The 57,671-nt window shown below is 69.7% G+C and carries 39 protein-coding genes (2 of these 39 running past the window's edge); 23 read left to right on the forward strand and 16 right to left on the reverse strand.

Features of this window, described 5'->3' with window-relative positions; genetic code table 11:
* Both B2K11_RS08155 and B2K11_RS08160 read left to right on the forward strand, forming a co-directional pair.
* Nucleotides 1-28 carry the 3' end of an SDR family NAD(P)-dependent oxidoreductase gene (locus B2K11_RS08155; RefSeq protein ID WP_163617771.1) on the forward strand. Its footprint begins 725 nt before the window's first position, so 28 of the gene's 753 nt are visible here — the last part of the coding sequence; its start codon lies beyond the left edge, outside the window; the stop codon is at nucleotides 26-28.
* Between the two features lie 94 nt (nucleotides 29-122).
* A complete protein-coding gene (locus B2K11_RS08160; RefSeq protein WP_163617772.1) occupies nucleotides 123-1,970 on the forward strand; it encodes a hypothetical protein in 1,848 nt (615 codons plus the stop codon).
* A 177-nt stretch (nucleotides 1,971-2,147) separates the two neighbouring features.
* Here the strand turns inward: B2K11_RS08160 and B2K11_RS08165 are convergent, their stop codons facing one another.
* Both B2K11_RS08165 and B2K11_RS08170 read right to left on the reverse strand, forming a co-directional pair.
* On the reverse strand, nucleotides 2,148-4,328 hold the full coding sequence (locus tag B2K11_RS08165; protein ID WP_163617773.1) for a beta-galactosidase: 2,181 nt from the start codon (nucleotides 4,326-4,328) through the stop codon (nucleotides 2,148-2,150).
* An 18-nt stretch (nucleotides 4,329-4,346) separates the two neighbouring features.
* Nucleotides 4,347-5,858: a DUF4038 domain-containing protein gene (locus tag B2K11_RS08170; RefSeq protein ID WP_239525856.1), complete on the reverse strand. Its 1,512-nt coding sequence runs from the start codon at nucleotides 5,856-5,858 to the stop codon at nucleotides 4,347-4,349.
* A gap of 167 nt (nucleotides 5,859-6,025) precedes the next feature.
* On the opposite strand from B2K11_RS08170, the gene B2K11_RS08175 reads away from it, so the two are divergent.
* The 5 genes from B2K11_RS08175 to B2K11_RS08195 are packed head-to-tail and all read left to right on the forward strand — an operon-like array spanning nucleotide 6,026 to nucleotide 12,313.
* Nucleotides 6,026-7,273 carry an extracellular solute-binding protein gene (locus B2K11_RS08175; RefSeq protein WP_163617774.1) on the forward strand — a complete coding sequence of 416 codons (1,248 nt, stop codon included), beginning with the start codon at nucleotides 6,026-6,028 and terminating at the stop codon, nucleotides 7,271-7,273.
* 47 nt (nucleotides 7,274-7,320) lie between these two features.
* A complete protein-coding gene (locus B2K11_RS08180) occupies nucleotides 7,321-8,292 on the forward strand; it encodes a sugar ABC transporter permease (RefSeq protein ID WP_239525857.1) in 972 nt (323 codons plus the stop codon).
* The gene (locus B2K11_RS08185) at nucleotides 8,292-9,119 is read left to right on the forward strand and encodes a carbohydrate ABC transporter permease (protein ID WP_163617775.1); all 828 of its coding nucleotides are present in this window, start codon (nucleotides 8,292-8,294) and stop codon (nucleotides 9,117-9,119) included. Before B2K11_RS08180 ends, B2K11_RS08185 begins: the two co-directional genes overlap by 1 nt.
* A gap of 5 nt (nucleotides 9,120-9,124) precedes the next feature.
* A complete protein-coding gene (locus B2K11_RS08190) occupies nucleotides 9,125-11,218 on the forward strand; it encodes a hypothetical protein (protein ID WP_163617776.1) in 2,094 nt (697 codons plus the stop codon).
* 39 nt (nucleotides 11,219-11,257) lie between these two features.
* On the forward strand, nucleotides 11,258-12,313 hold the full coding sequence (locus B2K11_RS08195; protein WP_163617777.1) for a hypothetical protein: 1,056 nt from the start codon (nucleotides 11,258-11,260) through the stop codon (nucleotides 12,311-12,313).
* Here the strand turns inward: B2K11_RS08195 and B2K11_RS08200 are convergent.
* Nucleotides 12,214-13,341, reverse strand: coding sequence for a LacI family DNA-binding transcriptional regulator (locus B2K11_RS08200; RefSeq protein WP_163617778.1), 1,128 nt, complete (start codon nucleotides 13,339-13,341; stop codon nucleotides 12,214-12,216). The genes B2K11_RS08195 and B2K11_RS08200 overlap by 100 nt on opposite strands.
* Nucleotides 13,341-14,171: an NAD(P)-dependent oxidoreductase gene (locus B2K11_RS08205; protein ID WP_163617779.1), complete on the reverse strand. Its 831-nt coding sequence runs from the start codon at nucleotides 14,169-14,171 to the stop codon at nucleotides 13,341-13,343. Before B2K11_RS08205 ends, B2K11_RS08200 begins: the two co-directional genes overlap by 1 nt.
* Nucleotides 14,172-14,301: 130 nt before the next feature.
* Here B2K11_RS08205 and B2K11_RS08210 point away from each other — a divergent pair, with 130 nt between their 5' ends.
* On the forward strand, nucleotides 14,302-16,914 hold the full coding sequence (locus B2K11_RS08210) for an alpha-L-rhamnosidase (protein WP_163617780.1): 2,613 nt from the start codon (nucleotides 14,302-14,304) through the stop codon (nucleotides 16,912-16,914).
* Between the two features lie 261 nt (nucleotides 16,915-17,175).
* A complete protein-coding gene (locus B2K11_RS08215; RefSeq protein WP_163617781.1) occupies nucleotides 17,176-18,153 on the forward strand; it encodes a sugar-binding domain-containing protein in 978 nt (325 codons plus the stop codon).
* Between the two features lie 72 nt (nucleotides 18,154-18,225).
* Here B2K11_RS08215 and B2K11_RS08220 read toward each other — a convergent pair whose 3' ends face one another.
* The 3 genes from B2K11_RS08220 to B2K11_RS08230 form a co-directional block, all read right to left on the reverse strand.
* Nucleotides 18,226-19,875, reverse strand: a complete 1,650-nt coding sequence (locus tag B2K11_RS08220) for an extracellular solute-binding protein (RefSeq protein WP_163617782.1) — start codon at nucleotides 19,873-19,875, stop codon at nucleotides 18,226-18,228.
* A 66-nt stretch (nucleotides 19,876-19,941) separates the two neighbouring features.
* A complete protein-coding gene (locus tag B2K11_RS08225) occupies nucleotides 19,942-20,865 on the reverse strand; it encodes a carbohydrate ABC transporter permease (RefSeq protein ID WP_204260050.1) in 924 nt (307 codons plus the stop codon).
* Nucleotides 20,859-21,866, reverse strand: coding sequence for an ABC transporter permease subunit (locus B2K11_RS08230; protein WP_239525859.1), 1,008 nt, complete (start codon nucleotides 21,864-21,866; stop codon nucleotides 20,859-20,861). Before B2K11_RS08230 ends, B2K11_RS08225 begins: the two co-directional genes overlap by 7 nt.
* Before the next feature lie 287 nt (nucleotides 21,867-22,153).
* On the opposite strand from B2K11_RS08230, the gene B2K11_RS08235 reads away from it, so the two are divergent.
* The 6 genes from B2K11_RS08235 to B2K11_RS08260 are packed head-to-tail and all read left to right on the forward strand — an operon-like array spanning nucleotide 22,154 to nucleotide 29,285.
* A complete protein-coding gene (locus tag B2K11_RS08235; RefSeq protein WP_163617783.1) occupies nucleotides 22,154-24,601 on the forward strand; it encodes a glycoside hydrolase N-terminal domain-containing protein in 2,448 nt (815 codons plus the stop codon).
* Nucleotides 24,598-25,806: a CoA transferase gene (locus B2K11_RS08240; RefSeq protein ID WP_163617784.1), complete on the forward strand. Its 1,209-nt coding sequence runs from the start codon at nucleotides 24,598-24,600 to the stop codon at nucleotides 25,804-25,806. Before B2K11_RS08235 ends, B2K11_RS08240 begins: the two co-directional genes overlap by 4 nt.
* Nucleotides 25,803-26,921 carry an extracellular solute-binding protein gene (locus B2K11_RS08245; protein ID WP_163617785.1) on the forward strand — a complete coding sequence of 373 codons (1,119 nt, stop codon included), beginning with the start codon at nucleotides 25,803-25,805 and terminating at the stop codon, nucleotides 26,919-26,921. Before B2K11_RS08240 ends, B2K11_RS08245 begins: the two co-directional genes overlap by 4 nt.
* Nucleotides 26,908-27,357: a MaoC family dehydratase gene (locus B2K11_RS08250; RefSeq protein ID WP_163617786.1), complete on the forward strand. Its 450-nt coding sequence runs from the start codon at nucleotides 26,908-26,910 to the stop codon at nucleotides 27,355-27,357. The genes B2K11_RS08245 and B2K11_RS08250 overlap by 14 nt, the downstream gene beginning before the upstream one ends.
* Before the next feature lie 6 nt (nucleotides 27,358-27,363).
* Complete coding sequence (locus B2K11_RS08255; RefSeq protein WP_163617787.1) at nucleotides 27,364-28,212, forward strand: amidohydrolase family protein; 849 nt, start codon at nucleotides 27,364-27,366, stop codon at nucleotides 28,210-28,212.
* Complete coding sequence (locus B2K11_RS08260; RefSeq protein ID WP_163617788.1) at nucleotides 28,209-29,285, forward strand: Gfo/Idh/MocA family oxidoreductase; 1,077 nt, start codon at nucleotides 28,209-28,211, stop codon at nucleotides 29,283-29,285. Before B2K11_RS08255 ends, B2K11_RS08260 begins: the two co-directional genes overlap by 4 nt.
* Before the next feature lie 16 nt (nucleotides 29,286-29,301).
* Here the strand turns inward: B2K11_RS08260 and B2K11_RS08265 are convergent, their stop codons facing one another.
* Nucleotides 29,302-30,150: a substrate-binding domain-containing protein gene (locus B2K11_RS08265; RefSeq protein WP_239525860.1), complete on the reverse strand. Its 849-nt coding sequence runs from the start codon at nucleotides 30,148-30,150 to the stop codon at nucleotides 29,302-29,304.
* Nucleotides 30,151-30,480: 330 nt separating this feature from the next.
* Here B2K11_RS08265 and B2K11_RS08270 point away from each other — a divergent pair, with 330 nt between their 5' ends.
* The gene (locus tag B2K11_RS08270) at nucleotides 30,481-31,467 is read left to right on the forward strand and encodes a GDSL-type esterase/lipase family protein (protein WP_163617790.1); all 987 of its coding nucleotides are present in this window, start codon (nucleotides 30,481-30,483) and stop codon (nucleotides 31,465-31,467) included.
* A 63-nt stretch (nucleotides 31,468-31,530) separates the two neighbouring features.
* Here the strand turns inward: B2K11_RS08270 and B2K11_RS08275 are convergent, their stop codons facing one another.
* From B2K11_RS08275 to B2K11_RS08290, 4 genes are all read right to left on the reverse strand, one after another.
* Nucleotides 31,531-32,193, reverse strand: coding sequence for an aspartate/glutamate racemase family protein (locus tag B2K11_RS08275; RefSeq protein ID WP_163617791.1), 663 nt, complete (start codon nucleotides 32,191-32,193; stop codon nucleotides 31,531-31,533).
* 21 nt (nucleotides 32,194-32,214) lie between these two features.
* Nucleotides 32,215-33,129, reverse strand: coding sequence for a carbohydrate ABC transporter permease (locus tag B2K11_RS08280; RefSeq protein WP_163617792.1), 915 nt, complete (start codon nucleotides 33,127-33,129; stop codon nucleotides 32,215-32,217).
* 1 nt (nucleotide 33,130) lies between these two features.
* Nucleotides 33,131-34,012: a sugar ABC transporter permease gene (locus B2K11_RS08285; RefSeq protein WP_163617793.1), complete on the reverse strand. Its 882-nt coding sequence runs from the start codon at nucleotides 34,010-34,012 to the stop codon at nucleotides 33,131-33,133.
* A gap of 65 nt (nucleotides 34,013-34,077) precedes the next feature.
* Nucleotides 34,078-35,427 carry an extracellular solute-binding protein gene (locus B2K11_RS08290; protein WP_163617794.1) on the reverse strand — a complete coding sequence of 450 codons (1,350 nt, stop codon included), beginning with the start codon at nucleotides 35,425-35,427 and terminating at the stop codon, nucleotides 34,078-34,080.
* A gap of 243 nt (nucleotides 35,428-35,670) precedes the next feature.
* Between B2K11_RS08290 and B2K11_RS08295 the strand changes: the two genes are divergently transcribed.
* The 4 genes from B2K11_RS08295 (at nucleotide 35,671) to B2K11_RS08310 (ending at nucleotide 42,652) form a co-directional block, all read left to right on the forward strand.
* Complete coding sequence (locus B2K11_RS08295) at nucleotides 35,671-37,662, forward strand: glycoside hydrolase family 127 protein (RefSeq protein WP_163617795.1); 1,992 nt, start codon at nucleotides 35,671-35,673, stop codon at nucleotides 37,660-37,662.
* Between the two features lie 5 nt (nucleotides 37,663-37,667).
* Nucleotides 37,668-38,924, forward strand: a complete 1,257-nt coding sequence (locus B2K11_RS08300; RefSeq protein WP_163617796.1) for a RuBisCO large subunit C-terminal-like domain-containing protein — start codon at nucleotides 37,668-37,670, stop codon at nucleotides 38,922-38,924.
* Nucleotides 38,917-40,170, forward strand: a complete 1,254-nt coding sequence (locus tag B2K11_RS08305) for a four-carbon acid sugar kinase family protein (protein ID WP_163617797.1) — start codon at nucleotides 38,917-38,919, stop codon at nucleotides 40,168-40,170. Before B2K11_RS08300 ends, B2K11_RS08305 begins: the two co-directional genes overlap by 8 nt.
* 103 nt (nucleotides 40,171-40,273) lie before the next feature.
* Nucleotides 40,274-42,652 carry a transglycosylase domain-containing protein gene (locus B2K11_RS08310; protein ID WP_239525861.1) on the forward strand — a complete coding sequence of 793 codons (2,379 nt, stop codon included), beginning with the start codon at nucleotides 40,274-40,276 and terminating at the stop codon, nucleotides 42,650-42,652.
* A 7-nt stretch (nucleotides 42,653-42,659) separates the two neighbouring features.
* On the opposite strand, the gene B2K11_RS08315 is transcribed toward B2K11_RS08310, so the two are convergent.
* Nucleotides 42,660-45,851, reverse strand: a complete 3,192-nt coding sequence (locus B2K11_RS08315; RefSeq protein ID WP_239525862.1) for a glycoside hydrolase family 2 TIM barrel-domain containing protein — start codon at nucleotides 45,849-45,851, stop codon at nucleotides 42,660-42,662.
* A 62-nt stretch (nucleotides 45,852-45,913) separates the two neighbouring features.
* Here B2K11_RS08315 and B2K11_RS08320 point away from each other — a divergent pair, with 62 nt between their 5' ends.
* Entirely contained in the window at nucleotides 45,914-48,790 is a 2,877-nt protein-coding gene (locus B2K11_RS08320; RefSeq protein WP_163617798.1) for an FAD-binding and (Fe-S)-binding domain-containing protein, read from the forward strand.
* A 24-nt stretch (nucleotides 48,791-48,814) separates the two neighbouring features.
* Here the strand turns inward: B2K11_RS08320 and B2K11_RS08325 are convergent, their stop codons facing one another.
* The 3 genes from B2K11_RS08325 to B2K11_RS08335 all read right to left on the reverse strand — a co-directional run bounded on the left by B2K11_RS08325 (nucleotide 48,815) and on the right by B2K11_RS08335 (nucleotide 55,512).
* Nucleotides 48,815-49,822, reverse strand: a complete 1,008-nt coding sequence (locus B2K11_RS08325) for a LacI family DNA-binding transcriptional regulator (RefSeq protein WP_163617799.1) — start codon at nucleotides 49,820-49,822, stop codon at nucleotides 48,815-48,817.
* A gap of 117 nt (nucleotides 49,823-49,939) precedes the next feature.
* Complete coding sequence (locus B2K11_RS08330) at nucleotides 49,940-52,765, reverse strand: alpha-L-rhamnosidase (protein WP_163617800.1); 2,826 nt, start codon at nucleotides 52,763-52,765, stop codon at nucleotides 49,940-49,942.
* A 59-nt stretch (nucleotides 52,766-52,824) separates the two neighbouring features.
* Nucleotides 52,825-55,512, reverse strand: a complete 2,688-nt coding sequence (locus B2K11_RS08335; RefSeq protein WP_163617801.1) for an alpha-L-rhamnosidase — start codon at nucleotides 55,510-55,512, stop codon at nucleotides 52,825-52,827.
* Between the two features lie 267 nt (nucleotides 55,513-55,779).
* On the opposite strand from B2K11_RS08335, the gene B2K11_RS08340 reads away from it, so the two are divergent.
* Nucleotides 55,780-57,087, forward strand: a complete 1,308-nt coding sequence (locus B2K11_RS08340; RefSeq protein ID WP_163617802.1) for an ABC transporter substrate-binding protein — start codon at nucleotides 55,780-55,782, stop codon at nucleotides 57,085-57,087.
* Between the two features lie 83 nt (nucleotides 57,088-57,170).
* Nucleotides 57,171-57,671, forward strand: the 5' portion of a protein-coding gene (locus B2K11_RS08345; RefSeq protein ID WP_163617803.1) for a sugar ABC transporter permease. The gene runs 420 nt beyond the window's last position; the window shows 501 of its 921 coding nt (coding positions 1-501); the start codon lies at nucleotides 57,171-57,173; its stop codon lies beyond the right edge, outside the window.

Consider the following 57,671-nt stretch of genomic DNA (forward strand, 5'->3'; position numbering starts at 1 on the left):
CGCGGTCGACGGGGGCATGACGATCTGACCCGCTGTCGACTTTCCTGGCGCCATCGGCGCGCTGGGCGTGCGGAACACGACAGGGGAGGCGCATCGGCGCGCCGAAGACGAGGATGGAGCGCATGACCGACGTGTGGAGCGGCGCAGCGACCGCGTGGCGGAGCGGACCGTGGTCGCTCGAGCTGCGCGACGACGAATTCGCCGACATCGCATACGACGGTCACGTCGTGCTGCGGTCGGTGCGCGCCGTGGTGCGCGACCGCAACTGGGACACGGCGGGCCTGGTCGTCGACCGCGTCGACGGATCCGACCTCGCACTGACGCTGCACGTGCACTCGACGGGCCTCGGCTCGGACCTGCGCGGGATCGTCCGCGCCGAGGTGCGCGGGCCCGGGCGCCTGCGGGTGCTCACGGACCTCGAGCCTCAGACGGATTTGGCGACCAACCGCACCGGTCTCGTCGTGCTGCACCCGCCCGCGCTGGCGGGCGTGGGCCTGCACATCCGGCACTCCGACGGCACGGTCGCGCATTCGCGGTTCCCCGAGCGCATCAGCCCGCATCAGCCGGCTCTCGACATCGCGGGCCTGTCGTGGTCGCACGAAGGGCTCGAGCTCGACATGCGCTTCACCGGCGACGTCTTCGAGATGGAGGACCAGCGCAACTGGACGGATGCCTCGTACAAGACCTACAGCCGCCCGCTCGCCCTGCCCTTCCCGTACACGGTCGCCGCCGGCGAACGGGTCGTGCAGGCGATCGACGTCGCCGTGTCGGGCACTCCCACGGCCACAGCTCCGGATCCCGTCACCCGCATCCGGCTCGACGAAGGACCCCCGCTCCCCGCGATCGGCGTCTCGGCCTCGACGGCGCCGGACCCGGCCCCGGCGGACCGGTGGCCGGCGGACGGCGGCGTCTGGCCTGCGGCGGTGCTCGTCGAGCTCGACCTCGCGACCCGCAACTGGCGCGCGGCCCTCGGTCGCGCGGCAGGCCGGCATCCCTCCGACCGCCGCCCCCAGTCGCCGAGCGAGCGCGAGCGAGGCGTAGACGCCCGCACCGATCCGAGCTCGCTGAGCGAGCGTCCCCGAGACGAGGGGCCTGCTGCTGCGCTCGACGTGCGCTTCGTGCTCGACGACTCCGACCCTTCGAGCATCGACGAGGCCGTGCACGCGCTCCGCGGCCTCCCGATCGTGCGCGTCACCGCGTTCCCGCCCACCGGCCCGGCGCGCCACGTCTCCGATCTCGACGCGATCGCCCGGCTGCGCCACGCGCTGACCGAGGCGGGTCTCGACATCGCCGTGGTGGGCGGAGTGCGCTCGCACTTCACGGAACTCAACCGGGAGCACCATCGCCTGCCACGCGGGCTCGCCGGCATCGTGTTCAGCAGCACGCCGCTGTTCCACAGCCTCAGCACCGCACAGCTGATCGAGGCGCTGCCGATGCAGCGGATCGTCGCCACGCAGGGTGTGGGCATCGCCGCAGGACTCCCCGTGCACGTCGGCCCGATCTCCCTGCGTCCGCACTTCAACGACGTGGCGACGACGCCCCCGCCGATGCCCGCGCACGACGACCTGCGCGACGGCTACGGCTCGGCATTGCTCGACGCCGGCGATGTGCGGCAGTCGGCACCGCAGCTCGCCGCGTGGACCGTGGCCAGCGCCGCGGCCCTCGCCGTGCCCGGCGTTGCCACGCTCGCCTACTTCGAGGAGTGGGGGCCGCGCGGCGTCCGCACGGCCGACGGCACCGCCCTTCCTGTGCTCGCCGCGGTCTCGGCACTCGCCGCGCTGGCGGGCGCGACGGGCCTGCGCGGCGACTCCCCCGACGGTCTCGTCTGGGCGCTCGGCGCCCGCGCCGCCGGCGGCGACACCGTCCTCGTGGCCAACCTCGACGATCGCCCGCGCCGGGTCGAGGTCGAGCTTCCCGGCGGCGCGACCCGCACCGCCGAGGTGCTGCCCGGGTCGTTCCTGCCGCTCTGACCGTCGCTGCCCCCACCCTCCACGCGCCGCGCTCCACGCGCCGGCCGCTCCCGCCGCCCGCTCCCGCCGTCCCCGCTCACCCCCGTTCACTTGCGCTGAACGTACGCGAAACCGGCCGATGGGCGTACGTTCAGCGCAAGTGAACTGATTCAGCTCGACGCCGTGCCGCGCCCGAGGTCACACGACGTGTGAGTTCGACGCCGTGACGGCCGGCGCCTCGCGCCAGATCCGCACATCCCAGGGTGCGAGCTCGACCTCCGTGCCCGCCCGGTGCACCGCGTCATCCAGGACGGATGCCGCGTCCGCCGCGACCCGGACGGTGCGGGTCTGCGGTGACCAGTTGTGCACCACCCACACGCGACCCTGAGCGCCTGTCAGGGAGTGAGCGGTGACCGAGGCCGGGCGCGCCGCGAGGATGGCGGAGGCACCGGCGTTCGCAGCCGCCACGGCCGCATCGCGCCCGGATCCGTGGGCCGCGGCATCCGTCATCACGTCGGCCAGCGTCGCGCGGTCGAGGAGCGTGCCGACCGTCGTGATCGCGCCCGCACCGACCTCGCGGCGCGTGACCGCCGCCCATCGGCCGAACAGCGGATGCCGGTACCCCAGGACGACGTCGGCGCCGTCCGGCTGGAGCCCGTCGGCCCAGCCGTGCGCGGTGCCGACCACCGCGCCGTCGCGCACAACCTCGATCGGCTCGGCGAGCGCCCCGAACTCCCGGTAGCCGACACCGGCCGCCGGTCCGACGATCGCGGGCGCCCGCTCGAGTCGCATACGGCCTTCGTCGTCGCCATACCCGGTGCGCGGGCCGATCACGAGCCGTCCGCCGAGACGGGCGTACTCGACGAGCGTCTCGAGCGTCGGATCGGATGCCGCGATCAGCCCCGGCACGACGAGCACCGGGAACCGCCGCACAAGCTCGCCCGCGTCGGGCAGCTGCCGTTCGTTCACGAATCCGACCTGCAGCCCCGAATCGACCGCTGCGCGACCGAACGCGCCCACGATCCGGGCGTACCCGCCGCGGTCGGCATCGGCGCCGCGCGCGAGCGGCGGCTCGAAAGCCATCATCCACTCGCTGTCGTGCGCGTACACGAGACCGACGTCGGCGTCGGGCTCGGCATCCGTCAGCCACGGCGCCGCCGCGGCGAACTGCCGGCCGATCGCGGCGATCTCGGCATGGATGCGCCCGGGCTCGAGGTCATGGCCGAGGATGCCGCCCCAGTGCACCTCGGCGCCCGAGTGCAGCGTGTGCCAGTGCCAGTAGGACACGAGCCGCGCCCCGCGCGCGACGAGCAGCCACGCCGCCTGAGCGAGCTGACCGTCGTACGGCGGGCGGGTGAGCCACGCGGGGCCGATGGAGGCCGCACCGGTCTCGGTGACGAGGAACGGCTCCTGCCGAGAGGCCCGCATGCGGTCGGCCATGAGCACGAACTGCGGCACGTCGTCGGCGTACCACTGGCCGCCCGCGCCCTCGCGCTCGAGGTCCATCGCGTCCTGGGACAGGTAGTAGGCGTTGCCGCTGGCGATGTCGAGCCGCGCAGCTACGGCGACGTCGTCCATCGCCGGGCGCTGGTAGGCGATGCAGGTCGTGAGGAACGTGTCGTCGGCCACGAGCGGGCGGACGAGGTCGGCCTGCCAGCCGATGAAGTCCGCGGTCAGCTCGGCCTGGAACCGCCGCCAGGCGAGGTCGTAGGCGGGAGTCGTGTTGCCCGACGGCGCCCACAGCTCGTCCCACTCGGCGATGCGGTGCGACCAGTACGTCAGCCCCCACGCGCGGTTGAGCGTGTCGACATCGCCGTAGCGGTCCGCGACCCAGTCGCGGAATCGTCCGACGACGTGGTCGTTGTGGATCAGATGCAGGCCGGCCTCGTTGTCGAGCTGAACGCCGATGACCGCCGGATGCCGGCCATGCCGGCCGATCACCGCGCGGATGACACGCTCCGCGTAGCCGCGGAACAGCTCTGACGTGTAGTCCACCTCCTGGCGGCCGCCCCACGGCACGGTGCTGCCGTCCTTGCGCACGACTGCGAGCTCGGGGTGTGACCGCGCGAGCCACGGCGGCACGGCGTAGGTCGGCGTGCCGAGGATCACGTCGATCCCGTGCGCGTGCGCCGCGTCGAGCACGGGCGTCAGCCACTCGAGATCGAACTCTCCGTCGCGCGGCTCCCACGTGGACCACACCGATTCACCGACGCGGATGCACGTGATGCCGGCATCCGTCATGAGTCGCAGGTCGGTCTCGAGCCGCGACGGGTCGGGCAGGTACTCGTTGTAGTACGCCGTCCCGAGTCGGGGGCCGCCCCGCCAGGCTTTCAGGCGATCGGATGCCGCGGCCCGGCCCTCGTCAGGCGCCCCTGGCACGCGCGAGTCTGCCACGGGTCAGCCCGCCACGCGCGTGATGCGCAGCGCCAGCGCCTCGCCGGCGGGCAGCTCGACGGCTGCGGAGGCCCGGTCGTACGCATCGTTGCGCTGGACGTCGTCGAGCGTGAAGCGCCGGCCGACGGGCGTGACCGTCATGTTCCACGTGTCGATGACATCGACGTCGAAGGTGTCGCCCGGCTCCGGCCGCTCGCCCGGGAACCCGATCGGCAGCCGGAAGTCCCACGTCGCCGGCGCCGACCGACCGAGGTACTGCACGTACAGCTGCCGCGGGATGCCGGCGACAAAGGCCGGGTCGTCCCACTTGTCGATGGGATCGAGCCCTGCGCCGTGCACCCCTTCGAGGACGCGGCGGAGGAACGCCAGCCGCGTGGGCGACGCGCCCCGCAGTGGCCCGCCCTCGACCATGTGGAGGCTCCCCGAGGCGGTCACGAAGCTCTCGCCGTGCGAGGCGTAGCAACCGGCCACCGTGGTGATCCAGAACTGATGCACCAGCTCCTCGGCGCTGAGGTGGCCCCACCGGTCGGGGATGTCGCCCTCGTACTTGATCTCGTCGAGGACGACCGGCTTGCCGTACACGTCGCGGTACAGGTTGGCCCGCCCGAAGTCCGTCGTGGCCGAGCCGTTCTGGAGGGACGCGTGGGTCACCCACGGCTGGTTGTTGTCGTACAGCTCGATCCAGTTGTGGATCGAGCGGAGATGATCGTACGGGTCGATCTCGGCCAGCAGCGCGCCGGTGCGGTCCCAGCGGTCGGCCGGGCGCTCGAGCTGGTCGAACTCGTTGCAGAGCGACCACCACACGTGCGGGTACGCGGCCAGGCGCGCCACGAGGTAGCGGAGGTAGACGGCATCCTCCTCCTCGGTGAGCTCGTCGAGACCGAACTGGCCGCGGTCGTAGGCGTTGTAGATGAGCACGTCGGCCTGGATGCCGCGCTCACCCAGCGCCTCGACGGCCCGGTCGAGGCGCTGGAAGAACGCGGGCACCGGCTTGGTCACGTCCCAGCGCCCGTCGGTCTTCTCGAACGGCATCAGGCTCGGGACATGCTCGATGTAGCCGCCGCCCTGTGGGAACACCATGAACCGGAACTTGTTGAAGCCGGCCTCGGCGATCGCGTCGACGGTCGACGAGAACAGCGGCTCGTCCTGGTGCAGCCAGTTGTACGCGGTCGCTCCGACCGGGCGGAACGGCGTGCCGTCGGCGTGGGCGAAGTGGAAGCGGTGGGCGACGCGCACCGGCCCGTGCTCGGCGCCGCGTGAGACCTCGAACGCGCCGGTCCGGCCCGCGAGCGCGGCATCCGCGCTCTCGGTCATCCACGACCACTCCCCCTCCAAGTCCGGTGCGAAGCGGACCCGGTAGGTGGTGCCGCCGTCCCAGAATCCTGGCACCGCGATATCGCCGGCATCTGCGTGCCGGAAGGTCACGGTGAGCGGGGCTTCCAGGCCGACGGCGAGAGCGGACGGCGCCTCGAACGCCAGCTCCACAGGACGGTACAGCGAGTGGGACATCGTCATCCTTCCGAATCTACGGCGATCGTCACCGACTATTGAAACGTACCAAAGTCGTGCATAATCTGCAGGAGATGAATGAACATGCACCCTCCACGGTTGTTACCGGTAACACCCGAAACGGCTGGCAGGGGCACTCACTCCACCCGGACATTCCAGAAGCGGAGAAGACAATGAAGGTTTCTCGCAAGATCGCAGCCGGCGCCGCCGGCCTCCTCGCCGTCAGCCTGCTGGCCGGCTGCAGTTCAGCCGGCTCGGGCGCCGGCGACGCAGGCGAAGACGTGGCGCTCACCCTGTGGGCCCGAGGCAACTCGGTGCCCGACGATGTCGAGCAGATCCTCGCCGACCAGTTCCCGGACTACGACATCACCTTCGAGAACATCCCCGACATCGAAGACAAGCTTCGCGCGGCCCTGCGTTCGGGCAGCGGCCTGCCCGACGTCGTCATGATGGGCGGCAGCCTGCCGTCGTTCTTCACGGTAGCCGACGAATTCGTCGACCTGTCTGACCAGGCCGCCGAGAGCGACGCCGTCGAGTGGGGCCTCGAACTCGGCCAGGCGCCCGATGGTCGTCAGGTTGCGCTCCCCACCGATATCGGCCCGTGGGGCTTCTTCTATCGGGCCGACGTGCTCGAGACGCTCGGCTATCCGACGGAGCCCGAAGAGGTCGCTGCGGCCGTCGACTCGTGGGACGCCTACCGCGAGCTCGCCACCGCCGCGGCGGGAGCCGGCAGCTTCGTGTGCGACCACGCCGGCCAGGTCTACCAGGCGCGCCTGGCCCAGGAGGGATACGCGTACTTCGAGCAGGAGGACGGCGAGGACGTCAACATCGTCGACTCGCCCATCTCGCACGACGCGTTCGTCGAGACCGCCTCGCTCGCGCAGGACGGCCTGTGCGCCAACGCTGAGCCGTACACGCCCGAGTTCAACGCGGCCCTGACGCAGGAGGACATCGTCGGCTTCGTGGGGCCTGCGTGGGAGGACGGCCTGCTGAAGTCCGCGGGCGAGCTGCAGTCCGGCAACTGGCGCGTCACGACCGTTCCGGGCGGCGCCGCCGCGACCGGCGGAACGTTCGTCTCGGCGCTGTCGGCGAGCGAGCACCCCGAGGCCGCGGCGGAGCTGGCGGCGTTCATCGGCGGCACCGAGTTCCAGAAGATCGGCTACCTCGAGAAGGGCCTCTTCCCGGCGTCGACCGGCGTGGCCGCCGACCCCGACGCCGCCTCGCCGCAGGAGTACTACGGCGGTCAGGACACGCTCGGCGCGCTCGCACAGACCGCCGTGGAGGCGCCGCTGGTCTACCAGGCGCCCGACAGCGGAACAGTCGCCTCGCAGTTCTTCGTCGCGCTGAACGACCTCTCGTTCAACGACGACGACCCCGAGAAGGTGTACTCCTCGCTCGTCGAGAAGAACTCCGCCGAGTGACACCGGCGGGGGCGGCCGCGCGCCGCCCCCGCCTTCCAGGGAGCATCATGACCTCGACCGCAACTTCGACGGCGACTCCGCCCTCGACGACGCCGGCACCCGTGCCGCCATCCCGACGCCGTCGCCCGGCACTGCTGCGCTACTGGCGCGAGTATCTGGCGATCTCGCCGTTCTACATTCTGTTCGCGGTGTTCGGGCTCTTCCCGCTCGTGTTCGCCGTTTACCTCTCGATGGTCTCGTGGGACGGCCTCGGCGAGCCGGAATGGGTCGGCCTCGAACAGTTCGAGCGCCTGTTCAGCTCGGGCGAGTTCGCGGGAGCACTGAGCAACACCGTGATCATCTTCGTGATCGCACAGGTTCCGGTGATCCTCGCCTCCCTCGGCGCCGCGGCACTGCTGAGCTCGCCGAGGCTGCGCGCCAAGGGCCTCTACCAGACCCTGTTCTTCCTGCCGCAGGTGACCTCGGTCGTCGCGGTGGCCATCGTCTTCCAGTCCGTCTTCTCGAACGAGTACGGCATCATCAACGCGTTCCTCGAGGCGATCGGATTGTCGGCTGTTCCCTGGATGACCACCGAGTGGGGCGTGCGGCTCGTGGTCGCGCTCATGATCTTCTGGCGCAGCTTCGGCTACTTCGTGGTGATCTTCCTCGCCGGCATCTCGTCGATCCCGCCGTCGCTGTACGAGGCCGCGCGCCTGGACGGCGCCGGGCCGTGGCGCATCCTCCGCTCCATCACGGTTCCGATGATCTGGCCGACGATCCTCTTCGTCGCCGTGACCGGCACGATCAGCGGCTTTCAGATCTTCACCGAGCCGCAGGTGCTCACCAACGGCCTCGGCGGACCCGGCAACTCCGTCGTGACGCTGATGTTCCTCCAGGTGGGCTACATGGGGGCGACGCTGCCTACGGTGCGACCCGACCTCGGCTTCGCGACCGCCATCGGCTGGGGCATCTTCGTCGTGCTGATCCTCCTGGCCATCCTCAACTCCCGCGTCATCGCCCGACGCCGAAACGAGATGTGATGAAGACCCCTCGTCGCGCCTGGCTGCAGCATCTGGTTCTGATCCCCGCCGCCGCGCTGTTCGCGTTCCCGTTCTACTGGCTGATCGTCATGTCGACCAGCACGACGTCCGACATCTTCTCGAGCCCTCCCCGGCTGATCCCCGGACCCGAGCTCTTCGAGAACATCGGGCGGCTCTTCGAGAGCATCGACTTCGGCCAGGCCTTCCTCAACTCCGTCGTCGTCTCGGTGATCGCCACGCTGGTCACGGTGACGATCGCGGCGCTGTCCGGGTTCGTGTTCGCGATGTACCGGTTCCCGGGCCGCAAATGGCTCTTCGGCATCCTGCTCGCCACCATGACGCTGCCCACCGGTGTGATGCTCGTGCCGATGTTCCAGATCTATGTCGACCTGGGCTGGCTGAACACCTACCTGCCGCTCATCGTGCCAGGCGCTGCCAGCGCCTTCGGGATCTTCTGGATGCGGCAGGCCGCGCGCGAGGCCGTGCAGTACGAGGTGATCGAGGCGGCCCGCGTCGACGGAGCCGGGTTCCTGCGCGTGTTCTGGCATGTCGGCGTGCCGGCGCTGCGCCCCGCCATCGCCGGGTTCACCGTCTTCCAGTTCATGTGGAACTGGAACGAGTACATGTGGCCGCTGCTGGTGCTCAACGACTCCGATCTGTACACACTCCCTGTTGCGCTGCAGCAGCTCAACGGCAACTACGGCACCAGCGATTACCCCGTCGTCATGGTGGGGACACTGCTCGCGACATTGCCGCTCATCGTGGTCTTCCTGCTGTTCCGCAAGCAGGTCATGAGCAGCGCGACCTCAGGCGCGGTCAAGGGATGAGCAGCATGGACCCCGCAGCGGCGATCGACAGACACGCGGTCGTCGACCGGCATCGGATCCGCCGAACGCGCGTCGATGCGGAGGCACCGCTCACCGTGGGCAACGGCGAGTTCTGCTTCACCGCCGATGCCACGGGCCTGCAGACGTTCGCCGACTGGCACAGCCGTGCGGCGGCGCGCGCCGACGCGCGGAGCGCGACGCCGCTGGGAACCCAGGCGCAGTGGGCGTTCCACTGGGCCCCCAATCCCGACGGGCTCACGCTCGACGACACGATGGTGCGCTTCGAGCGACCCGACGGCTCGCCCGTCGACTACCCGACGACCTACGATTGGCGCCTGACCGAGGCCGAGGCCCGTCGCCTGCAGCCGGCGGGCTACTACTACTGGGTGAACCCCCAGCGCCTCCACCTCGGGCGCGTCGCGTACGTCCTGCGGCATCCCGTGACCGGCGAGCCCGTCTCAGATCCCGGCGAGCTCACCGGCACCGCCCAGACGCTCGATCTGTGGAGCGGACTGCTCGACAGCACGTTCGCCCTCGGTGGGCTCCGCACGCGCACGCGCACCGCCGTGCACCCGGACCGCGACATCCTCGCCGTCTCCGCGTCGTCCGAGCTCTTCACCGGGGGCGCGGCGGCGCTGCGCATCTCGTTCGCCACCATCCAAGACACCTGGGAGGCCGACGAGGACTGGACCCGCCCCGGCACCCACTCCACCGACGTCGAGGTCGGTCACGACGGCATCGTGCGCATCACCCGCCGTGTGGACGAGGCGTCGTACACCGTGCGGGTGCGGGCGAGCGGATGCCGCGTCTCGGCCTCCGCGCGGCATTCGATCGACCTCGTGCCCGAGGCCGACGACATCGAGCTCGTCGTCGAGTTCGGGCCCGAAGCATCCGATCTTCCCCTCCCCACCGCCGACGAGACCTTCGCGGCCGCCGTGGAGCATTGGCGTGCGTACTGGAGCGAGGGCGCCTTCGTCGACCTGTCGCGATCAGAAGACCCGCGTGCGCACGAGCTCGAGCGACGGATCGTCCTGTCGCAGTACCTGACCACGATTCAGTGCGCCGGCTCGCTGCCGCCCCAGGAGAGCGGTCTGGTCTGCAACTCGTGGGGCGGCACGTTCCACCTCGAGATGCACTGGTGGCACGCCGCGCACTTCCCGATGTGGAGCCGGCCGGCGCTTCTCGAACGCAGTCTGGCGTGGTACCAGCGCATTCTGCCGGTCGCCCGCGAGAACGCGCACCGCAACGGCTACCCCGGCGCGCGCTGGCCCAAGCACGTCGGGCCGGAAGGGGTCGAGAGCCCCAACGAGATCGGACCGCTGCTGCTGTGGCAGCAGCCGCACCCGATCTCGTTCGCCGAGCTCATCTACCACGCCCGCGACGAAGATGCCGGCGTGCTCGAGCAGTACGCGGAACTTGTCGATGAGACCGCCGAGTTCCTCGCCGGCCTCGTGTGGTGGCAGGACGGCACCGCTCACCTCGCGCCGCCGCTCATGCCGGCGCAGGAGCGCTACGAGGCCGCGACCACGTGGGACCCGACATTCGAGCTCGCCTACGTGCTGTGGGCGCTGCAGACCGCGTGCGAGTGGCGGCGGCGCCAGAGCCGCGACGTGCCCGAGGCATGGACCCGCGCCGTCGACGGCATCGCGCCGCTCCCTGTCGCGAACGGTCGGTACGAGGCGGTGCGGGGGCAGACCGCGCTCTTCGACCATCCGTCGCTCGTCGGCGCGTACGGCTTCGTCCCGCCGACCCGCCTCGTCGACCCCGAGGTCATGGCGAACACGCTCGACCACGTGCTCGAGGCGTGGGAGTGGGGCTCGACGTGGGGCTGGGACTTTCCGCTGCTGGCGATGTGCGCGGTGCGACTCGGCCGTCTCGACACCGCGTTCGATCTGCTGCTGACGGACCTCCCCCGCAACCGCTCGCTGTCGAACGGGCACAACTTCCAGGTGCCGAACCGCCTGCCGCTGTACCTGCCCGGCAACGGCGGTCTGCTCGCGGCGATCGCGATGCTCGCGACCGACGACGACGGCAGCCCGCGCGACCGACTTCCCGAGGGCTGGACGATCCGGGCGGAGGGCTTCGCGCCGCGGCCCTGATCCCCCGTCGACCCCGATCTCACCTCACGGAGACACCGAATGATCGATGTGCACGATCTCGCCGACAGCGTCCGTCCGACCGCGAAAAGCGGAGCTCTCGTCGTCGCCCCCACCCACCGGGCGGGCGACTGGAACAGCCACGGCGTGGACTGCCCGTTCGTCTTCCGCAAGGACGGCGCGCTCGGCATGACAGTCGTCGGGTGGGACGGCCGCGGCTACCAGACCGGGCTCGCGTGGCACGACGGCGCGCAGTGGTCGGCGCCGCAGCTGGTGTTCCCGCGTGATCCCGCGTCGGCCCACCGACGCCACAACGCCGCGCTCACCTCGATCCTGCGAGATACCGAGCTGTACGGCGCGGGCGAGCTTCTCCCGATCGACGGCTGGTACTACGGGACCTATCACGCGTACCCCGACGCAGGCTACGAACAGGGCTCGGCCGTCATCGGATTCGTCCGCAGCCGAGACCTCGTCGAATGGGAAGAGGTCGGCGATCTGCTCCGTCCCGAGGACGGCGGTGCCTGGGAGCGGGGCGGGCTGTACAAGTCGTACCTGCTGCGCCATGACGACCGGTTCTGGCTCTTCTACAACGCCAAGGACCGGGCCACCGGTCGCTGGATCGAGCAGACCGGCGCCGCGGTGTCGGACGACCTCGCCTCGTGGCACCGCGTATCGGATGCCCCGCTGCTGCCCGTCGGCACTGCAGGCGCCCCCGACGACCGGTTCGCCTCCGACCCGTTCGTGCTGCGTGCTCCGGACGGAACGTGGCTGATGTTCTACTTCGGGCTGTGCGCGGGCGGCCCCGCGGTCGATCTGCTCGCCACCTCGCCCGACCTCATCGCCTGGACGAAGTCACCGACCGTGCTCGTGGCACCCGGCGAGGCCGGCGCGCTCGACGACTGGCACGCGCACAAGCCCGCGGTCATCCGCACCGGCGATCGCCTCGAGCACTACTACTGCGCGGTGCAGCGCCTCGGCGCCCCCGTCGCGATCGGCGGCTACTCCCAGCCCGAGATGCGCGGCATCGCGCTTGCCTGGTCGCCGGTGGTCGCAGCGCCGATGGAATCGGTCCCTGTGGCTCCGGCGGCCGCCGGCTGAGCGCCGCTCAGACGCCCCCGGACCGCAAAGCCAGCGGTGCTCTCGCGGACGATGAGCCGCGGCTGGAGCACGCGGTGAATCTGCGCCAGAGCCCGCCCCTCCAGCGTCTCGAAGAGCATGTCGACCACCGTCGAGCCGACGTCCCGGTGCCGGCGGCTGATGCTCGTCAGCGGGATCAGCGACGCTTCGGCGAACTCGTTGTCGTCGTAGCCCACGAGGGCCAGTTCCTCGGGCACACGGATGCCGCGCGCTACGAGTTCCCGCAGCATCCCGAGCGCGAGCAGGTCGTTGACGGCGAAGATCCCGTCGGGTCGCTCCCGCGCTGGCCGCGCCGCAATCGCCGCTCCCGCCTCACGTCCGAACGCGAGCGAGCGCTCGCCGACCGCGATCACCTCGAGGTCGACGCCGCGGGCGCGAGCTTCGGCACGCGCTCCATCGAGTCGCGCGGCTACGTACACGACGTCGTCGGGCCCCCCGACGAACGCCAGGCGGCGGCATCCGCTCTCCGCGAGGTGAGCGATGGCCAGGCGACCGCCGGCGACCTCGTCGACCGACACCGACGGCTGCTCGGGCGACTGCGCCCGCTGGCCGACGAGGACGGTCGGCGTGCCGCGACGGCGCAGCAGCGCGAGCCGCTCTTCGACCGGATGGTGCGAGGCGACCAGAAGGCCCCGTACATGATGCTGCGCGAAGGCATCGAGGTACGCATCCTCCTGCGCGGGGTCCGCCTGAGAATCGGCGAGGAAGACGGAGAGGCCGAGCTCTGCGGCTCGGTGCTGCACGCTCTGAGCGATCTCGCCGAAGTGCGGATTGCCGATGTCGGCCGCGAGATAGCCGATGACGGTGCTCACGCCCAGTCGCAGCTGGCGGCCCGCGTTGCTCGGCACGAAGCCGAGTGTGTCGATGGCGTCCGCCACGCGGCGGCCCATCGCCGCCGACAGCCTGTCGGGGTGGTTGAGGTAGTTCGAGACCGTGCCGATCGAGACGCCCGCGAGCGCCGCGACGTCCCGAATGCCCGCCGGCGCCATCAGCGCCAGTCGTGCTCGGCGGCGAAGCCGAGTCGCTCGCGGATCTTCCGCGTCGACATGAGCGACTCGAACTCGCCGAGGTCTTCGGCGATGGGTGTACCCGGGAACCAGCGCGCCGCGACCTCGCGTGAGCGCTGCGCGTTGCCCGAGTCGGGCGCGGCCACGTTGAACACCTCGAAGCCCGGCTGCGCCGCCGCCAGCGCCAGCGCCACCGCCACCGCGCCGTCGCGGGCGTCGATCCAGGAGCCGACGAGGTCGCGGCGGTAGTCCGGCTCGGCCGCGCGGTCGAACGTCGCGTATTCGTCGCCGGCCACCACGTTGGTGAACCGCAGGGCGGTGATCGAGGTCTCGGGATGCCACCGCGCGAGCTGGGCCGCGATGGCTTCCTCGGCCACCTTGCCGAGTCCGTACGTGTTGTTGGCGCTGGTGTACGTCTCATCGACGGGGAGCGCCGGCGGCGCCTCCTCGAACGGGAAGCCCATCGCGGTGATGCTCGAGGCGAGAACGATCGTGCGGATGCCCGCGCGATGCGCCGCGAACAGGGCGTTGAACGACACGGTCATGTTGTTGTGGAAGGTGGCGGCATCCGGCACCAGGCCGTTCACCGGGATCGCCGCGAGGTGCACGAGGGCGTCGAGTCCGTCGTGGCGCGCGGTCACCGAGAGGAACGCGTCGAGCGTCTGCCCGAAGTCGGTGAGGTCGACGCGGGTGAAGCCCGTTCCGGGGGTTCCGGCGAGGTCGAAGCCGATCACGTCGTGCCCGTCGGCCCGCAGTCGCTCCATCGCCGCGCGGCCGAGCTTGCCGCCGCTGCCTGTCACACCGATCGTCATCGAATCCTCCTCTGCCGCCCGGGGTCACGGCTCCCTCGACAGCGTACTTGAAACGTTTCGAAATCGGTGTCAAACTCCCATCTTGAAACGTTTCGCAACGCCCCGGCCACAGCGCAAGGAGACAGCACGGATGTCCGTCACCGTCGACGCACCCCGCATCGAACACCACCGCGAGCCCGTCGGGATCGGCGAGCGGATGCCGCGCCTCTCGTGGCGCGTCGCCTCCGCGCCGTCCGGCTGGCGGCAGACCGCGTTCTCCGTCGAGGTCGATCGCGACGGCGACGTCACGACGTACGTGGTCGACTCGCCCGAGCAGGTGCTCGTGGACTGGCCGGCCGCCCCGCTGCGCTCGCGCGAGATCGTCACGGTGCGCATCGCGGTCAGGGGTGAGGACGGTGCGTGGTCTGCGGCATCCGTCCCCACCGTCTTGGAAGCCGGCCTGCTCGAGCCCGGCGACTGGGTCGCGCGTCCGGTCGGCGCCTTCCGCAACGAGAACCCACACTCCGACGAGCGCCGCCCCTCGCTCGTGCGCCGCGGGTTCGAGGTGCGCGACGACATCGTGCGGGCACGGCTCTACGCGACGGCTCACGGGGTCTACGAGGCCGAGCTCAACGGCGAGCGCGTCGGCGACGACACGCTCTCGCCCGGCTGGACCGTGTACGGCCGGCGCCTGCGGTACTACACGTACGACGTCACCGACCTGGTGCGGCCCGGAGCGAACGCGCTCGGCGCCTGGCTCGGCGACGGCTGGTATCGGGGCCGGCTCGGCTGGCGCGGCGGCTTCCGCAACGTCTACGGGTACGACCAGTCCTTCCTCGGCCAGCTCGAGCTGACCTATGCCGACGGCAGCCGCGAGGTCGTGGCGACCGACGCGTCGTGGCGCTCGGCGCCGAGCCCCATCCTGCACAGCGGCCTCTACGACGGCGAGGACTACGACGCGCGAGAGGAGCAGCCCGGCTGGTCGACGGCGGACTTCGACGATTCCGGCTGGGAAGCGGTGCAGGAGCGCCACCGGGACCCCGCCACCCTCGTCGCGCCGACGGCTCCGCCGGTGCGGGCGACCCAGGAGCTGCGGCCGATCGCGGTGCTCGCCGGCCCCAGCGGCTCGCGCATCCTCGACTTCGGGCAGAATCTCGTCGGCCGCGTGCGCATCCGGGTCTCGGGCGATGCCGGCACCACAGTGACGCTGCGCACCGCCGAGGTGATGCAGGACGGCGAGATCTACACGCGGCCGCTGCGCGCGGCGCGCTCGACCGACAACTACACGCTCGCCGGCCGCGACGTCGAGGAGTGGGAGCCGCGGTTCACCTTCCACGGCTTCCGCTACGTCGAGGTCACCGGCTGGCCGGGCGACCTGGACGCGGATGCCGCAGCCGGCGCATTGGTGGCCCGGGTGTACCACACCGACCTCGAGCGCACCGGGTGGTTCGAGTCGTCCGACCCTGCTCTGAACCGCCTGCACGAGAATGTTCTCTGGGGCATGCGCGGCAACTTCGTCGACATCCCCACCGACTGCCCGCAGCGCGACGAGCGCATCGGCTGGACCGGCGACATCCAGGTCTTCGGCCCCACCGCCTCGACGCTGTACGACGTGTCGGGGATGCTGTCGGGCTGGCTGCGCGACCTTGCGATCGAGCAGCTCCCTGACGGCACCGTGCCGTGGTACGTGCCCGTGATCCCCGCCGTCGACAAGTGGACGCCGATGCGACCGGGCGCCGCGTGGGGCGATGTCGCGACCCTGCTGCCGTGGACGCTGTACGAGCGCTTCGGCGACGTCGGCGTGGTGCGCACCCAGTTCGACAGCGCCAGGCGCTGGGTCGATCTGCTCGAACGCCTCTCGGGCCGCTCGCGGCTGTGGGACACCGGCTTCCAGCTGGGCGACTGGCTCGACCCGGCCGCCCCGCCGGACGACCCGGCCGACGCACTCACCGACCGCTACCTCGTCGCGACGGCCTACTTCGCCAAGTCGGCGCGCACCGTCGCGCGCATGGCGGAGGTGCTGGGGCTCGGCGACGAGCGGGCGCACTACGACGCGCTCGCCGACGAGGTCGCGGCCGCCTTCGACGGCGCCTACGTGAACGACGACGGCACCATGACCAGCGATGCTCAGACGGCGTACGCCCTCGGCCTGCGGTTCGACCTCATCACCGATCCGCAGAAACGGGATGCCGCGGCCGCACGACTCGCTCAGCTCGTACACCAGGCTGGCAACCGCATCGCGACCGGCTTCGTGGGCACGCCGCTCGTATCGGACGCCCTCAGTGCGGGCGGGCACGTGCCGACCGCCTACGACCTGATCCTCGAGCGAGAGTGCCCGTCGTGGCTCTACCAGGTGGAGCAGGGGGCGACCACGGTCTGGGAACGGTGGGACTCGCTGCTCCCCGACGGCACGGTCAACCCCGGCCAGATGACGTCGTTCAACCACTACGCGCTCGGCGCGGTCGCCGATTGGATGCATCGCGTGGTCGGCGGCCTCGCGCCGGATGCCCCCGGTTACCGCCGCATCCGCTTCGCCCCTCGCCCCGGCGGTGGGCTGACCTCAGCTTCGGCCCGCCAGCTCACCGCCTATGGCGAGGCGGCGATCTCGTGGCGCACCACGCACGGGCAGATCCACGTCGAGGTCACGGTGCCCGTCGGCGCCGAGGCGGTGCTCGACCTGGAGGGCTCTCCCGAAGAGAGGCTGAGCCCTGGCACCCACACCCGTGTCGTCGACGTCCCGGTGGAGGTCGGGGCGGCCGGCTGATCCCGGCCCGGCACGGGAACGTCTGAGTTCTGACACCTCTGGGATTGCGGATGCCGCGCGGCGCGGCATCCGCAGTCCGCATCGTTCGCGCGCGCAAGCCTGGGTCGGCGATCTCACCACCGGCCCCGCCGCCATGTACGCCTCTGGGCGCCGATCAGGCGTTTCGTCGGAACTCGGGCTGGCTTCACAGGCTCCGACTGAATATCCTTTCGTTAGCGAATCCGAATACACCCCCTCGGATCGCCACGATCGGAGATCGCCGTGCCCCTGACGCCCTACACCCGGCCCGCAGACGGCCAGGTGCGCCTGCTCACCAAGGTCGCGCGCATGTACCACGAGCGGGGCGTGCGCCAGGCCGACATCGCGGCCGCGCTCAATATCTCACAGGCAAAGGTCTCGCGTCTGCTCAAGCGCGCGGAATCCGTCGGCATCGTGCGGACGATCGTCACCGTCGCTCCGGGCGTCTACGCCGAGCTGGAGGAGCAGCTCGAGGAGAAGTACGGGCTCGCGGAGGCCGTCGTGGTCGACGTCGACCACGACGCCGACGAGGGCGAGCTGCTCGCGTCGCTCGGGGCCGGAGCGGCCGCCTACCTGGAGGCGACGCTCTCGGGGAGCGACCGGATCGGCGTCTCGTCGTGGAGTCAGACCATCCTCGCGATGGTCGACCGCATGCGCCCCTTCACCGTCCGTGGTGCGACCGAGGTGGTGCAGCTGCTCGGCGGCGTGGGCGCACCCGAGGCGCAGAGCCACTCGAATCGCATCCTCGGCGAGCTCGCTCGCACACTGGGCGCCGAGCCGGTGTACGTGCAGGCGCCGGGCGTCGTCGGCGACCCCGCGATCCGCGACAGCCTGTTGCGCGACCCCTCGATGCAAGAGGTCGCCCGGCACTGGAACGAGCTCACGATGGCGATCATGGGCATCGGCAGCATCGAGCCGTCCGACGTCCTCGCGACGAGCGGCAACGCGTTCGCCGCCGAGGAGCGCCAGGACCTTCTCGGGCAGGGCGCCGTCGGCGACATCTGCCACCGCATCTTCCGCGGCGACGGCTCGCTCGTGCGCGGAGCGCTCGACGACCGCATCATCGCGATCACGGTGGAGAACCTGCGCCGCATCCCGCGCCGCGTAGGCATCGCCGGCGGCGAGCGCAAGCTCGAGGCGATCCACGGCGCCCTCGCCGGCGACTGGGTCACGACGCTCGTCACCGACCTGCGCTCGGCCGAGGCCCTCGCTGAGCGGTGAGAATTGAGACGTAAGGCCTCCCGTCGTGAAGCTGTCTCGCTTCTCGACGGGAGGCCTTCGCCGGTTGCGCTCCTACTTCGAGGCGTCCCAGGCCGTCTGATAGATCTCGACGTAACGATCGCTGCCGTTCGAAGCGAGGGCGTCCTGGAATGCCTGCCAGTCGGCGTCGCTCTCGATGTCGCGCACACCGGTCACGAACTCCGCGCTGGCCTGCTGCACGAGCGACTCGACGTTGGTCTGCACGGTCGACAGCTCGGATGAGTCATCCTCGGAGATCCAGAGATTCCAGTACGGGAAGGCCTCGGCCGGGCTGTTCGCCGCGTAGGGCTCGGTGGCCTCGAACAGACGCCGGTCATACCCGGCGAGATCGTAGATGTCCTCCGACACCACCTGCGCGCCGCGGAACTCCGTGCTTCCGTAGTACTGCGAAAGCGGACCCCAGGCCACGTTGGCGTTCTGCGTGGCTTCGGCACCACTGAGCCGGTGACGCAGGTACAAGGGCTCGAGCGACTCGTCCAGCGCGACATCGCCGGCGGCAGGCCGGTCCCATGCGACGCCCTCCTCACCCCATTCGGCTCGAAGGTGGTTGTCGTAGTCGATCATCCAGTCCACGATCTTCACCAGGTTCGCGGCGTCCGCGTCACTGGCATTGTTGGTGATGACGAGCGACGCACCAGGCACCGACGAGAGCAACTCGGAAGCCGGCGAGCCGTTCGGTCCGGTCAGCGGCGGGACCGCGTCGTACTGCTTGTCACGACCATCCTCCTGACCGATCGTGACGAAGACACCGGGGTGTCCGACGGAGGCCGCCCCGAGGATCGGGTCACCGGCGACGTCTCCGAGGGCGAGGAGCGCGTCCTGGTTCTGCGTGAACGCGGACTCGTCGACGAGACCTTCCTCGTAGAGCGAGTTCACGAAGCGCAATCCGTCGCGCCATCCGTCCGAGGCAGGCTGCAGTGTCACCGTGTCGCCGTCCAGAGCAAGGGAAGCAGGGATCGAGGCGTCGGCCGTAGCCGCCGGCACGTAGACGAACGGGTTCATCAGGTACGGCAGCACCGAGTTGGCTCCTGGCGTGCCGGACAGCGGCACCTCATCGGCCTGGTCGTTGCCGTTGGGATCCTGGTCGCGGAAGGCTGTCAGCACCGCGCGAAGCTCGTCGGGCGTCGTCGGCTGTTCCATGCCCACGGCATCGAGCCAGGCGGAATTCATCCAGAGCTTCGACGGGTAGCTGCAGTGGAAGCAGTCGTTCCACTGAGGCAGCCCCCAGACCTTGCCGTCCGGCGAGGTCGCCAGCTGCTCCCATTCAGGAGTCTCTTCCCACGCCTTGACCAGGTTGGGCGCGTTCTCCTCGAGAAGATCGTTCAGCGGCCGGATCACACCCTGGTTTCCGAACTTGATCAGTTCCGCCTGGGTGAACTGATCGACCCACGGGATCATCAGGAACGCGTCCGGGTAATTCCCGCTGGCGAGCGCGATCTGACGAGCCTCCGAGGCGGAGCCCCCATCCCACGTGGTCGTCTCGAACTGCAGGTCGACGTCGAACTCCTCCTCGAGGAAGAGCGTGAACTCGTTCGTGTTGAGATCCGAATCCGCTCCCTGCGGACTGAAGATCTTGATCACGCCGTCGTCGTCCGGCTTCTCCGGCTGCGCTGTGCACGCGCCCAGCGTCAGCGCGAGCCCGCCGGCGGCGATAGCCGCCGCGGTTCGGTTGAAGCGATTCATGTGTTGCCTCTCTTCATCGTGAGGTGGGAGCCACCGGGACCCGGCGTCCTGGCGGCCCGGAGGGGATCAGCCCTTCACAGCGCCCAGGAGCAGTCCCTTGGTGAAATAGCGCGCTACGAACGGATAGATGAGCATCATCGGGACCGTGGAGACCACGATGAGCGAGTACTTGAGAAGGTTCGACAGCTGCTGTCTCTCCAGCGCCGAGGTCGCATCCCCGCCGGCGTCGTTGTTGAGGATCAGGATGTTCCGAAGTACCAGCTGAAGCGGGTAGAGGCTGTCGTCACGGAGGTAGATCAGAGCGTCGAAGTAGGAATTCCACTGCACGATCGCGTACATCAGCGCGATGACGGCGATCATCGGGCCCGACAGCGGCAGTACCACTTTCCACAGGATGCGCAGATCGCTCGCGCCGTCGATCTCGGCCGCCTCTCGCAGCTCGTCCGGAATCGCCGTGCGGAAGTAGGTGATGGCGAGGATCGTCGGCCACACCGCGACCGCATTCGGGATCAGCATCGCCCACCGAGTGTCGAGCATTCCCATCGATTGCACCACGAGATAGGTCGGGATCAGCCCGCCGGCGAACAGCATCGTGAAGACGACAGCGCCGGTGAGCACCTTGCGTCCCACGAAATCGACCCGCGAAAGCGGATAGGCGATCATGACGGTGAGGGCGACGCTGATGGCCGTGCCGACAACCGTGTAATACAGCGAATTCGCGAACCCGTTGAGGATCTGTGGGCTGCTCAGTGCGACCTCGTACCCGCGCAGCGTGAAGTCGACCGGCCAGAGGAACACCTCTCCGGCTGACACGGCGGCGGGGCTGCTGAACGAGCTCACGACGATGAACCACAGCGGCAGCAGCACGACGAGCAGGAAGGTCGTGAGGAGGATGTAGACACCGATGAGGAAGAACCGGTCCACAGTGGATTCGCGCACCTTGATCGATCGGCCGAGGCCGCGCTGAGCCGTCTTCGCGTTGTTCACCACAGTCCGTTCCCCGTCACGCGTTTGGACACGGCGTTCACGACGAGCAGAAGCGCAAGATTGATCACCGAGTTGAACAGCCCGACGGCCGTCCCGAGGCTGAAGTCGGCATTCTGGATGCCGATCTTGTAGGTATAGGTGGCGATGATCTCGGACTGCGAGAGATTGAGCGGGTTCTGCAGCAGGAACGCCTTCTCGAACCCCACGACCATGATGCTGCCGACCGAGAGGATCAGCACGACCACGATCGTCGGCGTGATGCTCGGCAGATCGACATGCCAGATCTTCTGGAGCCGATTGGCCCCGTCGACCTTGGCCGCCTCGTAGAGGGCCGGGTCGACGCCGGCGAGCGCGGCCATGTAGATGACCGCCGAGTAGCCGGCGGTCTGCCAGACCTCGCTCCACACGTATACATGCCGGAAGAAGTCCGGCTGCGCCAGGTAGTCGACCGCGGGCAGGCCGAAGAATCCGGTGACCGTGCTCAGCATCCCGATCCGCGGCGAGAGGATGAGGATCGCCATCGAGACGATGATGACTGTGGAGATGAAATACGGCGCGTACGTCACCATCTGAACCGTGCGCTTGAAGAAGCGTCCGCGGATCTCGTTGAGCGCGAGCGCGAGGATGATCGGAATGGGAAGGCTCGCGATCAGGGCATACAGGCTGAGCAGGAACGTGTTGCTGACGATCGTGCCGAACGCCGGATTGGAGAAGAGGCGTTCGAAGTGCTCGAAGCCCGCCCACGCACTGCCCCAGATGCCCTCGATGACGTTGTAGTCCTTGAACGCGATGACCGCGTTCGCCATCGGCACGTACTTGAACAGGGCGAAGTACAGCAGCGGCGGAATCACGAGCAGGTACAGCTGCCAGTGGCGCCGGATGGACCTGCGCAGCCGACCAGGTCGGCGCCGTGACGCGTTCCGTCCGGCGGACGAGGATGCCGTCGCCGGCGCCTCCGCCTTCCGCACGCGCGCCGTGGGCGCTTCCACGTCGATCTGCACCACCGCTGACTCCTTGTCGATGAGCTGGGCCTATGGCGCGTACCACCGTCCCCCAAGGGCGGGATGCGTCGAGACCTCGTCGTCCGAAAAATCGATTGCCTGAATCCTAGTCATCGAATCAACAGGGATGCAACCCTGCCTAAATATTCAACCTGCCTCCTGATGGATGCCATTTCCGCGAGATATCGGACCGAACGATGTTGCGGCATCCACCGGTGCACCGTCTAAGGTGTCCTTGATCAGTAAAACGATTATCTGAGGTGAGGAAGTTGTCAGAGTTGTCATCCCCGATGCATCGGCTCGCGTTCGCCAGCCCGGCCGCTGAGTGGGTCGAAGCGCTGCCCATCGGCAACGGCCGTCTCGGCGCCATGGTCTACGGCCGCGAGGAGCACGAGCTGATCTGGCTCAGCGAGGGGTCCGTCTGGTCGGGGCCGGGTCGCCGTCCGGACCCGCACCCCGTCAGCGCCGAGACCGCCCGGGCAGCGATCTCGGCGTCGCGAGCGGCGATCGCCGCCGGTGACTATGTGGCGGCAGAGGACTCCCTGCGCCTGCTGCAGCACTCCTATCCTCAGTCGTTCCAGCCGCTGGCCCGGCTGCGCCGGACGATCGGCGCCCCGGCGCCTGAACCATCGCCACAGGGCGATGTCGTCCCCGAACGGGACGGCCCCGCGATGCTCGACGACGGCATCCAGCGCCCCGCCGGCTACGCGCGCGGGCTCGACCTGCGCGCAGCGGTCGCGTGGACTCGAGGCTCCGGCGTGGACCAGCGGACGTTCGTGAGCGATCCGCATCAGGTCCTCGTCATCGAGGTCTCCGCTTCGCAGCGCCCGGTGTCCTTCGTGCTCGACTCGCCTCTGCACCTCGAACATGCAGAGGCCGACGGGCCGGAAGCGTGGGCAGTGCTTCGGGCGCCCGATGACGTGGTCCCCGCCTACCAGCGCGTACCCGATCCCGTGCGATGGGCCGAGGAGCGCCGAGGGGTGCAGGCCGCCGTCGTCCTACGGGCCCTCGGCGGCTCGGTGCGCACCCGTTCGACGTCTGCCGGCCTCGCCGTCGAGGTCGACGGCGACACCACGCTGATCGTCGCGGTGCAGACCACCTTCACGGAGCTGGGGCGCGATCCCGAACCGGATGCCGCCGGTGCCGTGGCACGTGCCAGGGGGCTGTGCCAGACGGCCGCCGGAATCGGCGTCGGCCGACTCCACGATGAGCACGCGGCCGCGCACTTCGAGCTCTACGACAGAGCCGAGCTACGGCTCGGGAATTCCGACGCAGCCCGGGAGCGCGAGGCGATCGTGGCGGACACGGACGCGCTCGTCGACGCCGCCGCCAAGGGTTTCGCTGACGCTCCAGAGCTGGTCGCCCTCCTGTTCAACTACGGGCGCTACCTGCTGATCTCGAGCTCACGGGCCGGCGGGACCCCCGCGAACCTGCAGGGGCTGTGGAACCAGCAGATGCAGCCGCCGTGGAGTTCGAACTTCACGATGAACATCAACCTCGAGATGAACTACTGGTTGGCCGAGACCACCGGTCTGGCCGAGTGCGCAGAGCCCCTGTTCGACCTCGTCGCGGCGCTGTCCGAGCGCGGACGCGAACCTGCCGCACGCATCTACGGATCATCGGGCTGGGTGTCGCACCACGCGAGCGACATCTGGGCGTTCGCGGATCCGATGGGCGACGGAACACACGACCCGGCTTGGGCATTCTGGCCGTTCGCCGGCGTCTGGCTCAGTTCCCATCTGGTGGATCGGATCACCTTCACGCACGACGACGCTGCCGCACGCCGTTTCTGGCCCATGCTGACGGGCGCGGCACGGTTCGTCCTCGACTGGCTCGAGCCCCGCGCCGACGGCTCACTCGGCACCTCGCCGTCCACCTCACCGGAGAACCGGTTCGTGGCACCGGACGGAGCTGTCTCGTCCGTGGCGGCCGACTCCACGATGGACCTCGAGCTCTCCCGGAATCTGCTGCGTTCCCTGCTACGGGCCGCCGACGACTACGGACTGCGTTCGGAGTCCGAGGATCTGTGCGCGGAAGCGGAAGCCGCGTTGACCAGGCTTCCCGAGATCGGAATCGACAGCGACGGGCTGCTGCGGGAGTGGGCCCACCTCGACGAGATGCACGATCCGCATCATCGCCATATCGCTCATCTGGTCGGTCTGCATCCGACCAACGCGCCGCCGACACCCCGCACCGCGGAAGCGGCGAGCCGAAGCCTGGATGCCCGCGGTGATGAAGGCACCGGCTGGTCGCTCGCCTGGAAGATGGCGATGCGGGCACGACTGCACGAACCGCAGGCGGTGGGCCGTCTGCTGGACCTGCTCGTCCGCCGCAACATCGAGGTCGAACCCGCTCCCGGTGGCGGACGTTGGCGGGGCGGCCTTTACCGCAACCTGTTCTCTGCCCACCCGCCGTTCCAGATCGACGGCAACCTCGGCCTGGTGGCCTCACTCGTCGAGTGCCTCGTCCAGTCCCACGCCGGTTACCTCGAACTGCTCCCCGCGCTGCCATCCGGCCTGCGCGACGGTGAAGTTCGAGGCCTGCGTGCACGCGGCGGGCTCGTCGTGGATCTCCGCTGGAGCGCCGGCGCGCTGACAGAGGCCACGATCACGCCGCTGCCCGAGGGGGCAAAGAGCGTGCGGGTGGTGCACGGCTCCCGAGAGCGCGTCCTCGACCTCACCACCGGGCGACCCGCGCGCCTCACCTTCACCGGCATCTCTCAGGAGCACGCATCATGACCGCCCCGCAGCAAGGGTCTCTCCGTCCGCTGGACGGTTTCCTGGTTCTCGACTTCAGCCAGTTCCTCGCCGGCCCCGTGGCCGCTCTGCGCCTCGCTGATCTCGGCGCGCGGGTGATCAAGATCGAGCGCCCTGTGATCGGGGATATCGGCCGCGGGCTGGCGTTCGCCGGTGCACGAGCGGGCGCGGATACGGTCTCATTCCATGCCATGAACCGCGGCAAGCAGAGCGTAGCGGCCGACCTCAAGAATCCGGATGACCTGGCGTTCGTGCGTCGACTCGTCGAGCAGGCCGATGTGGTCGTGGAGAACTTCCGGCCCGGCGTGATGCGGCGGCTCGGGCTGGATTACGACACCGTCCGCGCCGCCAACCCCGGCGTGGTCTACGGTTCGATCACCGGCTATGGCGACGAAGGACCGTGGCGCGACCGCCCCGGCCAAGACCTGCTCGCGCAGTCGATCGCCGCTCTGCCGTGGCTGCAGGCGGATCCGGAGCCCCGCCCCGTCGGGATCGCCATCGCCGACCACCTCGCTTCCTGCCATCTCGCCCACGGCATCACGGCGCTGCTGCTGCGCCGGCTGCGGACTGGCATCGGCGGCCAGGTGCAGACCTCGCTCCTCGAGGCGATGCTCGACCTGCAGTTCGAGATGCTCTCGGTGCGACTCACGGAGCCGGACGCGGTCGACGCGCAGCGCCCGCGGGGACCGCACAGCGCGCACACGTTTCTCCCGGCGCCGTACGGCGTATATCCGACCGCCGACGGATACCTGTCGATCGCGATGAACCCCGTGCCACAGCTGGGCGCACTGCTGCAGATCCCTGAGCTCGTGGAGCTGACCGATCCCGCATCCTGGTGGGATCAGCGCGGTCGCATCGAGACACTGATCGCCGACCGCCTCCGGACGCGCAGCACGGCGAGCTGGCTCACGGTGCTCGATGCCGCCGACATCTGGTGCGCTCCATTGCACACCGTGGATGAACTTGTCGAGCACGACGGCTTCCGGGCGATCGACATGGTCCAGACGCTCGAACGCGAGGAGAGCGACGGGGCCCGCACCACAGTAACGACGACCCGGCTGCCCTTCCGTCTGGACGGTGAGCGGCTCTGGGGCACCGGCGCAGCGCCCGTGCTCGGCGCGGACACCGATCGGATCCGCGACGAACTGGCCCCGGCCAGGGAACCGGTCGGCGGGAGCGTATCGTGACCGTCCGCCTCCGAGGCATCACCTGGGACCATGAGCGCGGCCGGAACAGCATCGTGGCTGCCTCCCACGCCTACGCGGACGCCGGGCACGACGTCGAAGTCGAATGGGAAGCACGATCCCTGCAGGCATTCGCCGACCAGGACCTGGAATCCTTGACGCGGTCGTACGATCTGCTCGTCATCGATCACCCCCATATCCCCCACGCCGCGGACGCAGGGCTGCTCGCTCCCCTCCCGGACGCCGAGGGACCGGACGCATTCGTAGGGCGCTCCGATGAGAGCTATCACTGGCAGAACGCTCGGTACGCCCTCGCCATCGACGCCGCCGCGCAGGTCGCGGCGTACCGCCCCGACCTGCTCCCCGAGCCGCCGCGCACGTGGACCGAGGTCCTGGACCTGGCACGCGACGGTGGGGTGCGCTGGCCTGCGAAGCCGATCGATGCATTCGCGTCGATATTCACGCTCTCCTCGGGGCTGCAGGATGCCGACGCCGGTCGGACCGGCTTCGCTGAACCGACGGCGTTCGCGCAGGCATGGGACGTGCTCAGCCGTCTGCGCGATCTCGTACCCGCCGAGTGCCTCGACGAGAACCCCATCCAGACCGCCGACCGCCTGTCCGCGTCGAGCAGCTGGGCCTATGCCCCGCTGCTCTACGGGTACAGCAACTACGCGAGGACGGGCTTCCGCGAGCACGTGCTGCGCTGGACGGACATCCCTGAGATCGATGGGCAGCCCCGCGGATCGATGTTGGGCGGCGCAGGGCTGGCCGTCTCGGCCCGCACCGAGCACCGCGCGGAGGCTATCGCCTTTGTGACGTGGGCCGCCACGGGCGACGTGCAGAGGGGTGTGTATGCGCGCGCAGGCGGACAGCCCGGCCATGTCTCCGCCTGGACCGATGCCTCGCTCGACGAACTGACCGGCGGGTTCTTCGCCGCCACACGCCGCACGATGGATCTGGCCAGCCTGCGCCCGCAGCATCCGGCGTATATGACGGTGCAGAATGCCGCGTGCGAGCGGGTGCACCGTGGCCTGCTGAACCGCGACCCCGCGCCCGACCTGCTCGCGGATCTGGATCGGCTATTCGAATCGTTGGGAGCCGTGAATGCTGGTCGTTGATCGATACCTGGAGGACTACGTCCCCGGGGAGGTGCGACGCACGCTTGGGCGCACCATCACCGAAGCCGATGTCGTCTTGCACGCTGGGCAGACCGGCGACTTCTTCCCGCATCACATGGATGAGAACTGGTGCGTGAACGAAGCAGGGCTAGGCGGACGGATCGCTCATGGCACCCTGGTGATCGCGATCGCGGTCGGGATGACCGCCGGCGATGTGAATCCGCAAGCGATGAGCTACGGCTACGACCGGATCCGGTTCATCAAACCGGTCTTCCTCGGCGACACCATTACCGTGGAGGCGGAGATCGTCACGATCGCCGATCACCCGCGCCGCCCCGAACTCGGCCGGGTGGACGAGCAGGTGCGGGTCACCAACCAGCACGGCGACGTCGTCTTGTCGCTCGTGCATCTGTACGTCGTCAACAAGGCGGGGTGAACGCACGTGATCGACACGCATCTGCATGTGTGGGCCCGTGCTCGTTCGTCGTACGACTGGCTCGACGACGCGCCGGAGCCGCTGCGCGCCGATCACTTCTTGGAGCAGGGCCTCGCGGCGGTGGCCGCACACGGGTTCGATCGTGCGGTGCTCGTCCAGGCCGATGACACACTCGACGAGACGCAGTACTTGCTCGAGCTGACGGCTTCCGACCCTCGGGTTGCGGGTGCCGTCTGCTACCTGCCGCTGGAGGCGCCGGCGATCGTCGCAGATCAGCTGCCGAGACTGACGGCAGACCCCGGCTTCGTCGGCGTGCGCAATCTCACCCACGATCGCCCCGACCCGGATTGGATCCTCGGTGAGAACCAGCGCCGCAGCCTCGCCCACCTCGAAGCCTCCGGTGTACCGCTCGACTACGTCGCCGTGTCGCCTCGTCACCTTCAGAACCTGACCACGCTCGCGCGCCGGCATCCTGACCTGACCATCGTGCTCGACCACCTGGGCAAGCCGCCGGTCGGGTATTCCGCCGATCACGCCCGATGGACCGCTCAGATCGCAGAGGCCGCCGCCCTGCCGAACGTCGTCGCGAAGGTCTCCGGGATCTATCCGGCCGCTCCATGCGACGCGGATGCCTCCGACACGGCCGAGCAGCTGCGGGCGATCCTGGCGACCGCGCTCGCGTCCTTCGGACCGGATCGGCTGATGCTCGGCAGCGATTGGCCCATGGGCACCGTCGCCGGCGGGACGGATGCGGCGCTGAGCATGCTCATGGCCGCGGTGGATGCGCTCGAGCCCGATCAGTCGGCCGCGCTGCGTCAGCGGACGGCCATCCGCGTGTACGGACTGACACCGTGAAACGCCTGGAACACTCCCCTGACCCCGCCTACGCCGCCGGTCCGCCGAGCCATCCGCTGCCGATCGTCCTGATCGGTGCGGGCGGAATCGCCCGCGACGCGCACCTGCCGGCCTACCGGAAGGCCGGCCTGCCGGTCGCGGCTGTCGTGGACCTCGACTCTGATCGCGCCATCGATCTCGCCAGGGCCTTCGACGTGTCGAGCACCTATACGGACATCGCGTCTGCAGTCGCCGCCCACGGCACGGCAGCGGTGTACGACGTCGCCGTCATGCCGGATGCGTTCGCCTCGATCATCGACGGGCTGCCCGACGAAGCTGCCGTGCAGCTGCAGAAGCCATTGGGCTACACCCTTGCGCAGGCGCGCGACCTGATCGAGATCATCCGACGAAAGCGACTCACGGCTGCTGTGAACACTCAGCTGCGGTTCGCTCCGCAGGTTGCAGCGGCGCGCGCCCTGATCGCCGAGGGCGCCATCGGGGAGCTCGTCGATATCGAGGTCCTGGTGAGGGTCGAGACGCGTTGGGCGCTGTTTCCCAGCGTGTTCGGTCTCGAACGCATGGAGATGCCGATGCACTCGGTGCACTATGTCGACCTCGTGCGTTCTTTCGTGGGGGATCCGAGCGGTGTCAGCGCCGTGACGGTCGGGCATCCCGGGAAGCCGCTGGCCAGCACGCGAACCGGCTACCTGCTCCATTACGCCGACCGACCGTTGCGCGTCACCATCAGCACCAATCACGACCACACGTTCGGCCCGGAGCACCAGGCGTCTGCCGTCATCTGGCACGGCACGGACGGAGCCGTCCGTGCCCAACTGGGGCTGTTGCTCGACTATCCGCGTGGCGGACCTGACCGACTCGAACTCACCACCGGTGACGGCTGGTGGGATGTCGCGGTCGAGGGAAGCTGGTTCCCCGATGCCTTCGCCGGAACCATGGGCGCCCTTCAGCGATACGTCACCGGCGAGTCGAGCTCGCTGCCGACCTCCGCGGATGACGTGCTGCGCACGATGGCCGTGCTGGAAGCGGCGCACGAGGCGAGTCGTGCCGGCGGTCACCCGATCCCGGACTCCTGACGCCCGCGGGAACGCGTCATGCCGCCGGCGGCGCGGTCGATGCACGCAGGACCAGCTCCGGGGCGGGATCGTCGACGACTCCGCTGGTGGGGCGCGCGGGACTTCCGCCTGCCCCAGCCGCCTCGAGTCCCGCGAGCAGGAGGTCCACCGCGGCCGCTCCGAGATTCGCCATCGGCAGGCGGACGGTGGTCAGTGCGGGCGCGCACGTGATCGCCGGCCAGATGTCGTGAATCGCCACGACCGACAGGTCCTCCGGCACGCGCATGCCCATCTGAGCCGCCTCCGTCAGCACGCCGATCCCGGCGTTCACGTTGCCGACGACGACGGCGGTCGGCGCCGGCTGACGACCGAGCAGCAACCGCGCGGCATCCCCAGCCGATCTGTAGGTGTAGCCCAGGGCAGTCGTGTGCAGCGGCGCCAGTGACAGCCCGACTGCAGCGAGTGCATGCTCGATACCGGTTCGTCGTCGGTCGCTGGTGTCGGACGTCGGAACGCCGCCGACATAGCCGATGCGGGTGTGTCCGAGCTCGAGCAGGTGTCGAGCCGCCAGCGCACCCGCGGCGACATCGTCGATCGCGACGGTGGTCACGCCGTCGACGGGACCGGAATTGATCAGCACGGTCCGCTCTGGGTGCGAGAGCGCTCGCGCCACAAGGTCGAGGGGCGCCTCGTCCCCCTTCTGCAGCAGCACGCCATCGACCAGGCGCTCGTTCAGCAGCCGGGCGAACCCGTCGCTGCCGGGTTGCATCCGCGGACTCGACGCCAGCACAACCGAGTAGTCATGATCCAGCGCCCGCGACTCCACCCCGTTCACGAGATCCGTGAAGGTGGCGTTGGTGACATCCGGGACCACGAAAGCCAGCATGTGCGTACGCGAACGACGCAGAGAGCGCCCCGCGGAGTTCGGCGCGTATCGGAGCAGCTGCGCCGAGTCGAGGATCCGTTGCCGAGTCTCCGGACGGATCCTGACGGACGGATCGGAGTTCAGCACGCGCGAAACCACCGAAACCGAGACCCTGGCGTGGCCGGCGACATCCCGCAGAGTAACCATCCTCGGATGGTAACCGGAGGAATGCAGCTCGCGCAAACGATTCACCGCGACCAATCCCTTGTCGTAGTGCTCTGAGCGAACGAATCGGCGGCTCGCTCGTATAACGATTTTTCTGTCCGTCGGCGTGGACTACGCTCGTCAATCGTGGCGCATGATCTCCGACCCGACACCCAGCCCGACGCCTGGCGCGGGGCGGTGGGCTGGGAAGAGCGCGACGGAGCGATACGCGCATGGAGGCTGCTGCCAGAGCTCGTGAACAGGGCGTTCGCTCCCGATCTGATCACGAACGCGCGCCAATCTGTGGGAGTGCGGCTGGACATCGACACGGACGCCGAGAGCGTCACGCTCCATGGCGATCTGCTGCTCGACATCCCCCGCGACTCGCGCATCGATGTCCTGGTCGATGGCGAACTGCATCGCCGTATCGACCTCGTCTCGGGACCGTTCACCGTCGTGGTCCCCCTGCCCACCGGCGCGCACCGGGTTCAGGTGTGGTTGCCGCAGGTCGGCGAGACGTGGATCAGGTCGGTACAGCTGAGCGGTTCGACCGTCTCCGCCACGACTGCATCCACCCGATGGACGACCTACGGATCCTCGATCTCGCAGTGCAACGCTGCCAGTGGTCCGAGCGAGACGTGGCCGGCGCTCGTCGCACGTGCTCTCGACTGGGACCTGACCTGCCTCGGCTTCGGCGGCCAGTGCCATCTCGACCCGATATCGACCCGCACGATCGCGGCGGTGCCGGCCGACATCATCAGCCTGTGCCTGGGGATCAACGTGATGGGTGGCGCTTCGATGTCACCGCGCACCTTCGCCCCACAGGTCGCAGGGCTGATCGACCAGGTCCGCGCAGCGCACCCGTCGGCCCCGATCGCCGTGATCACTCCGATCGTGGCGCCGGGACTGGAGAACACCCCGAACGCCGTTGGCACCACGCTGGCGGGGATGCGGGACGCCATAGCAGAGGTGGTCGCCGGCACGGCCGACGACCTCCTGCACCTCATCGACGGCCCCGGCATTCTCGGCTTCGACGAGACTCACCTGCTGTCAGACGGCGTCCATCCCGATGCCGCAGGCTATCGGCTGATGGGCGAGCGCCTGACGGCCGCGCTCAGGCGGCTGCAGAGGTAGAAGCGAAAGACGATCTGGACCGACGCATTCAGGCCGCGATGACTGTCCGACTCGCGACGGGAATCAGCTCTCGTCGAACGACGCGGCGAGGCGCTCGACCCCGAGCCGCGGGCTGGTGAGCACCGGAACGTCGACCGAGACGGCCTCGGCGGCAGTCGCCATGGATGCCTGGGCCAGCACGACGACGTCGACCTCGGCCGCCCCCCGCTCGATCGCGGCCGCGACGAGCCGGTCGTGCGTGGCTCGGTCGCCCCCGGCGACTGCTGCGAACGCACCCTCGATGACTTCGCTCGTGAACTCCGGCTCCACACCGGCCAGCGCGGCGCGCTCCTCCAGGAGCCGCAGCGTCGGTCCGCACGTCGTCGGCAGCGTCGCGAGGACGCGCACGCGGCGTCCCGCCTGCACCGCGGCATCCGCCATCGCCTCGTCGACACGCAGCACCGGCACCCCGGCGGCAGCCGCGGCACGCGCGGCGAGCTCCGAGATCGAGGAGCACGTGAACATGACGGCATCCGCTCCCCCGGCCGCAGCCGCGCGCACGAGGTCGTCGACGCGGGCAGGCACCGAGCCCGCGCGCTCCTGGTCGCCGAGGTCGGCGACGATGCGGTCGTCGAGGTAATTCACGATCGTCGCATCCGGTAGGAGCTCGGCGGCGAGCGCCCCGAACGGAGCGATGTTGACGGCTCCGGTGTGCAGGAACGCGATGCGGGGTGCGGACGAGGTCATGCGAACAAGCCTTCCAGCTTCTCAGCCCTTGAGGGCGCCGCCGGCCATGCCGGCCATGATCTTCTTGTTGAGCGTGAGGAACAGGATCAGCAGCACGACGATGTTGATGCTCACGGCGGCGAAGAGCGGGCCGTACTGCGTCGAGCCGTACTCGTCGCTCAGGCTCAGCAGGCCCACCTGGATGGTCGCCAGGTCGGGCCGCGTCGTGAAGGTCAGCGCGATGAGCAGGTCGTTCCACACGCTGAAGAACTGCACCAGGGCGACCGTGATGATCGAGTTCTTCATCATCGGGATGCCGATCACGAAGAACGATCGCAGCGGCCCGGACCCGTCGACGGTCGCCGCCTCGAAGATCTCCCGCGGCACCGATCGGAAGTAGGTGGCCATCAGGAACGTCGTCAGGGGCAGGCCCATGACGGTGTACGTGATGATGAGCGGCCACAGCGTGTCGGTGATGCCGATGCGGAAGTAGGTGATGAAGAGCGGCACGAGGATCATCTGGCCGGGCACCATGATGCCGGCGAGGATGTAGAGCAGGACCCCGTTGCGGCCCCTCCAGATCATCACCTCGAGGGCGTAGCCCGCGGCAACGCCGATGAAGACGATGAGCAGCACCGACGGGATCGTCACCAGCACGCTGTTGAGCCAGTTGCGCGCGACGTTGCCGTTCGTGAGCGCGGTGACGTAATTGTCGAAGTTCCACGTCTCGGGAAGCGACAGGGCGGGGTTGGAGAGGAACTCGGACTGCGTCTTGAACGAGCCCAGCACCATCCAGACCTGCGGATACAGCACCACGACCATGAGGATCGCGACGAGGATCCACACCGGGAGCCGGCGCAGGGCCTTCGTGAGCCCGCGCCGCGTGCGGCCGGGGCCCGTCCTGCGGACGGTGGGTGTGGCGACCGTAAACGCGGTGTCAGTGTGCGTCAGAGTCATTTCAGACCTCCGCCTTGCGGCGCGACGATCGGAAGATCGCGAGGGTGAACACGAGGCAGAGCGCCGTGAGGATCACGGCGATGGTGGAGCCGTAGCCGTACTCGGCGTACTCGAACGCCGTGCGGTACATGTACAGCGTCATCGGCGCGGTCGAAGTGCCGGGCCCGCCGCCGTTGAGGGCGAGCAGGCTGTCGAAGACCTTGAGGGTGGCATTGAGGCTGAAGATGATCGACGACAGCAGGATGGGCAGCGACAGCGGCACCACGATGTGACGGACGAGCTTGAACCCATTGGCTCCGTCGAGTCGGGCCGACTCGATGACCTCTTCGGGGATGTCGAGCAGGCCGGCGTAGAGAAGCACGGCGTAGAAGCCCATCGAGCTCCACAGCGTCATGGCGATCGCCGTGGTCATCGTGCCGACGGTCGACGCCAGCACCTCGACGCTCTCACCGCCGAAGAAGTTGATGATGTCGTTGATCGGGCCCTGGTTGTCGCCGACGGCCACGAAGCTGCGGAACAGCATGGCCACAGCCACGGTCGGCAGCACGGTCGGGAAGAACACGAGCGTCCGCACCAGAGTCGAGCCCTTGCGAAGGACGAAGACGTAGAGGAGGGCCAGACCGTAGCCCAAGGCGACCTGCAGAGCGGTGGCGACGATCGCGAAGAAGACACTCACCCACATCGATTGGAGAGCGGCCGGGTCCGTGAAGAAGGTGGTGAAGTTCTGCAAACCCACCCAGTCGAAGCCGCGGAGGGAGTTGCCCTCGAAGAACGAGAGGCCGAGGGACCAGCCCACCGGCACGACCTTGAGGAGGGTGTACAGCAAGAGCGCCGGTGCCAGCAGGATGAAGATCGTCTTCCGATCTCCGAAGATCGAGTTCATCTGCGAACTGCTTTCTGTCGTGAACCGGCTCCCCGAGCGACCGCCCGGGGAGCCGGTGCGGGGTCTCAGCCGTTGGCGTCGATGCTCGCCTGCAGCTGGGCCATGTAATCCTCGGCGGTCAACTGGCCGGTGGTGAGCAGTGTCACGTTGGTCGACGCCAGCGAGTTGCTCTTCGAGTCCATCAGGGCCTCGAACCACAGTACGGTCTCGTCGATGCCCGCGATCCGCTCCTGGATCTCGGCGGTGTTCTCCGAGATGTCGGTGACATCGCCGTTGACCTTGAAGCCCGAGATGACGCCGGCATCCTGCAGCGCCTGCTGGCCGTAGTTCTCGGCGATGCAGCTCACCCAGTCGACGACCTTCGGACCGAACTGCTCGGCGTTGATGATCATCGGGGCGCCCGCGTTCGCCGCATACTGGTCGATCGAGCCGTTGCCGCCGTCGACCTCGGGGAACGGCATGAAGCCGACGTTCTCGCCGCCGATCTCGTTGCGCTCGGGGTCGTTGATCGCGCTCAGCAGCCACGAGCCGTCGTACGTCATCGCGGCCTGGCCGGTGAGGAACATGTTGGACGAGGTGTCGCCGTCGCGGGTCGAGAAGCCCTCGCCGAAGTAGCCGGCCTCGGCGAAGTCGGCGAGCGCCTGCGCGCCGGCGACGTACTCGGGGTCGGTGAGCTTCGCCTCGCCGTCGCGGATGGCGGCCATGGCGTCGGGACCGACGTTGCGGAAGATGTACATGCCCATGATGCGGGTGAGCGGCCAGCCGTTGGCGCCGGCCTCGGTCATCGGGACGACGTCGGCGCCGGCGCCGGCGAGAGTGTCGGCCGCCTCGACGAGCTCATCCCAGGTCTGGGGCTCTTCGATGCCGTTGTCGGCGAGGATGTCCTTGTTGTAGAAGATGCCCTCGATGTTGTACTGGTAGGGCATCGAGTACACACCGCCGTAGACCTGCTCGACGGTGGAGGCCGCGGCCGGCAGCACGTTGTCCCACGTGCCGGCGTCTTCGAGGGCGGCCTTCAGGTCACCGACGAGGCCGGCCGCGTTGAGGTCGCCATCGGGACGGATGAGCGCCGTGCCCGCGATCGTGTGGGTCGGCAGCGCGCCCTGGCTGGCCAGCAGCGTGACCTTCTGCACGGTGTCGGCCTGCGCCACCTTCTGGTGCTCCAGCGGCAGCGCCTCGTTCTCGGCCTCGCAGGCGCCCTCGGAGAGCGCGGTGAGCTGCTCCTCGAGAACGGGGTTCTCGTTCGCCGTCATCACGGTGAACGTCTCGGGGTCGGTCCCGCCGGCGCCGGCGCCGCCCTCCGAGGATCCGTTGTCGGTTCCGGTGTCTCCTCCGGCGCAGGCGGCCAGCGGCAGCACCGCGGCGAGTGCGATGCCGAGCGCCGCGATGCGGCGACGGTTGCTGCGTGTGTTCATAGCGTCCTCCTTGACGACGACCATGCGGGTGAAAGGTACGAGCACGACAGTAGGCACGATTTCGATGTGTGTCAACAGTCAGTACTGAAATTCTATTCACTTTGAGACGATTCAAGGGTTAGACTGCATTTCCATGCAGCGTTGCGAGAATTTTCAGGCCTGCCTAATGTGACCTGCACGGAACCTGGCTTGCCGCGATGCAGCAGCGAGCACGAGACTGAACGCCACTCGGAAGGAACAGCCATGACCGCCACCACCGCGACCCGGGCTCACGCCCGGCTGCGACCCCTCGGCGCCGCAAGCGCGCGCTGGGCGAGCGGCTTCTGGGGAGACATCCACGATCGCACGCGCGACGTGACGATCCCCCAGATCTGGTCCTCCCTGAGTGACCCCGCGGTCAGCGCCGGGCTCACGAACTTCCGCATCGCCGCAGGCCTCGACAGCGGCGAGCACGCCGGCCCGCCGTTCATGGACGGCGACTTCTACAAGTGGCTCGAGGCCGCCATCGCCCGCCTCGAGACCGATCCGGACCCTGAGCTCGCGGCCCGCATCGAGCAGATCGCGCAGCTGATCGCCTCGGTGCAGCGCGACGACGGGTACCTGCACACGCCGACGATCATCTCGAGCCGCAACCACGAAGACGCGATCGCGCTCGCCGACCGCTTCAACTTCGAGACGTACAACCTCGGTCACCTCATCACCGCCGGCGTGCGCCACTACGAGGTGACCGGGTCGACCACTCTGCTGGATGCCGCGCGCAAGGCCGCCGGCTTCCTCGAGGACCTCGCGACGAACAAGCCGCTCGAACTCGCCCGCAGCGCCATCTGCCCGTCGCATTACATGGCCGTCATCGACCTCTACCGTGCGACCGGCGACGAGCAGTACCTGCGCCTGTCGGAGGCCTTCATCCGGGTGCGCGACGACTTCGAGGGCGGCGACGACAACCAGGACCGCCTTCCGGTGCGCGAGCAGACCGTCGTCGCAGGGCACGCCGTGCGCGCCAACTACCTGTACGCCGGTCTCGCCGACCTCATCGCCGAGAACGGCGACCAGGAGCTCGAGGCGGTGCTCGAGCGGCTGTGGCACGACGTCGTCGACACCAAGCTCTACATCACGGGGGGCGCGGGAGCGCTGTACGACGGAGCGTCGCCCGACGGCTCGCCGTGGCAGGACCAGATCAGCCGCGTGCACCAGGCCTACGGCCGCTCGTACCAGCTGCCGCACACCACCGCGCACAACGAGTCGTGCGCGAACATCGGCCTCATCCTGTGGAGCGAGCGGATGCTGTCGCTCACGGGCGACGCCAAGTACGCCGACGTCATCGAGCAGGTGGCCTTCAACAGCCTGCTCTCGAGCATCAGCCTCGCCGGCACGGAGTACTTCTACACCAACCCGCTGCGCCAGGTGCGCGAGCTTCCCTTCCCGCTCCGCCGCCCGGGCGATACGGCCCTCCACCCGACACCGCCGCCCCCGCCGTCCGACGAGCGGCTGCGCGAGCCGTACCTCAGCTGCTTCTGCTGCCCGCCGAACATCGCGCGCACCCTGGCACGGTTCCACGAGCGTGCGGCATCCGTCGGCGAGGAAGGACTGTACGTCCACCTGTACGGCGGCAGTGCCCTCGACGTCACCACCGAGGACGGTGGCCGGCTCGCCCTGCGCGAGGACGGCGACTATCCCTGGAGCGAGAGGATCGCCTTCACCGTGACGGATGCCGCGGGCCGCGGCATCCCGCTCCATCTGCGCATCCCCGGCTGGTCGTCTGGCGCGACCCTCACGGTCAACGGCGAGCCGGTGACGGTGAGCGAGCCCGGCACCTACACGCGCATCGAACGCGAGTGGCAGCAGGGCGACCTCATCGAGCTGGCGCTGCCGATGCCCGTCCGGGTGCTCCGCGCCCACCGCCTCGCCGAAGAGGCCACCAACCAGGTCGCGGTGCGCCGCGGACCCGTCGTCTACTGCGTCGAGAGCGCCGATCTGCCCGACGGCGTCGTGCTCGAGCAGGTCGCGCTGCGCCGCGGCGCAGCGCTCACGCCGGCCGAGACGGAGATCGCCGGTCACCGCGTCGTCGCCCTCGAGACCGAGGCGGTCGTGCTGCCGGGCACTGCAGAGACCGCGCTCTACGACGACGTCGCCGACGCCGATCTCGCCACCGCGCCCGTACGGCTCGTCCCCTACTTCGCGTGGGGCAACCGCGGCGCCGGCGAGATGTCGGTCTGGCTCCCCCTGGTGTGGTGACGCGCATGTCTGTTCAGCACGTCACAGCGACCTACGTCATCGAGACCTCCCTGCCGCTGCAGCACGCCGCCGAGGTGCTCGCCGGCGAGCAGTCCACCGGCACCTTCGTGCGCGTCGAGCGCGAGTCCGACGATCTGCGTGCGCGGTTCGCCGCCCAGGTCGAATCGATCGACGAGCTCCCCCTCACCAGCGCCTCGCCCCTGCCCGGATCCGTCGGTGATCCCGCGCTCCGCCGCCGCGCCCGGCTGCGGCTGCGGTTCCCGCTCGACAACTTCGGCCCCTCCCTGCCGAACCTCATGGCGGCGGTCGCGGGCAATCTGTTCGAGATCAAAGAGCTGTCTGCCATCCGCCTCATCGACCTCGAGCTGCCGCCGGCGTTCGCCGAGCGCTACCCCGGTCCGGCGTTCGGCGTCGAGGGCACGCGACGGCTGATGAGTCGGCCCGAGGGCGCGATGATCGGCACGATCGTCAAACCCAGCATCGGGCTCTCGCCGGACGAGCTCGCCGAGGTGGTGTCGCAGCTCGCCGAAGCAGGCATCGACTTCATCAAGGACGACGAGCTGCAGGGCAACGGCCCGAGCGCACCGCTCGCGGCCCGCGTCGCCGCGGTCATGCCCGTCCTCGAGAGCTATGCCGATCGCACCGGCCGCAAGCCCATGTACGCGTTCAACATCACCGACGACATCGGACGGCTCGAGGCGAACCACGACCTCGTCGTCGGCGCGGGGGGCACGTGCGTGATGGCCTGCGTGAACCTGATCGGCCTGCCGGGTCTGGAGTTCCTCCGGCGCCACAGCGACGTGCCGATCCACGGTCATCGCGCCATGTTCGGCTCGTTCGGACGCTCCGAGCAGGTGGGGATAGGGTTCCGTGCGTGGCAGAAGCTCGCGCGCCTCGCCGGCGCCGATCACCTGCACACGAACGGCATCAGCAACAAGTTCTACGAGACGGACGACCAGGTGCTCGACTCCATCGCCGCGGTGCGCGAGCCGCTCCTCGGCCTCACGCCGACGCTTCCGGTGCTGTCGTCGGGGCAGTGGGGCGGCCTCGCCCACGCCACCTACGCCGCGGTCGGCACCACCGACCTGCTCGTGCTCGCCGGTGGCGGCATCCACGGCCATCCGGACGGTGCGACCGCCGGGGTGGCGAGCATGCGCGAGGCGTGGGCATCGGCCGCGCGCGGCGAGAGCGCGGACCACGCGTTCGAGAACTCGTCCGCCCTCCGCCGCGCGGCGGAACTGTTCGGCCCCGTCCGTGTCTAGGGCTCGCGTCGCCTTCTACGGCGACGACTTCACCGGCAGCGTCGACGCGCTCCTGCAGTTCGCACGGCGCGGCTGGACCGGGCGCCTCTTCACGGGACTGCCGGATGCCGCCACCCTGCGTCGAGCGGCGGACGAGGTCGACGTGGTCGGGGTGGCCGGGATCTCGCGGTCCCTCGCGCCGGCGGACATGGACGACGAGCTTCGACCGGTGTTCGCCGCCTTCGCGGACCTCGAGCCCCAACTCGTTCAGTACAAAGCCTGCTCGACCGCGGATTCCGCACCGCACGTCGGCAGCCTGGGCCGGGTCGTCGAGCTCGCCCGCGAGGTCTTCGGCGGCCGCGCCGTACCGATGCTCTTCGCCCAGCCGGACTTCGGCCGCTACACGCTCTTCGGCCAGCACTTCGCCGCCGAGCGAGGCACGGTGTACCGGCTCGACCGGCAGCCGACGATGTCGCGGCATCCCTCGACCCCGATGACCGAGGCAGATCTCGCCGTGCACGTCGGCCACCAGACGGCGCTTCCGATCGGCTCGGTGCCGCTCGTCGAGTTCGACGACCTCGCGGCGCGGCTTCAGGACGCGGCGGAAGCCGGCCTCGTACTCGACGCCCTCACCGACGAGCATCTCCTCACGATCGGCGAGGCGCTGGGCGCGTTGCCCGCGCCGGTGTTCGCGATCGGCTCGGGCGGACTCTCGCACGGCGTCGCCGCCGCAGCGCCGGGCGAAGCACCGGCCGTGCCCACCTCCACCGCGGCGCGCGGTCCGGTGCTCGTCGTGTCGGGCAGCCGCTCCGCGCAGACGCGTCGGCAGGCGGATGCCGCGGCCGCCGCGGGCTGGCTGGTCCAGCCTCTCCCCCTCCGTGCCTCCGAACGAGACGTCGCGACCGCCGAGGTCGTCCGCGTGCTGCTCTCGGGTCGGGGTGTCGTGCTGACCTCCGACGACATCGACGCCGCGACAGCAGGCGACCGGCCGGTGCTGGAGGCGATCGCGGAGGCCGCGGCATCCGTCATCTCCACTGTCGCGCGCCACGGCGCATCACGGCGAGTGATCGTGTGCGGCGGCGACACGTCGAGCCGTGTCACCCGGCTGCTCGGGGTCGAGTCGCTGTCGATCGCCGCGAATCCGTGGGGCAACGTCGTGCTGCTGCGCGCCCAGTCGGGCGACCCCGCGATCGACGGGCTGGAACTGCTCCTCAAAGGCGGTCAGGTCGGCTCGGACACCCTCTTCACCGACATCGCCGCCCCCTGACGTCGACCTGCTGGGCGAGGGAGTTCGGCGCGCCCGCGGTCAGCCCGTCGCGAAATCGCGGCCGGTCTGCGATGCTGTCTCCCACCGGACATTGGACGCCGTCGTGAAGCCATCACCAGGGGTTTCTCCACAGACCGCGAGCCTGCCGCCGTACAGGCGCACACTCGCGGGGGTCGTCGGCGGCCTCGTCGGCCTCGTGGCGCTCAGCATGATCGCCGGATTGCTGATCGTCGCTCCTCTGGCCCCGGTGATCGCGATCTCCGGGCATGCGGCGAGTAGTGCCGTCTCGCTGTTCGACGGCATGCCCAGCTACCTGGCGATCGACCGCCTCATGCTGCCCACGACGATCTACGCGCGCGATCCGGCTACCGGACAAGACGTCGAGCTGACGTCGTTCTACGACCAGAACCGCGTTCCCGTGGCGTTCGACCAGGTCGCGCCTGTCATGTACGACGCGATCCTGGCGTCTGAAGATCCTCGCTACTACCAGCACGGCGGTGTCGACATCGTCGGCACGACCCGCGCCCTGATCCGGAACGCGCAGGGCGGCGCCGTCCAGGGCGGCTCCTCGATCAGTCAGCAGTACGTCAAGAACGTGCTGGTGCAGCGGTGCGAGCGTGATGCCGTCAAGACCGACACGCAGACACGTGACGAGGTGCTGCGGGCCTGCTGGCTCGACGCGACGCAGGCGCGCGGTGCGGAGGGGTACGAGCGCAAGCTTCAGGAGATCCGCTACGCCGTCCAGGTCGAGAAGGAGTACTCCAAGAACGACATCCTGCTGGGCTACCTGAACATCGCGAATTTCGGCGGCACGACCTACGGCATCGAAGCCGCGGCCCGCTACTACTTCAGCACGACGGCGGCGAACCTGACGCTGGTACAGGCGGCGACGCTCGCCGGCATCGTGCAGAATCCCAACACGTTCCGCATCGACCGGCCCACGGGGTCCATCTTCGGCGCGGACGGGAGCACCTACAACAAGGTGGCCGACGGGACGATCGACGATGTGACACCCGGAACTCTCGCGGGGTTGGATACGCTCCTCGCCGAGGGCACGATCACGCCGGAGCAGCACCTCGCCGCCGGTGATGCGTACAGTGCGACCAAGGGGCGCCAGCTCTACGTCCTCGACCGGATGCGCGAGGACGGCCGCATCACCGCCGACCAGTATGTCGCGGCCGCGGTGGAGCCCATCGCGCCGGCGCTGCAGCCCGCGCATGTCGGGTGCGTGGCGACCTCCGCACCCTTCTTCTGCCAGTACGTGGTGAACACCGTGCGCTCGGATCCGGACTACGCGAGTGCCTTCGGCGCGACAGCGCAGGAGCGCCAGAAGTCGCTCACGCGCGAGGGTCTGCACATCTACACGACGCTGGACTGGCGGCTGCAGAACGCGTCGCAGGAGGCGATGCGGCGGTACGCGCCCGAGACCGTGCCGGGCATGGACTTCGGGTCGGCTGCGGTCAGCATCGAAGCCGGCACCGGGCGCATCCTGGCGATCAGCCAGAACAACCGGTTCACCGAGGACGCAGACCTCTCGGCCAACGACCCGGCCTACACCTCGCTGGTCTACGCGGGCGACCTGGTGCACGGCGTCTCCACGGGATTCGAGACCGGATCGACGTTCAAGCTCTTCACCCTGGTCGACTGGCTCGAGAGGGGCCACACCCTGTTCGAGAGCGTCAACGGCAGCCTCCGGGCCATCCCCCGCCTTCAGGATCGCTGCGAAGGAACATGGATCAACCGCGAGAACCACGTCGTGCGCAACTTCGGCAACGTCCCCGGCTACACCGGGACGCCGATGCAGTTCACGGCGCAGTCGCTGAACAGCGGCTTCCTCGGTATGGCGGAGAAGCTCGACCTCTGCGACATCGAGGACGTCGCGGCCCGCATGGGCGTGACGCGCGGCGACGGCTTGCCGGTGGACCTCGAGGGTTCCGCCTCGATCATCGGGACGAACAACATCGCACCGGTCGCCATGGCTGGGGCGTTCGCCACCGTCGCGAACAACGGGGTCTACTGCGTTCCGCGGGTGATCGAGCGCGTGGTCAACGCCGACGGCGTCGAGCTTCCCGTGCCCGGTAACCGATGCTCGCAGAACATCAGCCCCGAGGTGGCTGCGGCGACGGCGTTCGCGCTGCAGGGCGTCATGGTGCCCGGCGGCACCGGATCGGGAGGCAACCCGAACGACGGCACGCCGATGCTCGGCAAGACCGGCACCCATGAGCAGATCCAGACCTGGCTGGTCGAGTCCAGCACCCGGGTGACGACCGCGGTGTGGGCGGGCAACGCCGACGGAAAGGCCGACGTCTTCCGTGCCGCGCACAACGGTCGCATCCTGTCGACGATCCGTCTCCCGATGGCCCGCGACATCCAGAGCGTCGCCAACCAGCTCTACCCCGGCGGGCCCTTCGCCGCGGCCCCCGGCGAGCTGCTGCGGCGCGCGCCCGCGCCGGTCCGCAGCCCCGAGCCGAACGACGGCTGATAGACGTTCACCGCGATTCGAGCCGCACGCTCCACGCGGTGCGCTCGCGCGCAATCCGGTACCGCTCGGGAAGAGCTGGACCGACGGATGCCGAACCCAGCCCCTGCTGCGCGTGATCTATGTTGAGCCACACGCGCCCCGCGTCGACCAGCTGATGCGGTTTGGCCGCACCGTCGAGATCGTGAGAGGTCCAGCGGCGGGCGGTGAAGTCGAAGTGCGGACGCCCCTCGACCCGCAGCGACGGGATGCCAGGGCCCGCCACCTCGAGCCGGCGCGTCTGCACATGGTTGCCGTTCTCCTGCGGCACCGGATAGGGCACCTGCAGGTCGTCGATCGAGCGTTCGAACCGCCCCACGCGCGATCCCTCGTAGGAGTCGGCGTACGTCTCGCCTGGCCCTCGGCCGAACCACGTGACGCGCTCAGCAGCACCCGGCAGCCCGAAGAGAAGGCCCAGTCGCGGCACCCGGATGTCGCGGTGCATGTACGGCGTATCAGCCCACGGCCCGACGAAGTCGACCTCGACGTCGAGCAGGAGTCCGTCGCCGTCCGGGGTCCATGTCATCGTCCAGTCAACCCCATGCGGGTGCGTCCGCGGCGCCGTCCGCCCCGTCACCCGCAGCCGCCCATCGCCCGCGGCGACTGCGTCCACCCGATGCAGCAGCCGGTGCAGCATCGTCTTGCGCCACACCGCCGCGACGTTGTTGAGGTCGCCCTGCCCTTGGTCGTTCTCCGTGGGTGCGCGGTACAGGTCGAGCACGGGGCCGTCGATCTCGAGGTCGCCGAGCCGCACCAGACGACCGGTCTCAGCGTCGAATCGTCCCGCTCCGAGTGGGATGGCGGAGCCGCGATCCGCGGCAGCTGTGCCGTCATCCTCGCTGCGCCGCTCATCGGCAGCGCGCACACCACCCGGGGGCCCGGCAACGACCGTTGCGGGGGTCTCCCGCGGTGACGGCAGCTCGCCGCCCAGAGGCGCGGGCGCCGTCCCGCCCGCAACCGCAGCAGACGCGAAGCGCTGGGCCCAGGCGATCACGTGACCCGCCGGAGCCCAGAGCGCCTCGGCAGCGAGAGCGGCCTCGACAGTGAGCACGATCTCGCCGGCTCCGGACGCGTCGGGGTCGGCGAGAGCGGCGGTCGCGGCATCCGGAATCTCCACGCCCAGCGCTTCGCCCGACGCCACCGTCTGCGCCGGCAGCACTCCGCTCGCGACGGTCTCGCCCGCGGCCTCGACGGACCAGCGGAAGACGAGATCGGATGTGTCTGCACAATGTCGGTTGTTCGTGATGTACACCCGGCGATCGTCGAACTTCATCGACACCGGCTCGTGCGCCTTGGCCAGCTCGACCAGGCCCGGAGTCGGCGTCCGGTCGCTGAACACGAGGCCGTGCAGGCTGAAACGACCGCCCCGCGGCTCGTACTCGACGTCGTCGCCGTGCATCACGAACGGCACGCCGTCGGCGGTCACCGCGTGGAAGCCGTGATCGATCCACTCCCAGACGAACGCACCGCACAGCCGCTGGTGCCCGTTGATGATGCGCCAGTAATCCTGCAACGAGCCGGGGCCGTTGCCCATCGCGTGGGCGTACTCGACGAGAAGGAACGGCAGCCCCCGCCGACGCTCCTCGTCGGCCTCGGTGACGCCATCGGGCAGCGGCGCCACCGCATCCCCCTCGCCGAACACCATGCCGTGCATGCTGAGCCGCCCGCCGCGCGGCTCCTCTCGCCGGCCGATCTGCTCGAGCAGCTCGAGCGACGGGTACATCAGCGAATAGAGGTCGGAGTCGCGATAGCTCGGGTCGCGCTCGTACAGCACCGCCCTCGAGGGGTCGCGCTCATCGAGCCACCGCCGCATGTCGCCGAAGCCGTCGCCGGTCATGCTCTCGTTCGCCAGCGACCACACGACGACGCTCGGGCGGTTCTTGTCGCGCTCCACGGTGCGCCGCAGTCGGTCCATGAGGGCTTCGCGCCACTCGGGCAGGGCCGGCGGATTGTGCGCCCATCCCTCGTAGATGAAGCCGTGGGTCTCGAGGTCGACTTCGACCACGACCCACAGGCCGTACTCGTCGCAGAGCCTGAGGAATTCCGGATGCGGCGGGTAGTGGCTCGTGCGCACGGCGTCGATGTTCGCGCGCTTCATCATCACGATGTCCTGGATCATCGTGTCGCGGTCGAGCGCACGGCCGGTGTCGGGGTGATGCTCGTGCCGGTTGACTCCGCGGAACGTCACAGGGCGACCGTTGACGGTGAACACTCCGTCGACGATCTCGACGCGGCGGAACCCGACGGCGAGTTCGATGGTCTCGCCGCTCGAGCGCAGGGTGCCCCGGTACAGGCGCGGGCGGTCAGCGCTCCACGGCTCGACGTCGACCGTCGCGGTCTCTCCGGCGGACATGCGGATGCCGAGCTCGGGGATCTCGACGACGGCATCGGTGGAGGCATCCACCCGCAGCGTGCCGACGCCCGTCGCGGCGTCGTAATCGGCGTGCACGAAGTGGTCGTCGATCGCGCCGGCCGGACGCGAGAGCAGCTCGACATCGCGGAAGATGCCGGGGAGCCACCACATGTCCTGGTCTTCGAGGTAGGTGCCCGCCGACCAGCGGTGGACCCTCACGCACAGCACGTTGCGGCCGGCGCGCACCGGTGCGTCGAACTCGAACGGCAGGCGGCTGCCCGTCGACCAGCCGAGCTCCTCGCCGTTGAGCCATACCTTGGCGCAGGAGTCGACGCCTTGGAATCTCAGCACCGCAGGCCCGAAGTCGGCCGCGACGTCGAAGACGAGCCGATAGTCGCCGGTCGGGTTCTCGGTCGAGACCCGCGGCGGATCCAGCGGGATCGGGTACGCGGTGTTCGTGTAGAGCGGGCCCTCCTCGGTGCCGAGCATGCGGCGGGCGGCACCCCCGGCGAGCGGCGTGAACTCCTCGAGCACCCAGTGCGACGGCACCGGCATCGCATCCCACGTGGAGTCGTCGAACTCGGCGGAGAGGAAGGCGACGCCTGTGCCGGCGGCCGTCGGCCAGAGCCGGAAGCGCCACTGCCCGTTGAGGCTCAGCACCGCGGCATCGCCGGTCGCGTCGGCGCGGGGCATCCGTCTGCCCGCTCCCGGGGTCGTGCTCTCCCAGTACGGACGGTCCGGTGTGGAAGCCTCGGCTGATTCCGGCCCGCTGGAGAAGGCGGTCGTCGATCGGCTAGTCTGCATGTCCATAGGAGCTTGCATATCCATTCTCTCTTGAATGCGATTGCAGTCTAGCTCAGCGAGGAGTCCCCATGCGAAGGAACGCCGGTGCCTCGGCCACGCCCGCGGCCACGCCCGCCGCCGCGACGCTGTCCCCGGCCCACGTACCCGACGCCATCGCCCGCACCGTGGCCGAGGCGTCACGTCTCAAGACGCGCGCCATCGACCGTGTCGCGTACGCGAGCGACGCCTCGCACTTCCTCCTCACCCCGCAGGCCGTGCTGGTCGCCGCCGACGCGGCGGAGGTGGGCCGCGTCATGCGCGCGGCGAGCGCCGGCGCGACCCCGCTCACGTTCCGCTCCGGCGGCACGAGCCTGTCGGGTCAAGCATCCACCGACGGGCTGCTCGTGGACGTGCGCCAGCGGTTCCGGCACATCGACGTGCTCGACGGCGGCCGTCGGGTGCGCGTGCAGCCGGGTGCGACCGTTCGCCAGGTGAACGCCCGCCTCGCTCGGCACGGCTATCGGCTCGGACCCGACCCGGCCAGCGAGCTCGCCTGCACCATCGGCGGCGTCGTCAACAACAACTCCAGCGGCATGGCATGCGGCATCACCGAGAACACCTACCGCACCCTCGAGTCGCTCGTGTTCGTCCTGCCCTCGGGCACGGTCGTCGACTCGGGCGCACCCGACGCCGACGCGGCGCTCCGTGCCGCCGAACCCGACCTCGTAGACCGCCTCGTGCGGCTGCGCGAGCGCGTCGTCTCCGATCCGCGGTCGGTCGACATCATCCGGCGCCAGTTCGCCATGAAGAACACGATGGGCTACGCGATCAACGCGTTCCTCGACTTCGACGCGCCCGCGCAGCTGCTCGCCCACCTCGTCGTCGGCAGCGAGGGCACACTGGCCTTCGTCGCCGAGGCGACCTACCGGACCGTGCCGATCCTGCCGCGCATGGCCACGGCCCTCACCGTCTTCCCCGATCTGGATGCCGCGACCCAGGCCCTGCCCGAACTCGTCGCGACGGGTGCGGCAACCCTCGAGCTCATGGATGCCACCTCACTGCGCGTCGGGCAGTCGCTCGCCGGTGCCCCGCGCGAGATCACGGGCCTGACGGTGCGCGACCAGGCCGCGCTCCTCGTCGAGTACCACGGGCACGACGAGGACGAGCTGACAGCGCTCGTGGCGGGCGGCGCACGCGCACTCGCCGCACTCCCGCTCGAAGCCGCCGCGTCGTTCTCGACCGATGCGGCCGTGCGGGCTGCCGCGTGGAAGCTCCGCAAGGGTCTGTACGCGTCGGTGGCGGGAGCGCGTCCCAGCGGGACGACCGCGCTCCTCGAAGACGTCGTGGTGCCGGTCGAGCGCCTCGCCGCGACGTGCGCCCGTCTGCAGTCGCTGTTCGAGCAGTACGCCTACCGCGACAGCGTGATCTTCGGGCACGCCAAGGACGGCAACATCCACTTCATGCTGACCGACCGCTTCGAGTCGCCCGACCAGCTCACGCGCTACTCGGCGTTCACCGAAGACATGGTCGACCTCGTGCTCGGCGCCGGCGGCAACCTCAAGGCCGAGCACGGCACGGGACGTGTGATGGCGCCGTATGTGCGTCGCCAATACGGCGACGAGCTGTACGAGGTCATGCGCGAGCTCAAGGCGCTCTGCGACCCGAGCGGGATCCTCAACCCGGGCGTGATCATCGACGACGATCCGAGCGCCCACCTCCGGCACATCAAGCTGGCCGACCCGATCGAGCCCGAGGCCGACCGCTGCGTCGAGTGCGGGTACTGCGAGCCGGTCTGCCCGAGCAAGGATCTGACGCTCACGCCCCGGCAGCGCATCGTCACGCGCCGCGCGATCGCCCGGGCGGAGGCATCCGGTGATCAGGCCCTTGTCCGCGAGCTGGAGCGCGACTACGACTACGCCGGCATCGACACCTGCGCGGTGGACGGCATGTGCCAGACCGCCTGCCCGGTGCTGATCAACACCGGGAGCCTCGTCAAGCGGCTGCGACGCCAGGACGCCGGCCCAACGGCGAGCGCGGTATGGAAGGGCGCTGCGCACGCTTGGGGCGCCGCGACGCGCGTCGCGAGCGCCGGTCTCACGGTGGCCGAGAGCCTTCCGGCCGGGCTCGTCACCGCGACGACCGACCTCGGCCGCGCCGTCCTCGGCGCCGACACGGTTCCGCGCTATTCCGGCGACCTGCCCCGCGGCGGGCGGGCACGCGCGCGTCTCGGCGGCAGCGTCGGGGCGGGCGAAGGCGCGCCGGTCGCCGTGTACCTGCCGGCATGCGTCAACACCATGTTCGGACCCGCGGGCGACGGCGTCGGCGTGACCGAGGCGTTCCGCAGGCTCGCCGAGCGCGCGGGAGTGCGGCTTCTGGTGCCCGAGCAGGTCGACTCGCTGTGCTGCAGCACGCCGTGGACGTCGAAGGGCTACGCGGGTGGTCGCGAGGTGATGGCGGGGCGCGTGGCCGCGGCGATCGTGGAGTCATCGCGCGATGGCGAACTGACTCTCGTGACGGATGCCTCCAGCTGCACCGAGGGCTTCATCCATCTGCTCGCCGATGCCGGGGTCGACATCCGCGTCGAAGACGCCGTGGCGTTCACCGATCGCGTCCTGCTGCCCCGGCTCGGTACCCCGACGCCGCTCGTCGGCACGCTCGCCCTGCATCCGACGTGCTCGTCGACCCAGCTCGGGCTCGACCCGGCGCTGCGCCGCGTCGCGGGAGCCGTCGCCGACGAGGTCGTCGTGCCGGACGCCTGGTCGTGCTGCGGATTCGCGGGCGATCGCGGGATGCTGCATCCCGAGCTCACGGCGTCGGCCACGGCGTCCGAAGCGACGGAGGTGCGGGCGCTCGGCGCCGATGCGCACGCGTCATGCAACCGCACGTGCGAGCTCGGCATGACCCGCGCGACCGGCTCGGACTACCGGCACGTGCTCGAGCTCCTCGAGGAAGCGACCCGCCCGTAGCCGGCGCCTCCGACCCGATCGGCCTCAGCCGGCGGTCGACTCGCGGACGACGAGTTCCGGCTGGAAGCGCACCGTGCGCTCGTGCTCCCCGCCTGGAGCCTCGATGTCCTTGAGGAGCAGGTCGACGGCGGTGTAGCCGATGAGATGCGCCGGCTGGCGGATCGAGCTCAGCGGCACCACGGTGGCCGATGCGAAGTCGATGTCGTCGTAGCCGATCAGCGCGATGTCGCGCGGCACCTTCAGGTCGGACATGAGCGTGAAGGCCTGCAGCGCGCCGACCGCGAGCAGGTCGTTGGCCGCGAACACCGCGTCCGGACGGTCCGCCGCGGTCCGGGCCCGGAGCAGCTCGCCCGCCTCGCGTCCTTGCAGCACCGAGAGGGCCGACATCTCGATGACCTCGAGGGTCGCACCGGGCACCTCGGCGATGGCGCGTCGCGCGCCCTCGAGGCGATCCGCCACCTGGCGGATCGAACCCGGGCCGCCGATGAAGGCGACGCGCCGGCGGCCGGTCGACAGCAGATGCGACACCGCGAGGTAGCCCCCCTCGACGTCGTCGACGGAGACCGACCCGAACGCCCGCGCCGAATCCTCGTGGTCGACGAGCACGACGGGCACACCGCCGGTGCGGAGACGCTCGAGCCGCCCGAGGTCGCCGTCGACCGGTGTGACGAGCACCCCGTTGACCCGCTGCTCACGAAACAGCTCGACGTACGCGTCCTCGCGATCGGAGCGCTCGTCGCTGTTGCCGAGCAGCACGCTCATGCCCGCCTCGGCGGCCCGGTCCTCCGCCCCGCGCGCGACTTCCGCGAAGAACGGGTTGCCCGCGTCGAGCACGATGAGCGCGATGCTGCGGCTGCGCCCCGCCCGCAGCTGACGGGCGGCGTCATTGCGCACGAAGCCGAGCTCCTCGATCGCCTGCGTCACGCGCTCGACGGTCGCGGGCGACACCTTCTCCGGCCGGTTGAGCACGTTCGACACCGTGCCGACGGAGACGGATGCCGCAGCCGCGACATCCCGCACACTCACCACCATGGCGCCCCTCCGACTTCCTGCCGCTGTCCGCGAGTGTAGGGCACAGCCGCGCCTCGGCATCGACGGGCCGCGGGCGGCGCGGCCGGGGAGGCGGTCGCCCGCCTCCCCGGCGGCCGGTCAGGCATCGACCCTCGCCTCCTCGCGCTGCGCCGACAGCTCGGCGAGACGCTCCGCGATCCGGCGCTGCGTGCCGGGTCCGGCGTGCATGAACAGCGCCTCGCCGAGCTCGCGGCGCTGCGACCACTTGGTGTTCGTGCGGAAGGCGTGCGCCGCCTCAGGCTTCGCCGCCTCGAGCACCTCGACGATCGCACGATATGCCTCCCGGTCGTCGATGACCTCCGCCAGAGTCGACTCGAGGCCGACGCGGGTGGCGGCGACCGGCGGTGCGGCATCCTGCACCTCCCACTCGTGGGTCCCCGACCCGACCTCGAGCTCGCGCCCGTCGGGGAGCACGACCACCGCCGTCGTGTTCGGCGGGACGACCGCCTCGACCCGCACCACGCCATCCCGGCGGCTCCAGCCGGCACGGGCGGTGCCGTAGGGGGTGAGGTGCTCGGCCCACGCGTGGTCGAAGTCCGTGAGCGGGTGCGGCTCGATGCGCAGCCGCGCGTACCCGGGCTCCTCCGGCGCGAGACCGGCGACGACGCGGTGCAGCCAGTCGCCGATCGCGCCCAGCGCATAGTGGTTGAACGAGGTCATCTCGCCCGGGTTGATCGAGCCGTCAGGCAGCATGGAGTCCCACCGCTCCCAGATCGTCGTCGCACCCATCGTCACCGGGTACAGCCACGACGGGTTCTCGGTCTGCGTGAGCAGGCGCCGCGCCGTCTCGAGGTGCCCGGTGCGGGTGAGGGCGTCCTGAATGATCGGCGTGCCGACGAATCCCGTGCCGATGCGGTAGCCCGACAGGCGTGTGAGCTCGGCCAGTCGCGCACCGAGCACCTGCTGCTGGTCGGCGGGCGCGATGTCGAACACGATCGCCATCGCGTACGCGGTCTGGGCGTCCGACATCATGCGGCCGGCCGGGGTCACGTACTCGGTGAGGAACGCGGTGCGCACCTCCTCGGCGATAGCCGCGTACTGCCGGGCCTCGTCGTCCTCGCCGAGGAGCGCCGCCGCGCGGGCGACGGCATCCGCCGACCGGAAGAGGTACGCCGACGCCACGATGTCGGCATCCGTCTTGGCGTTCGCCGGAAGGTGCGGGGGCGCATCGGGATCGAGCCAGTCGCCGAACTGGAACATGCCCTCCCACAGGCGACGCGGACCTGCGAGCTCGATGAGCGCGTCGGCCCAGCCCTTCATGCTCGGGTACTGGCGTCCGACGGTGGCGACATCGGCGTAGCGCTCGTGGAGCACCCACGGCACGATGGTCGCCGCATCGCCCCACGCGGCGGCTGGCCGGGCGGCGCCGAGCACGTTGGGCACGACGAACGGCACGACGCCGTCCACCTGCTCCAGCGCGAGATCGCGCAGCCAGGAGTCGAGGAACCCGCGCACGTCGTAGAGGAACGACGCGGTGGGTGCGAACACCTGGATGTCGCCGGTCCAGCCGAGGCGCTCGTCGCGCTGCGGGCAGTCGGTCGGCAGGTAGAGGAAGTTGCCGCGCAGCCCCCACACGATGTTCTCGTGCAGCTGGTTGACGAGGGGATCGGATGCCTCGAACCAGCCGGTGCGCTCCATGTCGCTGTGGATCACGACCGCTGTGACGGCCGCCGGGTCGAACTCGCCGGGCCATCCCTCGACCTCGGCGTAGCGGAACCCGTGGAAGGTGAACTCGGGCTCCCATTCCTCGATCCCGTCGCCCGCGAGCGTGTAGTGGTCGGTCGCCGCGGCGGCACGCAGCGGCCGCGTGCCGAGCTCACCGTGCTCAAGCACCTCGGCATGCTTCAGCGTGACCTCGGCGCCCGCCGGACCCGACACCCGGATGCGCAGCCGCCCGACGAGGTTCTGCCCGAAGTCGAGCACCGTCTTGCCGCTCGGGGTGGTGATGACCTCCTGAACGCTCAGCTCTTCGATGCGCCGCACGAACGGCGACACCCGTGCCTCGGGCGCGTGGATCGGCTCCTGTTCGGCAGCCGCCTCCCAGCCCTCGGCCGCGAAGCCCGCCTCGGCGAAGCCGCGGCCCTCGCCGTCGACGAGCGCCAAGCGGGCGTCGTAGTCCTCGCCCGCGTAGAGCCCGCTGGCGGTGATCGGTCCGGTCGACGCCTGCCACGAGGCATCCGTCACCACCCACTCGCTCGATCCGTCGGCGTACTCGACGAGCAGCTGCGCGGCGAACCTCGGCTGGTCGCCGTAGAGCGGGCGCGCACTGTCGCGGAACCCGAAGCGCTCGGTCGCCCACGCTCCGGCCACCCGCACGCCGATCGCGTTGCGCCCCTCCGCGATGAGGGCGGTGACGTCGGTCGTCTCGTGGATCGTGCGCTGCTCGTACGGCGTCCAGCCCGGCTTCATCACCTGGTCGTCCACGTCGACGCCCCCGATCGCCACCTGGTACACGCCGACCGCGGTCGCGTAGAGGGTGGCGCGGGCGACCGGACCGGTCGCCTCGAACTCGGTGCGGAGGTACGCGGGCTGCGCGGTCTCGGACGGCGAGGCCAATCCGATGGTCGCCGCCTGCCATTCGTCGGCGCCGAGGAAGCCGGCCACGACGCGGCGCGGCGCGCTCCACTCACCCTGCGCACCGTCTTCGCCGGTCACCCGCACGCGCAGCGACACCTGCTCGCGCGGCGCGAGCGGAGCGAACGGCCAGGCGACGCGCGTGGAGGCGCGCCCGTCGATGTGGTGCGTCGACGGGTCGCCGTCACGCGTGAGCTCGATGTCGGCGCCCGCCTGCAGCCAGTCCGGCGTCGTGGTCTCGGTGCGCCAGCCGAGCTCGGGGGCGGGCGACGCGACGACGTCGCTGCCGTGCGGTGCGTCGATGACGATGTACGGAACGGGGCTGCTCATGGCACTCCTCTGGGGATGGTCGGTGTGGTGGGGATCGTCTGGGGGCACGGATGTCGAGATCAGGCCGGCACGACGGCGCCGGATGCCGCGACCGCGGGTGCGGTGACGACGATGCGGTGCGTGCCGTGGCGGAGCTCGGCGGGCGCCGGGGCCCCGCCGACGGTGGCGGTGGATTGCGCCGTGACGGGGAGATCGAGCAGGGCGCGCGCGCCGAACGGCACCTCGAGCGTGGCTTCGAACACCCCGCCGTCGACGCGCCAGTCGATCGCCAGACGGCCCTGCGGGGTGTCGATCGACGCCGACGCGTGCGACAGCCCGAGCGCGGGCCGCGGGGCGACGTGCACGGTGCGATACCCGGGATCGTCGGCATCCGGAGCGAGGCCCGCCACCGTGCGGTACACCCAGTCGATCATCGCCCCATAGGCGTAGTGGTTGAACGAGAGCATGCCGGTGTCGTCCTCGGACGCGTCCTCGGTCGGCAGGGCGTCCATCGCGCCCGAGTGGATGCTGCCGTCGGGCAGGATCGCGTCCCAGCGCTCCCACACGGTCGTCGCGCCGCGGTCGACCTGGTACAGCCACGACGGCGCCTCACGGCGGAGCAGCATGAGGTACGCCTCGTCGAGGTGGCCGCTGCGCGACAGCGCGAAGAGCACGAGCGGGGTGCCGAGGAAGCCCGTGGCGATACGGCCGCTCTCACGGCGCACGTTCTCGGCGAGGCCGTCGGCGATCTCGGCCCGGCGTCCGGTGGGCGCGAGTCCGAATTCGAGGGCGATCGCGGCACCGCTCTGCGTGAGGACCGCCTCCTCACCCCAGCGCTCGAAGGTGGCGGCGGTGACGCGGTCGGCGAGCGCGTCGTACTCCGCGGCGCTGTCCTCGTCACCGAGGATCCGCTCGGCGCGGGCGAGCAGACGAGCCGAGTGCGCGTAGAACGCGTTCGACACGAAGTCGCTCGAGACCTTCGCCTCCCACGGCCGGTCGCCGGGCGCATCGGGATCGAGCCAGTCGCCGAACTGGAAGTCGCCGGTCGGCAGCACGATGCCGTCGCCGGCGCGGCGGCGGAGGTGCTCCACCCAGCGCCGCATGCTGCCCCGCTGGCGCGCGAGCACCTCCGTCGATCCGTACGACTCGTACACCGCGAGCGGCACGATGGTCGCGGCATCCGCCCATCCCGCACGGCCCATGTTCTCGGTCGGCACGCCGCCCATCAGCATGTCCTGCGGGCGGATGATGTCGGGCACGACCGCCGGCACGCCGCCGGAGTCGGTCTGGTCGATCTCGAGGTCGCGCAGCCACGACATCCAGAACGCCTCGGTGTCCATGAGCGTGTTCGCCGTCGCGGCGAACGCCTGGGCGTCACCGGTCCAGCCGAGGCGCTCGTCGCGCTGCGGGCAGTCGGTCGGCACTGACACGAAGTTGTCGCGCTGCGACCAGAAGACGTTCGAGTGGAAGCGGTCGAGCGCCTCGTGCGATGACGAGAACGTGCTGCGGGGAGCGAGGTCGCTCGAGATGGCGACGGCGGTCGCCGAGACGACTTCGGCGCCCTCGACGTCGGCGTAGCGGAAGCCGTGGAACGTGAACGCCGGCTCGAGCGTGTGCTCGCCGTCGCGATCGAGCGTGTAGACGTCGGTGGCCTTCGCCGACCGCAAAGCCTTCACGTGCAGGTCGCCCGAGGGCTCGAGCACCTCCGCGTGGCGCACGGTCACGACATCGCCGGCGTGGCCGCGAACGGTCAGTCGCACCCAGCCCGACACGTTCTGCCCGCCGTCGAGGCGCGTGCGTCCGTCGTGGGCGGAGGCCTGCATGGGCAACTCGGCGACGACGCGTACCGGCGCTGCGGACCGCGGCTCGAACCGTGCCGGGTCGATGTCGATGACGGATGCCGCGCGCCAGCCGTCCGGGGCGAAACCCGGCTGGTGAACGGCGGGGTCGTCGAGGCGCAGGTCGGTCACGGTGCCGTCGTAGATGCTGGCGCTGCGCACGGCTCCGAAGCCGGCCTGCCACGAGGCATCCGTCTTCGCCACGATCTCGCCGTCGGCCTCGAGCTGCGCGAGGGCCCCGGTCCGATCACCGTAGATCGCCTGGCGCCGCGCGAAGCCGAAGCTGCCGCGGTACCAGCCGTCGGCCACGGCGAGCACGACGACGTTCGTCCCCTCGCGCAGCAGCGGGGTGACGTCGACGGTGTCGACGAGGACGCGCTCCTGGTACGAGGTCCAGCCCGGCGTGAGCAGCGCATCGGTGGCGCGCGCGCCGTTGATCCACGCGTCGACGAGGCCGAGAGCGCTGAGGCGCAGGCGCGCCGACGCGGGCACGCCATCGAGGGGGAACTCGGTGCGCAGCAGTGGGACGGGTCCGTCGGCGGGCGTGTCGGTGCCGATGACGGCCGCCTCGAGGTCGGCGCCCTCGACGCCGGCCTCGACCACGATCGGCTCGCTCCACGCGGTCCAGCCGGTCGTCGTCGCGACCCGCACCGCGAAGGCGCGGCGCTCGCGGGGCGCGAGCGCTCCGGGGATCGCGACGCCCGCAGTGCGGGTGGATGCGACGGGCTCCGACGCGACGATCTCGGCACCCTCGGGACCCTCTGCGAGCTGGTAGCCCTCGATCCGGGCACCGGCGTCGTCGGTCTCGGCGCGCCAGCTCAGACGCAGGCCTGCGCGGGGCACACCGAGGAGGCCGGTCCCGTGCTGCGTGCGGAGTGCGACGACGCGCGTCGCGGCATCCACTGCCGAGGGAGAGGGAAGAGCCGTCATGGCTGTGTCCTTTCGTCGGTCGGCCGCATCGCCGACCCGCTCCACCATCGTGAAACGATTCATGGTTCTTGTCAATCGAAGTGTAGACCGTTACACGATCGTGACGGATAAGTTCCCGATCGCCTGTTGACCCGGCCCTCGAACGGACGTACCTTACGAGGGTTGAATGGTTTCAATGCCCTGAGGGCATCGACTCCGCTCGGCAGAAGCACCAGGGAATCCGGCAGCGTGGGCGGACCATCCGCTCAGCTTTACAAGGAGGTAAAGATGAAGAGCTCCCCGACCAGGAGATTGCTCCTCGCGGGTGCGGGCATCGTGGCACTGGCTGTGCCGCTGGCCGCATGCAGTGGTGGTGGCAGTGACGACGGCACTGTCGAGATCTCGTTCCTGACGCAGAACACGGGCACGAACGTCGAGGTCGCTGAGGCGCTGATCGAGGCGTTCGAGGCCGAGCACGACGACATCACGGTGCGACTGGAGACCCAGCCCGCAGGCACCGAGGGCGACAACCTCATCAAGACCAAGCTCGCCACCGGCGAGATGGAGGACGTCTTCTACTACAACTCGGGATCGCTGTTCCAGGCGATGAACCCCGACCAGAACCTGGTGCCCCTCGACGACGAGCCCTGGGTGGACGACCTCCTCGACACCATGACTCCCGTCGTGTCGACGGAGAACGGCATCTACGGGGCGCCGTTCGGCGCGACGCAGGCCGGCGCCGTCGTCTACAACAAGCAGGTCTACGCCGACCTCGGGCTCGAGGTGCCCACATCGTGGGACGAGTTCGCCGCCAACAACGAGGCGATCAAGGCCGCCGGCATCACGCCGGTCATCCAGACCTACGGCGACACCTGGACGAGCCAGCTGTTCATCCTGGGCGACTTCGGCAACGTGCTCGCGCAGGACCCGGACTGGGCCGAGGACTACACCGCGGGCGAGCGCAAGTACGTCGACGAGCCCGCGCTGGCGGGGTTCGCCAACCAGCAGGCGGGGTTCGAAGCAGGGTGGTGGAATGAGGACTTCGCGTCCGCGCTGTACGACGACGGCGCTCGCATGGTCGCCACGGGCGAGGGTGCGCACTACCCGATCCTGACCGGCATCGTCTCGACCTTCCAGCAGAACTACCCCGACGAGCTCGAGAACATCGGCGTGTTCCCCCTGCCCGCGCAGAACGCCGAGGACACCAAGCTCACGGTGTGGCTGCCCAACGCGGTCTACATCCCGAAGACCACCGAGGGTGACCAACTGGAGGCCGCGAAGACGTTCGTCGAGTTCCTCAATTCGCCCGGCGGCTGCGAGGTCCAGACCACGGTGATGGTGCCGAGCGGGCCGTTCGCGACCAGCGCCTGCACGCTCCCCGACGACGTGCCCGGGCTCCTGAAGGACATGCAGCCGTACTTCGACGAGGGCAACACCAACCCCGCGCTCGAGTTCCTCTCCCCGATCAAGGGACCGAACCTCGAGAACATCACCGTCGAGGTGGGCTCCGGCATCCGTTCAGCGGAGGACGGCGCGGCCCTGTACGACGAGGATGTCGTCAAGCAGGCTCAGCAGCTCGGCCTCGAGGGCTGGTGACCCACCGGGCCTGATATCGCAGTAAACCTGTGGGGGTCGCGTCGTCCGCGGCGCGACCCCCGACGACATCAACGGAGATGACAATGACGAGCATCGCGGAACGCCCGCGCGAGAAGACCGCCCCACCGCCACGCGCCAAGCGCAAGTCCATGAAGAGCATGTACCCGACGTGGTTCTACATCCCGTCCGCGGTGCTCTACATCGTCCTCTTCGCTGTCCCGACGTTCGCGTCGTTCTACTTCGCACTGACGAGATGGACGCTGTTCGACTCCACCTTCATCGGGCTCGACAACTTCGTGACGTTCTTCACCGAGCCGATGATGTTCCAGAGCCTCATCAACACCTTCATCTACGCGTTCCTGACGTCGGGAGCGAAGGTCGTGCTGGGACTCGCCCTGGGGGTGCTGCTGACCGGAGCCATCCTCGGCCGCGGCTACCTGCGCTCGACGATCTTCTTCCCGGTGCTCGTCTCGACCATCGGCGTCGGGGTCACCTTCAAGGTGCTGATGGACCCGTTCGACGGTCTCATCAACAAGTCGCTCGCCGCCTTCGGCATCGACGGCCCGGACTGGCTGACCGATCCC

Source organism: Microbacterium sp. B35-30 (genome assembly GCF_010634855.1).
Lineage (GTDB): Bacteria > Actinomycetota > Actinomycetes > Actinomycetales > Microbacteriaceae > Microbacterium.

Excerpts from the sequence above, each read along its gene's own strand:
- B2K11_RS08325 (WP_163617799.1), bottom strand. The coding sequence starts at position 49,822 with ATGGTGGTGAGTGTGCGGGATGTCGCGGCTGCGGCATCCGTCTCCGTC.
- B2K11_RS08210 (WP_163617780.1), top strand. The coding sequence starts at position 14,302 with ATGTCCGTCACCGTCGACGCACCCCGCATCGAACACCACCGCGAGCCC.
- B2K11_RS08235 (WP_163617783.1), top strand. The coding sequence starts at position 22,154 with ATGCATCGGCTCGCGTTCGCCAGCCCGGCCGCTGAGTGGGTCGAAGCG.
- B2K11_RS08335 (WP_163617801.1), bottom strand. The coding sequence starts at position 55,512 with ATGACGGCTCTTCCCTCTCCCTCGGCAGTGGATGCCGCGACGCGCGTC.
- B2K11_RS08340 (WP_163617802.1), top strand. The coding sequence starts at position 55,780 with ATGAAGAGCTCCCCGACCAGGAGATTGCTCCTCGCGGGTGCGGGCATC.
- B2K11_RS08295 (WP_163617795.1), top strand. The coding sequence starts at position 35,671 with ATGACCGCCACCACCGCGACCCGGGCTCACGCCCGGCTGCGACCCCTC.
- B2K11_RS08290 (WP_163617794.1), bottom strand. The coding sequence starts at position 35,427 with ATGAACACACGCAGCAACCGTCGCCGCATCGCGGCGCTCGGCATCGCA.
- B2K11_RS08315 (WP_239525862.1), bottom strand. The coding sequence starts at position 45,851 with ATGGACATGCAGACTAGCCGATCGACGACCGCCTTCTCCAGCGGGCCG.
- B2K11_RS08175 (WP_163617774.1), top strand. The coding sequence starts at position 6,026 with ATGAAGGTTTCTCGCAAGATCGCAGCCGGCGCCGCCGGCCTCCTCGCC.
- B2K11_RS08275 (WP_163617791.1), bottom strand. The coding sequence starts at position 32,193 with ATGACCTCGTCCGCACCCCGCATCGCGTTCCTGCACACCGGAGCCGTC.
- B2K11_RS08330 (WP_163617800.1), bottom strand. The coding sequence starts at position 52,765 with ATGAGCAGCCCCGTTCCGTACATCGTCATCGACGCACCGCACGGCAGC.
- B2K11_RS08190 (WP_163617776.1), top strand. The coding sequence starts at position 9,125 with ATGGACCCCGCAGCGGCGATCGACAGACACGCGGTCGTCGACCGGCAT.
- B2K11_RS08240 (WP_163617784.1), top strand. The coding sequence starts at position 24,598 with ATGACCGCCCCGCAGCAAGGGTCTCTCCGTCCGCTGGACGGTTTCCTG.
- B2K11_RS08285 (WP_163617793.1), bottom strand. The coding sequence starts at position 34,012 with ATGAACTCGATCTTCGGAGATCGGAAGACGATCTTCATCCTGCTGGCA.
- B2K11_RS08250 (WP_163617786.1), top strand. The coding sequence starts at position 26,908 with ATGCTGGTCGTTGATCGATACCTGGAGGACTACGTCCCCGGGGAGGTG.
- B2K11_RS08265 (WP_239525860.1), bottom strand. The coding sequence starts at position 30,150 with ATGCTGGCTTTCGTGGTCCCGGATGTCACCAACGCCACCTTCACGGAT.
- B2K11_RS08180 (WP_239525857.1), top strand. The coding sequence starts at position 7,321 with ATGACCTCGACCGCAACTTCGACGGCGACTCCGCCCTCGACGACGCCG.
- B2K11_RS08320 (WP_163617798.1), top strand. The coding sequence starts at position 45,914 with ATGCGAAGGAACGCCGGTGCCTCGGCCACGCCCGCGGCCACGCCCGCC.
- B2K11_RS08220 (WP_163617782.1), bottom strand. The coding sequence starts at position 19,875 with ATGAATCGCTTCAACCGAACCGCGGCGGCTATCGCCGCCGGCGGGCTC.
- B2K11_RS08170 (WP_239525856.1), bottom strand. The coding sequence starts at position 5,858 with ATGACGATGTCCCACTCGCTGTACCGTCCTGTGGAGCTGGCGTTCGAG.
- B2K11_RS08200 (WP_163617778.1), bottom strand. The coding sequence starts at position 13,341 with ATGGCGCCGGCGGGCATTCGGGACGTCGCGGCGCTCGCGGGCGTCTCG.
- B2K11_RS08205 (WP_163617779.1), bottom strand. The coding sequence starts at position 14,171 with ATGACGATCGGTGTGACAGGCAGCGGCGGCAAGCTCGGCCGCGCGGCG.
- B2K11_RS08280 (WP_163617792.1), bottom strand. The coding sequence starts at position 33,129 with ATGACTCTGACGCACACTGACACCGCGTTTACGGTCGCCACACCCACC.
- B2K11_RS08160 (WP_163617772.1), top strand. The coding sequence starts at position 123 with ATGACCGACGTGTGGAGCGGCGCAGCGACCGCGTGGCGGAGCGGACCG.
- B2K11_RS08185 (WP_163617775.1), top strand. The coding sequence starts at position 8,292 with ATGAAGACCCCTCGTCGCGCCTGGCTGCAGCATCTGGTTCTGATCCCC.
- B2K11_RS08195 (WP_163617777.1), top strand. The coding sequence starts at position 11,258 with ATGATCGATGTGCACGATCTCGCCGACAGCGTCCGTCCGACCGCGAAA.
- B2K11_RS08300 (WP_163617796.1), top strand. The coding sequence starts at position 37,668 with ATGTCTGTTCAGCACGTCACAGCGACCTACGTCATCGAGACCTCCCTG.